The organism is Legionella quinlivanii (assembly GCF_003265995.1).
Classification (GTDB): Bacteria; Pseudomonadota; Gammaproteobacteria; order Legionellales; family Legionellaceae; genus Legionella_C; species Legionella_C quinlivanii_A.
In genome coordinates this window covers 1-57,671 of the sequence record NZ_MVJN01000004.1, presented here as the reverse complement: position 1 = coordinate 57,671, position 57,671 = coordinate 1, and the positions used below count along the sequence as shown (strand labels likewise).

Below are 57,671 nucleotides of genomic sequence, written 5' to 3'. Positions count from 1 at the left end.
GGTTAACTCCTTTGTGAAAAGCTGTAAGTAATCGGTTTGACTGATATTATTTTCCTGTGCGGGTTGAACTGGGCTGCTCATTGTATTACTCCATTAATGACTAACTTTTTTAATAAAAATCCTTTGGAACTAATAAGCTGACGAATCTGACGGCTGATTTCCTTAGCTTGTGAAAGGAACTCCCCGGGTAGTCCAATAGCCAGCTGCACTTCACCATCCTCAATGAACAGTTGAAACTGGTCCAAAGAACGTTTGGGAATGGAGGGGGCTGATAAAGAAGGAGCAAGGTTTTCTTTCCTTGTACTGCTGTCAAAACGAAAGGAATTAAAAGAAAACCCCGGACATTCCTGCTCAAAATAGTTTTCTATCAGCTCGCGTAAATCATTTTCCAGATAAATTATTCTACTAAAAGGAGGCTTTTCAGTTTGCGTTGCTGCCAGCATTTGTCTGGAAGGAACCTTGGGTTCTGACAAAACTAATTCGCCGGGAGTATTCAAGTTCGCTTCATGGTCAGAGTCTGGATATTGATATGCTTCTTTTGAAAAATTGCTCTTAAAGTGAAGATCATTTTTCTGAAGTTGATCCAAATGTTCAACGTAATAGGAGTCTACCTGGGGCGAATGTTGATTAAGCCACAATGAAAAGGGTTTAGCGGCAGAGGAGTGCCTGGAAAATGCGTCAAAAGCTGCAGGTTGGTTTGTTATTTTCATATCGTCTTCCTTGTTCAGCGTATTATTATCAATTTTTTATTGGACTGTCTATTAAATTTTTATTTAGCAATCACTTGGACGACAATTTCGCCGAGTCTTTTTGCAATGCCCAATCGTCCATTTCTTTCTCAAGTACTAATTGAAGGGTCTTTTTTTCATTTTGCTCACGTCGGTCCTGGTATTTCCTTAGCAGTTTAAGCTCTGTACTGAGGCGCAGATGGCTTTCCTGATAGCTGAAGAGAAGTTTTTCATAATCCATTTTTTGATTCTGCAAATCGTCATGCTTTTGCTGTTCGGAGATAATAAAATGAAGCCGGGATATTTCCTGCTCTGGAAGAATACAGGCAGGAATTTTCAATGCGTCCAAGAGCCTTGATTTGATTAGAAGAGCTGCTTTATCCAGCGTCCGTATTTTTTCCTTGAGAGCCAGCTGCTCAGTGTTGAGCTCTTCAAGCTGACTTTTTAATCGAGTCATTAGGCTGGTTAATGCCTGATTCATACTAAAATCTCCTGAATGCGCGTCAGTAGGGCTGATAAAGGGAGTGACTCCTGTTTTTGTTGAGCGAATAATTTCTTCAAAGGATCAATGCGGGCAATTGCATATTCCAGCTCCTGATTGGAACCTGCTTTGTAACCGCCCAGCTCGAGTAAATCCTTATATTGCTCATGCAGTGCAAATAACCGAATTACTTTTTTAACCAGATCATTTTGTGACGAAGGAAGTAAATGATCTTTCAGACGCGAAACGCTTTGGAGAATATCAATGGCAGGAAAGTGACCGCGTTGCGCCAGCTCACGAGTCAGGATAATATGTCCATCAAGCAGTGAGCGCATGGTATCTGCAATGGGCTCGTTGAAATCATCGCCTTCCACCAATACGGTGTAAAGCCCGGTAATACTGCCTTTCCCAATAAAATTACCCGCTCGTTCGACCAGACCTGGAAGAAGGGCAAATACACTGGGCGTGTATCCGCGGCTGGTAGGCGGTTCTCCCAGACTTAAGCCGATTTCGCGTTGCGCCATTGCCAAACGGGTTATGGAGTCGACAAATAGCATCACCTGTTTCCCTTTGCGACAAAAATATTCAGCAATTGCTGTAGCGGTAAAGACGGCTTGACGGCGCATGATGGCTGATTCATCACTGCAAGCGACGACTAATACGGATTTTTGGCGGCTGTGTTCATCAAAATGCTCTGTGATAAAATCATTCACTTCTCGGCCACGTTCACCTACCAGGGCGATAACGTTAATATCGCTTTGCAATTGCCTGCACATCATTCCCATCAATACGGATTTTCCAACGCCGCTACCGGCGAAAATGCCCATGCGCTGCCCCTTGCCGAGAGGAATCAGGCAATCCAGAGCATGGATTCCGGTGATCATATTTTCTGTCACCGCTTCGCGATCCATGGGATTAATCGCATGACCTGAAATCTCCAATGACTCAGAAAAAGCGCTGATGCTCGATTCTAGCGGTTGTGCTAATGCATTTACGACTTTGCCGAGAAGATGTTCACCCACCTCAATCCTGCTGGCATGACCTGATGCACGTACTTTAAAGCCCATACTGATGCCAGTATGGGAAAATGGCAGTAAATAGACTTTTCCCTGATTAAAACCAATGACTTCTGCCTGGGTGATGATCTGCTGATCGCTGTCAAGAATATCGCAGATTTCTCCCACAAAGACTTGAGGAGGACCTTTAGCAACCAGTTGTAAGCCAATCGATTGTTCAATTTCACCGATACGTTCCATTGGTTGTAATAATTCAGACCAGTTTTTCATTGCGGCACCCTCTGTCGTAGTTGAACAAGCATTCGTTTGAGTTTGTCAATTTGCTGTTCAATGCTGGCATCAATCAACCCATGATCATTACGGATACGACATCCTCCTAGCATTAATGTCTCATCAGGAATAAACTTCAAATGCCGGCACTCACTGAAATCAATTTTCAATTTGCTATGCTGCACAAGCGCAAGATCCTGGGGATGAAGAAAAATCTCTATATTTTCTTTATGATTTAAATGATTAATTGCCTGCTCAATCTGAAAAGAAATCGCTTCTTTGCTCGAAATCTGATTAGAAAAAAATTGCCTGCAAATTAATAAGACGATGTCTGCAATCTGGTCACGAAGTGTTTCCTGATAAGTTTGCAATGCCACAGGTATCTGGGTCAAAAGCTGTTTTAACAAGGTGGCTTGCATCTCTGATTCCTGCATCTTGCATTGGTTCTCCTCAGTATATTTTGCTTCTGCTTCCTGAAAGCCCGCTGCAAACGCCTGTTGCCTTATTTCATCCAAAAAATCATCGCTTTTTGCAAGTTGTTCCATTGCGGAATCAGGATTGTTTTTCTCATAATCAGGGGAAGAACTGCAATTTGTTTTCAAAATCACTTTTTCCCCGCTCACCCTGATATTTTTTAATAGTTCTGCCATAGTTATTCCGTTAGTCTGTAATCATGCCGATATCAGATTTTTGATGTAGATTTTCCCACTCCGCATACACCAGACTTTTGCTGGTGTTGCTAATATTGGCAAGGGAAGTTTCAATCGAGTTAATGCGATCTAAAAGGTTAAATTCATTTAAAAATTGCTCTTTCCAAATGAACTGACCTTCCTCAAGGATAATGGCGATATACAGAGGGTCTTTAGTGGCAAGACTGCGGCAAAAACCAGGTAAGTCATCTTCAATCATAGTATTGGAAACGGCCGCTTTTTGATTCTCGCTCATATTATCCAGCTGCTTTTTTTTGGCTTCTGGTAACTTGCTCAGAATCCATCGCTGATCTCTGAGGGCCAATTTGCCAATAGCCGATACGATATCCTGTAAATTATTCATGGTGACTAATCCATTGATTAAGAGACTCCAGGAGATATTGACGTCTTTTCAAATTATTTCTTCTCTGAACTCCATAACTTATTGCGCCAATCATAAGCAGCGCTGCTAACCCATATTTTATAGAAAGAGTTTCTACTGCCGGGGTGGAAGGAGTCTCGTTTAAAAAAATGTCTGATTGGACGGGTGGTGGCAGGAGTGCTTCCACTGAAATGGAATCCCCTCGTTTGGAATCAAAGCCTATGGTGGATTTTACCATGCGTTCAATTTGTAAGAGGGTCGAGGATTCGGTTTGTTTGGGAACTGTGACAGAGACAGTTAGCCGCTCAATCCTGCCATTGGCACGCAGGAACTGTTCTTTTTCATGACCAAACTCATAACTTCGTTCCCGGGTGAGATCCTGAACTGGATTTGTTTTCTTTGTGAGTTCTGCAGAGGCTGTATGTTGAATCTCTTTTTCATGAGTGATTAAGCCCTGAGACTGCGGCCTAATCAATTCCCGCCGCAATTCATCATAATTAAGCGTCACATCTATTTTTACATAGACATTATCCTGGGGAAATATGTGCCTTAGCATATCAGTTATTTTACTATTTAAATAATCCTCTATTCTTCGCTTGGCCGCAAAATGCCCCTCACCATTAATTTCTTTGGGTATACTCAGATTGTTACCATTTTGATCGATGATCACCACATTTTCTGCAGCAAGATTTGCTATGCTGGCGGTCAGCAGTTTCTGAATGCTTTTTACCTGATGTTTTCCTATTGGTTTTTTTAATTGAAGGGTAACAGACGCTTTGGTAGGGTGCGTTTCTTTCTGCAGGAAATGCTGTTCAGGGATTACCAGATGAACTCTTGCCTGCCTGACTTCCTCAAGACTGCTAATGGTTCGCTCAAGTTCGCCTTGCAGAGCTCGTTGGTAGTTAATTTTCTGTGAAAATTCGGTCAAACCAAAATCAGTTTTATCAAACAATTCAAAGCCCACATGGCCATTTAAATTGCTGCTAATTAATCGAATTCTGGTTTTATCCACCAGGTGTTTATCAATTAAAATATCACGTCCGGCATTCTGTAACTGATAATGAATATTGTCCTGATCCAGTTGACGAATTATTTCATTGGCATCCTGTGAATCAAGATTATTAAATAGTGTTCCATAATCAGGTTTCAGCAAAAAAATGGAGATAAATAAACTGCTTAAAATGAGAAAGCCACCGGCAAGCAGGATCATGATTTGCTTTGACTTTTCTTGTCTGCCAAACCAGAGATAGATGGAGTTGAAATAAAAATTCATATTAAATTTGCTCCCTGATAATTTCCTGATAAGCAGTCATTAAGCGATTACGCACCTGCTCCAGTAATTGAAAAGACATTTTGGCTTCTTCCAGATTCCACATTACCTGGTGCAGGCTGGCCGTTTGACCGCTGACCAGTTGTTGCAGCGAATGATCAGCTTCAATCAATTTATCATTCACCTGCTGAAGGGGAGCGGCCAGCCAATGACTGAACTGGTCTGCTTTCTGAATGTTTGAATTATTAAGGTTAAAGTCGATTTTGAAATGATTGACGGGTTCTATGGTCATCGTTCATCTCCTATTGTCAGGGTTTGCATGAACAGGCTGTGTGCTGTGTTAAAAATTTTGATATTGGCTTCATAGGCACGCGAAGCATTTAATAAAGTGGTCATCTCATCGACTGTATTTATCCCGGGATAATGGATATAGCCTTTTTCATCAGCTGCCGGATGCTCTGGTTGATACACTTTATTAGGCGGTAGAGTTTTCGGGCTTAGAGCCGCTGCACTCCATTGCGTTTCATCTGTGATGTAATCATTGAAATTTCGACTGCCTGTGATGACCTGCATTGGCTGAAAACCGCTGCCATCACTTTTCAGCAAGGTATGCTGATTAGCGATGTTATAGGCGACCGTATCAATACGTAATTTTTCGACTTGCATTCCCTGGGCAGCAATTGAATAAGTGAGATTGTAATTCATGCCTGATTATTTCCATGAAGGGCCATTTTCATAATGGCCAGTTTATGATTAAGTCCTTTGATGAGTGCGCGAAATTGGGTGGCATTTTTAATACCAAGCGCAATTTGTTCATCCAGTGCTGGTGCGGTGTCGCTAGTATGGATAGCCGGTTGTAATTCCAGAAAATTAACCGAGCCTCGATTGCTATTCTGGTCATAATTGGCAAGTTGCTGCTCAAAAATCACTTCAACAGTCTGGTAATTGGGGGTATTGACATTGGCTATGTTGGCAGCAATCGCTGTTTGCCGCATGAGCGCTGCATCGAGCCCCAGTTTTACGAGCCTGATTGTGTTATCTTCAAACATGGTTCGGTACTCCTATTGAACAATTAATTCTGCGTGTAAAGCACCAGCGCGTTTTAAGCTCTCCAAAATGGCAATCATGTCCCGCGTGGTGATTTTGGTCTTATTCAGAGCGCTGATTAGGTCAGCAATGGTGGCTCCCTGTTCAAGAACAATGGATTGTCCTGCACTTTCTTTAACCTCAATATTAGTGGAGGGAGTTATTGCGGTTCTGACAGAGGCGGATGCATTGAAAAGCATTGTCGGCTGTGAAACTTTATAGTCGCTGGCAATGGCAATCTGGAGATTACCCTGGGAAATAGTTACTGCATCAAGTTTCACATCGGAGCCGGCAACCACCACCCCGGTTCTTTCGTTAACGACCACGGTGGGCAGGTTATCCGGAATAATTATGATATTTTCCAGCTGGCTGATAAAACGAACATAATGCTGTTTTGCGATTACCGGAGGATGAATTTCAATATCCTGGGCACTGCGGGCAATTGCGGTGTTTTCACCGAAGCGTTTATTGACAGCAGTTTCTACATTATCTGCCGTTGTAAAATCAGGATGATTCAGAATCAGATGCAATTCGCCGCTTTTATCGGTCAATTCATTGTAGAGTGTCTTCTCAACAATGGCTCCTCCTGAAATCATTCCGGAAGTAGGATGGTTTTTTTGCACCACATTGCCAAATAAATCATATTTAAACCCCCCGAGAGAAATCGGACCCTGGGCCAGGGCGTAAATTTGGTTATCGGGTCCTTTGAGAGGGGTTATTAGTAAGGTGCCTCCTAACAAGCTTTTCGCATCCCCGAGAGATGATACATTAATGTCAAGCTTGTCGCCCTGATGGACATTGGCAGGCAGATTGGCGGTTATAATAACTGCGGCACTGTTGCGGCTGGTGATGTCCCGGGCGTTAATATTAAGGCCAAAATTCTGCAGCAGGTTGGAAATTGCCTGGGTTGTATCTTTATTGCGATGCGAGTCACCTGATCCTGCCAGGCCGATAACCAAACCATAACCAGTAATCGGATTTTCCTGCAGTCCGGATAAATGCGCCAGAGATTTAAGTCTAACACTGGCAAAACTGCTGAATACCAGCAGTTGCAGGCAAGCGCAGAGCAATAGTTTTCTAAAACTAAACATCATACTAGCCCCATGAATGACATAATTTTATAAATAGTGTTGTAACGTTGTGAGTTTGATACAGAGCCATCGCCAGTGTAGGTAATCTGGGCATTGGCAATGCGAGTCGACAATACGGTATTTTGCGGACTTATATCCTCTGGTCTGACGATACCGCTTAACAAAATTCGTTGTTGTTCCCCATTAATCTGGATGAGCTGATATCCCTCCACTTCATAGCTTCCATTAGGGCAGATTGCTTTAATTCTAACGGTTAATGAGGCTTTAATTTTGCCATTTCTACCGGTTTGTGCCTTGCTATTTCCCTTGCCGGTTAATCCCAGACGCAAATCATAGCGTTTTTGATTATAGCTGGCCTCCAGCGCTGTTTTGATTTCTTTACTGGACCCTAAATCGGCACTGGTTTGCGCATTAGAGGTTTCCAGTACAATGACAGTGAGTAAATCGCCTGGTACAGACGCGCGCCGATCCGCAATGAGTGGGCGATAATAGAGATCATTGTATAAATTGGCTGCTATTGCAGAGGGGTTATACATGAGAATTACCAGACTTGTAAGTAATAAAATTGGCTTTATCATGAGTAAATCTCTAGTCGCGAAGTTCATTAATCATTTTTTCCAATTCATCTGCTATCTGCACTGTTTTGGCATTCAATTGGTAAACGCGCTGGGCCATAGTAAGCTGCATTAACGAGGTGACCATATCGACATTGGATGCTTCAATCTGTTTCTGCAGCACTTGCCCCATACCGCTATTACCGGGATTATCAATAATGGGATCACCACTGTCGGCAGTGGCATGAAAGAGTCCGGCACCGTAAGGGTCCAGGCGGCCAGGGTCCATAAATCGCGCTAAACTGATAGTGCCGACTAGCTGAGGCTCGGCATCCTCTGATGACATAATTTCAACATCGCCGTTTTTTTGAATCACAATGGACTGAGAATCTTCAGGTATCTGGATGCTGTCGGCCAGCCGTAAGCCATCCGCTGTGCAGAGGTAGCGCTCACTGTCGATTGAAAAGCTGGAACTTCGCGTGTAAGCCAGGCTGCCGTCAGTTTGCAGTACCTGAAAAAATCCCTCTCCATCAATGGCTAAATCATTCCAGTTCGTGCCCGCTTTTAGCGGTCCCTGGCTGAAATCTTTAGTTGACTTGGTAATGGCTGTTCCTAAACCTATTTTGATCCCGGACTGCCGCATCGAGTGATTGCTGTCTACGTTCTGGTATAAGACATCGGCGAAGCTTAGTTTGCTGGCCTTGTAATTGGGCGTATTCAGATTGGCAATATCATTGGCGATCTTGTCAATAAAATATTCTTCAGATTTTAAGCCACTGGCAGCTATTGAAAGCGCGTCAGACATTTCCTTCCCCTAATTGACTAATTGCTGTTGAAAGCAGATTGTTGCTTGTTTTCATAATTCGCTGGATCGCTTCAAAATGGCGTGAAATCTTCAGCATTTCAGTCATTTCATCGACTGATTTGACATTGGATTGTTCCAGGGAAAACTGCAGAACCCGGGTTTCAGAAGAGGCTTCTTCCGGCAGATCTTCACTGAAATAAAGCCCTTCCCCCTGATAGTGAAGTGATGCAGACTGGGGAAAATCAACAATGCGAATCTGATCGCTGAGTTGTTTATCTATAAATAGTTCTCCTTTGGTATTGATTGAAAACTCTTTATCGCTGACACGAACAGGTCCATTTTTTCCCATTAATTTTCCGCCCCGTTCGCTAATCAACTCTCCATCCTGGCTAATGTGAAACTCGCCATTTCGTGTGTAAAAAACGCCTTCATTGTTCTGGATCTCAAAAAAGCCTTTCCCCGCAAGTGCCAGTTCCGATCCCTGATTGGAATGAGAGATTGAGCCTTGCTGAAAGTTACTGAGTGATGCCATTTGCTGAACTACAGTTTCAAAATCAGGCGCGTCCAGTGCCGGGAAATCCTGACTTTCCATGATTTGACGTTTATAGCCGGTTGTATGCAGATTACTGACATTCTGGCTGAGCACCTGCAGACGAAATTGATCCTGCAAAAGGGCTATCTGTGTGGTTTTTATAGCGGATAACATGCCATGCTCCTTATTGAATGACACCAAATGGTTCAATCTGGATATGAATTGGTATTTCGCTTAACGATAAAATCGTCAAGTGGGGAATAATGCGCTGGGTAAACAGTTTCAATTGCCTTCTTAGCATCGGAGAGCAAAGTAATACTGGTTTCTTTCGCTCACCGAGCATCTTTTCCACGTGTAAGGAAAGAGATTTAATCAGTTTTTCGGTCTGTGAAGGGTCAAGGTGGAGATGATTGTTTGCCAGATTTTGCGCAAGCGCCTGCTCCATAACCGGGGCCAAGGTGAGAACTGGAAGAAGGCCCTGATTATTTATTAATCTCTGGCATATCTGAGAAGAGAGACGAACGCGTACAAGTTCAGTAAGCTGATTGATATCCTGGATGCTTTTAGCGTGTTCCAGCAAGACCTCCAGAATCAATGACATATGGCGAACAGAAACTTTTTCTGACAGTAAATTCTGCAAAATTTTTTGAACCTGACCTAATTGCAGCATGGCGGGTATCAATTCATCACGCAATTTGCAGACATCAGACTGATCCAGTAAGGTTTCCACTTCATTACGACTTAATAGTTCAGCCAAAGAGGATTGAATCACTTCCTGTAGATGAGTCGCCAATATGGACAAGGGTTCGCATACGGTAAATCCCTGATGCTCCGCCTGTTCTTTTTCGGCCCTGTCAATCCATTGAGCTGCTAAACCATAGCTGGGATCGCTCACTTCTATACCTGATATTTTATTTTCAATCGCCTTTTGAGACGAAGCGGCTATTGCCAGAAACTTATCCAGATACAAGGGATGTTTGTCATAATGAATTCCCTGAACGGTAATTCGATAGAAGGGATAATTTAGTTTGGCCTCCGATCGGAGTTTTACTTCAGGGATAACCAGGCCCAGATCGAAGGCCAGACGCTCACGTATTTGCTGAACAAGCGACAGAAACTCATCCTGTTGGGATAATAAATTTTCATAGAGACTGGGATTAAGTTGTATCTCAATCGGATAGATATGAATTTTCTGATAAAGTGTTTCTTCGTGGATCAGACTAACTTCAGGATCCTGCTGCTGGCGCTTCATGGCAAACCAGGCACAGACTATAAAAAATGCCAGCACCAGGAATACCGGTATTCCCGGAATTCCTTTAATGAACAGCAGTAAAGCCAGGCTGCAACTGACAATCACCAGGCTTTTAGGATAGGTACTGATTTGACGAACTATTTCACTCCCCAAATGGGTATCGGTCGCGGCCCGCGTTACAATAATGCCGGTCGCTGTAGAAATGATGAGGGCAGGAATTTGGGTCACCAGACCATCGCCTACAGTAAGCAGAGAGTAGTTTTGAATCGCCTCGCCAAATGTCATGCTCTTCTGGAGTACACCAATGGCCAGACCGCCAATAATATCTACAAGCATGATTAGAATTCCGGCAATGGCATCACCTTTAACAAATTTACTGGCCCCATCCATGGCACCGTAAAAATTAGCTTCTTTCTCTATCTGGGAACGTCTTTCGCGCGCTGTCTCCTGACTGATTAATCCCATATTCAGATCAGCATCAATACTCATCTGTTTACCTGGCATACTGTCAAGTGTGAAGCGGGCTGCGACCTCAGCGACCCGCTGCGCACCATTAGTGACTACAATAAACTGCACAATGATTAAAATCAGAAAAACGACCATGCCCATGACGTAATTGCCATGAATGACATATTCACCCACGGCGCTTATAACCCGGCCGGCATCGCCTTCAGACAGTATCAGTCGGGTTGCGGAAATATTTAAGGCCAGGCGGAATAAAGTGGATACCAGAAGCAGGGCAGGGAAAGTCGAAAAGCTTAAGGGCTTATCCGTATAAAAGCAGAGGAGCAGGATAACCAGTGCCCAGCTGAAATTGATAATCAGAAGCAAATCAAGCAATGCAGAGGGGATTGGAATAAACAGGATGAGCAAAATGCCTGTGACAAAAAGAATGGTACCGAGTTCGCTTCCCATACTGGAAAGATTTGTTTTCTTGTTTTCCATACACTAATCCATTGAATTCCATTGATTACGAGGTGCTGCAATTGGCTTTAATTACTTATGTCATCTCTTACCCAACCCCAGTTGTTTATAAATTGCGGCGGCAGCTGGAAAATGCTCTCGACGAATCCATTGATTCAAATCCACTGAAGCGTATAAACGTCGAGCAAATGCCTTATTCTCAATAAGGGGAACCTGATGTTTCAAAGCAAGTTTTTTGATAATCCTTGCCTGTTCATTACGGCCTTTACATATGAGTTTCGGAGCCGGCATGGTCAGACGATCATATTTTAATGCAATTGCATAATGTGTAGGATTTGTGATTACCATATCCGCTGTTTTGACTTGCTCAAAAGAGGCACTGCGTTTTCTTAACTCAGATTGTAATTGCCTGATTCGGCTTTTAATTTTGGGATCACCTTCACGCTGCCGAAACTCCTCCTTTACTTCCTGTTTACTCATACGCTGCTCTTTGGCAAACTTTCTGCGAGTATAGAGTTTATCAATGAGACTTATTGCGAGAAGAACAAGCACTAAAGGACAAAGCATTCTAAGCATCAATTGCAGAATGGCCAAAGGCAGTTGAACGGGCAGAATGCTCGATAGTTTTAGAAAGGAAGCCTGCATTTGCCTCAGGCTATAAAAGCTGATCAGACCTGTTAAAGCAATTTTTAGCAAATTTTTTAGTAAATCAAATACTATTTTGGTCGAGAATAATCGTTTAAAACCTGCGGCCAGACCAATTCGTTCAAATCGGGGGGATAGGGGAGCCGCCGACCAGACAAAACCGGTTTGTACCAGGCTGCATAATATTGTTGTGGCCACTAATATCAAAGCAAAGGGCAGCCATAGGTACAGTAGTTTGGTACTTAACAACTTAAAAATATAAGTGACAGTTTTTAAAGAAAAATGCAAATGGCCAGTCAAATGCAACTGCTCCTGGCTAACAGCCAGCATTTGCTGCCAGGCTTTTGTTCCATATAACCATATAAGCAGCAAAATAACCATGAGTTGCGCGGTATTGATTAACTCGCTGCTCTTGCTGACCTGGCCTTTTTCCTTCGCCTTTTTTAGCTTGTAGGCTGTTGCAGTTTCTGTTTTTTCACTCATAACAGATACTCCTGCCAGGCTTGAAAGCCCAATTCAAAGGTTTTTTCGAACAGGGGATTCATATTGTCTATTAGTAAATAGAAGATAAAAAAACCCAGCAGGACTTTTAAGGGCAAAATCAGGAAGTAAGGGCTGATTTGCGGCATGTTTCGACTTAATACACCACTGCAAAATTCGGTAAGCCATAAACAGAAGACCAGTGGCGCCGCAATTAACATGCCTAGTGACCATACCAGCGCAAACTGCCTGATAAACTGAAGCATGCTCGATTCTCCAATCAATTCACCAGGCGGGAAAGCAATAAATGAGAGGAGCAACAATTTGATGATGCGATGATGGCCCTGGCTGGCAAAAAAGAATAAGCCAGCAAGCATTCCCAGTAAATGAGCTGAAATAGAATCAAAGCCTTCACCCGGTTTAAAAACAGAGATACCGTTTAAGCCATTTTGGAAATCAATTAACTGACCGGCAACCTGAAAACAGCCGAAACAGGTGATAAGAGCCAGATAAATCAGTTGAGCATTGATGAACTCGGCTGCAAATGCGGCTAACAGGGAGCCAGATGTCTGAGTAGTGGAATTCAGGTTTGAAATTATAAAAAGGCTGAGCAGGAGAATCAGTATTAGCCTGATTTGTACAGGAAGCCGTCTGATCACCTCAAGTGGTGAAAAAAGTATAATCATGCCAAGGCGCGTAGCAATTAAAAAGAAAGTGGGAAGAGGGAGCTGGTCAGTCATTTCAAGCGCTCCGGGATGTTACTAATCATATTTTCAGCAAAACTGACCACTGAGCCTAACATCCAGTGACCACAGAACATCAGCATGAGTGCAACAGCCAGAATTTTAGTAACGGTGCTTAAAGCTGAATCCTGGATTTGGGTTACTGCCTGAAGAATTGAAATGAGCAAGCCGCAAATTACTGCAACAAACACTACAGGGGAGCATATGCAGAGAGCCTGCCAAAGTAATTGTTTTGAAAGATAGACCGCGAGATCCTCGGACATTTTCCTTATCCATTCCATTATAGGTTAACGACTTCCTGCCTTGAGTGTGATTTCCATTACTCATTCGCAGTGAACGCGAATTAAAGCAAAAAGTATTTACGGAAGCAAGAGAAATTATTCTTTTCTATAAAGATTTGTAACTCCCTCGTCTGCAGGGAGATCCCTCGCTGTGCTCGGGATGACGTGGCATAGCCTGACGTGAGGAGTTACAAAGATTTTAAATAGTGCTTTTAGAGTACTATTTTCCTACAAGTTTTCTTCCATGACAGTTCTTGTATTTTTTTAGACTGCCACAAAAACAGGCAGTATTTTGGGACATGCGCTGCGTTTTTGTTGGGCGCGTGTGGTGGGGGGGATGACCGTCAATGTAATACCATTGGCCCTCATCGAGCAAAAATTCACTTCGCTCATGAATTGACTTAATCAGACCTGACTGATGATATCTTGCTATGAATTCCACAAATCCCTGATTGGCCTTTTCACAAGGGAAGAGGGCTTCTAATACCTCCAAACCAAGCCAGTCTGCTTGCTCTGCCCATTCTTTGGCATCAGACCCGTTAAAATGCGCTAAAGGCTTGCCTCTCATGGTCCTGACAATATAGGGTATATTAGCCTTTGTATAGGCAGTATAACGTGAACGCATCAGGGCTTCCGAGGTGGCAGGCTTGCCGCCTTGATCAATTAAAATACCGCAGCAGGCGTTATAGTCAAGTTGCGAACCGCAAGGACAGAAGTTCATATACTCGATAATTGGTTAATTTTCACGAGTGTAGCGGTTTAGGACAAAAATCACAAATTTCCTGGATAATGATTTTTTGTCTATTTTTCAGTACTATTCCATTATTAGAAACCAAATGGTCATCGTCATGATAAAGCTGTATCAATTTCCCGAAATATGGGGTTTGCCCAATGCCAGCCCATTTTGTCTTAAAATAGAGACTTATCTGCGGATGACCGAGCTGCCTTATGAAAATCGCTTTGTCAGGGATCCGCGAAAAGCGCCTAAAGGGAAGCTGCCTTTTGTTAAATGTGAAAATACGATAATCGCTGACAGTGAGTTTATTATTGCAGGCTTAAAGCAGCAATTTGGAGATCTCCTGGATAAACATTTAAGCATAGAACAGAAAGCCCTGGCTGTCCTTCTTGATAATGTATTTTCAGAGCGCCTTTATTGGCTGATGGTTTATTTCCGCTGGCAGGATGAGCAGGGTTGGAAGCATGTTAAACCCAGTTTTTTTGCAGGACTTCCCTGGATTTTAAATCTTTTTTTGCCCAATCTGATCCGTAAGAAAACCATTAAAACCCTCTATATGCAAGGTACAGGCCGACATAATCGCGAAGACGCCTTGCAATTGGCTCAAACCACTATTCGAGCAATAGCGGACACGCTGGGGGATAAATCCTATTTTATGGGAAATGAAGTTTCGACTATTGATGCAAGTGCCTTTGCATTTTTGGCAAATATAGTTTGGATGCCTTATGATGATCCTTTGAAAATCATCGTCCAAAAACATCAAAATATTTTGCATTTTTGCGATAGAATGTGGCAGAGTTTCTACCCGGAATTAAAGCAGCCCTTTCGGATTGTTTAAAAACGCGAGCAGCAGGTGATTTATCCCTAACTATATGATAGTTAGAGTTGTTTTTTATTTGACGTCTTCGTCAAAATTATAGTTTCGTTTAAAAAATAGCATAAAAATTTGCCGATAGGGTTTGCAATTTTCACTTTATTTGTTAAGCTTCTTTCGTCTTATTAACACTTGGGGATTGAAATGCCTATTATAAATGGAACACGCTTCCAGAAAAAAGAAAAAATTAAAGCAGACATCAACAGTGAAACCTATGAGAAAATTATGGAATATTGCGCGTGGGCGGATATTGATGATGTTGGTTTTTTTATAGAAGAAGCAGCCAGCTTTGTTTTCGCGAAAGATCGTGAATGGAAACAACACAAAAAAGCGGCAAAAAAGCGCGCTGAATCAGTTTCTGAATAATTTTTTAATGTTCAAGGTGCTTTTAATAAAACACCTTGAACATGCATTTAAGCCTTTCTTCATACTGCTCTGCTCTTGCCTTTCTGATTTTTTAAAATATTTTTTGATTGATTATGACACTGCGTAAGGAAACAAAATGTCGGTACACAAGGTACATTTATTTATCCATGCCTTATTGGGATTGTTATCGCTGCTTTTCATTTCATCCGTCCAGGCTGCAACGCCTCTATGGACATTTATACCACAAACACCAGTTGAGCTGACACTGACTAACAGCGCTAGCGCTGAAGTGATTTATACGGTGCAAAATCAGTCTGTTCGCCCGAAAACCCTGGTGATGATGCCAATTGCCGGTATAACGCAAAACGGCGTTTGCCAGTTACCGGGAAAGGGGACATGTACTTTAAGATTGAGCATTCAGGGTAATGCATTACAGGGTGATGTTTTAGGCGGGCCAATATTATGTCAGCAAGGTGATCCTAATCAATGCTATCAACCAGCTCCCGGGTATTCACTGAGAATCCATTTCGTAAACCAGCCGCCAGTACAGCAATTTACCGTAACACCATCGGCAGGGCCTAATGGCAGCATCACACCTGCCACACCTCAGGTGGTTAATTCTGGTAGTAATCTGGTATTCATGGCGACCCCTGCTGCAGGATTTGCAGTTAAACAATGGTTGCTCGATGGGATGGTTGCTCAGAATGGAGGTACCAGTTTCCAGTTAAATAACATTGACGCCAATCATCGCCTTGAAGTGGTTTTCGGCCAGTTTTTTGCCTATGTCACGAATGACTTTAACTCAGCCGCAAATAATGTCACTCGCTGTAGATTGGATATTGGCGGTAATTTTGTCGACTGTACTATAGTGGGTTCGGGATTTACAAATCCTTTGGGCCTGGTATTCAATCCCGAAGGGACGCGAGTATATGTGGCGAATTTTGGTGTTGCCAATACAATTAGGAAGTGTGATATAGGTACAAATGGTATTTTGCTAAATTGCATTAATTCAGCTGCAACATTCAATAACCCGGTTGGTGTTGCAATTAATCCACAGGGCACAAAAATCTATATAACTAATACGGGCAATGTTTCTCGATGCGATTTGGACACTAATGGTAATTTGATTGATTGTACAATTACGGCCCTAATCAATTTTCCCAGAGGCATTATTTTTAATCCTGCCGGCACAAAAGTGTATGTATCGAATGATACAAACGTGACACGCTGTGATGTGGGGTTTAACGGCGATTTAGTGAATTGTACCCTGGTTGGATTCGGACTTGTTTTACCTACAGGGATTACATTTAATGCTAGCGGAACCCGGCTATACACTGTGAGCGGTCCGAATTTTCTTACAGGCGAGATAGATCGGTTTGATGTGGATGCCAATGGTGACCTTAGCAATCCAGCTGTAGCAGGTACTTCCGGTACTACTTCTCGATTTATTGCTCTAAGCGCCGATCAGACAATAGCTTATGTAACGAATGCATCAAATGATAATGTTACAAAATGTGAGATTGACATCAATGGAAACTTTACTAATTGTTCGGTAACTGGTTTTAATATGGATGGCGCGACGGGTTTACAGTTGGTTGTTCAATAGTCAATAGCGTATACGATAAAATGTGAAAGTCACTGATTTGCATTTAATTTTAAAAATTGCTTGACAGTCAAGGGCGAGATTATTAAACTGCCAATCTCTTTCGGGGCTATAGCTCAGCTGGGAGAGCGCTTGCATGGCATGCAAGAGGTCGGCGGTTCGATCCCGCCTAGCTCCACCATCTCTCTCTCGAGAGATGGTTAGAAGAACAGGGTCCCCATCGTCTAGAGGCCCAGGACATCGCCCTTTCACGGCGGTAACGGGGGTTCGAATCCCCCTGGGGACGCCATCCTCCTTAACTGGAGATGGCTCCAGGATGTACAATGTAGTAGATTAAAGTTCCAGGTCCCCATCGTCTAGAGGCCTAGGACATCGCCCTTTCACGGCGGTAACGGGGGTTCGAATCCCCCTGGGGACGCCACCTAAATGGTGGATTTAACTAGTTCGTAACAAATCAGATAGTTCTCTTAATGCAATGAAAAACATTGTGTAATCAAGACTGGTGCTTCCATGAAGCATTCCCAGCAACATATCCCAACGCTTTTGAATATCTGTGTTTGCTTCCAGCCAGCTATCAATCAGTTTACTCGCATTATTTTCCTTGATATTACTTTGTAAGATAGCAATCGCCAGACTGCGTTGCAGGGAATCCAGCTCGTCGCGCAAAGAAAGCCTGGCCATTGTGTTCCAGTGCCCCTCTCGCCCATCACTGGCAATTTGATCCCTGAACCAGACCAGATTAAATCGTCCCCCAATCTGGAAATAGACTTCGGCTGTTTTGGTCAGGTTGAGTTTATTCTGAGTAGAGACTTCAATAACGTTTAATGCGGTATACAGTGGTCTGGCAATCGCAATTTTTTGTGCCATATCGGCGGCAAGCCCGGCTTCAACAAATTGATTCACGATTTTTTGCATATAGTCTTTGGTGACGCCGACTATCAGTGTAGGGATTAATGATTCGAGTTTTTTAATAGCATTACCATAGTGCTCAATAATTTGGTGTAGGTCTCCATTGAGCCGATTATTTCTTAAAAACCAGTGGGTTGAAAGATTGAGCAACTGCCTGATTTGGTGCATTAAATCGTACTGAGTTTGCACAGGAATTTTGAAATTGGTTGAATCAATCAAATATTGCAGATTGTGAGTGTCATAAATACTTGCAGAAACAGAATAGGCTCGGGCAATGTTAGGAATAGAAGCTCCTGTTTCAACGGACATGCGGTATATAAAGGTCATACCGGCAACATTGACAATTTGATTACTGAGCTGAGTGGCCACAATCTCCCGTCGCAGACGATGTTCGCACATTGACTCCGGGTATAATTTAGCCAGACGGGCAGGGAAGGCTGATTCCAGGCAATGAATAAAATAGGGATCATCGGATATTTCTGATTTAAGCAATTCCTGGGTCAAATGGATTTTAGAATAGGCCAATAGAACCGCCAGCTCTGGTCTTGTCAAACATTGTCCTGCAGCTTTACGTTCAACCATTTTTTTATCATCAGGTAAATACTCATTGGAGCGGTTCAATAATCCCGAACTTTCCAGCTCTTTAATATAAGCCTGGTAAAGACTTCCGTATCGCTGAGCACTCAAGGACGAGATACTCATAATTAAAGCCTGATTATAATTATCATTTAGTACCAGTTCTGCTACTTCATCAGTCATTTTAACTAATAGCTGATTCCGTTTTTTCTCAGTCAGATGGCCTTTTTGTATTTCCTTGTCCAGTAAAATTTTTATATTTACTTCATGGTCAGAGCAATTCACCCCGGCAGCATTGTCAATAAAATCAGTATTGATTAATCCCCCCTGAAGCGCATATTCAATGCGCCCTAATTGGGTACAACCCAGATTACCGCCTTCACCGACCACTCGGCAGCGTAATTCATTGCCATTGACACGGCAAAATTCATTGGTTTTATCACCAACGTCTGCATGCGATTCGCTGCTTGCCTTGACATAGGTTCCGATTCCGCCGTTAAACAATAAATCAACTGGAGCACGTAAAATGGCTTGAATCAGTTCATTCGGCGTCATGGCATTTTTTTGTGTACCCAGGGCTTCTTTTACCTCAGGGCTTAGTACTATCGATTTGACAGACCGTCTGAACACTCCGCCGCCGGTAGAGATGAGTTGGGGATTATAATCTTCCCAGCTGGATAAAGGTAAGTTGAAAAGCCGTACCCGCTCCTCATAGGAAATAATGGCATCCGGATTGGGATCCAGAAAAATATGACGATGATCAAAAGCGGCGATCAGCCGAATATGGGGGGTATAAATCATACCATTCCCGAATACATCACCGCTCATATCACCAACTCCGACAACAGTGAAGTCCTGGTTCTCAATGTTGATGTCTAACTCTCTAAAATGACGCTTAACTGATTCCCAGGCCCCCCGTGCAGTAATCCCGATTTTTTTATGGTCATAACCAGAGGAACCGCCTGAAGCAAAAGCATCTCCCAGCCAGAAACCATATTCGGCTGAAATTCCATTGGCTATATCGGAAAAACTGGCAGTACCTTTGTCAGCAGCGACTACCAGATAAGGATCATTATCGTCATAACAGATGGTATTTGCTGGGGATACACATTGATCATTCACCAGATTATCAGTTAAATCCAATAGCCCGCGAATGAAAGACTGGTAGCAGAATATGACTTCCTTCAACAGAATCTCACGGCTGACTCCTGGCGGCAGCATTTTTAAAACAAAACCGCCTTTGGCACCAGAGGGGATAATTACTGAATTCTTTACCACCTGAGCTTTCATCAATCCCAGGATCTCGGTTCTGAAATCTTCCCGTCGATCGGACCAGCGCAATCCACCGCGTGCTACTTTGGCACTGCGTAAATGGATGCCTTCAAAACGGGGAGAATACACAAAAATTTCATAAAGAGGTTTGGGTAATGGCAAGTCCGGAATTTCTGTGGAATGTAATTTGATAGAGAGATACTCTTTTGCTTTCCCGTCTGAAGTGGTCTGGAAATAATTAGTCCTTAAGCTTGCTTTTATTAAATGCCAATAAAGACGCATGATTCGGTCTTCATCGAGGCTTGTAATTGCTTCGAGCTCAGCTTTAATCTTGTTTTTTAATTCTTTCAGCTGTTTTTTTGTCGATGAGTTTTGTTTAAGAGCAAATTTTAATTTAAAAAGATTCACCAGATCTCTGGCCAGCAATGCATTATTTTCTACAGTCTTTTCAATATAAGCAGGGCTAAATCGAATACCCATTTGCTGCATATATTTGGCATAGCTGCGAATAATGGTAATTTCCCGCCAGTTAAGCCCGGCAGTCAGCACCAATTTGTTAAATCCGTCATTCTCGCATTCGCCATTGCATATTTTGATGAAGGCTTCCTCAAAATTGCTTTCCACTTCATGAATGTCCAGACACTGAGGATTGGTGTAATTGATGACAAAATCATTAATCCACACCGAGTGTTTGCCATCCAGCATAAGCTGATAAGGGTTTTCTCGCTGGGTATGCAAACCCATGTTTTCCAGCATAGGAAGGATGTCAGATAATGGAATAAAGGCTTGATACTGGTATAGCTTCAGATGCAAAGGGAATACATCGCCTTCCTGTTCATAGAGGTTGATCTGCAAGCGATGTTCATCCGATAACTTTTCTATATAATCAATGTCCTGCAAGGCGGCGGAAATTTGATTTTGTGCTGAATAAGTCAGGGGAAAGGCGTTATAATATTTTTTAGAAATCAACTCACCTTTTTTATGTCCAAATTGTTTGAGAACCTGTTGATTTAATTCATCTTTCCAATGATTTAACACGTTATGGTCCTTATTGAAAGCGAGATAGCACGAAACGGAATCGTTCGATAAATCCCATTATGTTTTTATAGTAGTATAGTCTGAATTGGAAAAATGTATAAAAAACCAACTCTTAGTCCACGAGTCGCAGATATCTAAGGTTTCCGGAGACCTCGGAACCTCCGGAAAATCAGTCCTTATCTATCAACAAGCCGTTACAGGCCGGCCTAAGAGTTGGACGGGAAAAATTATTGGCTTAAGCCACGGGTATTAGCGTTTTGCTGCTCATTGATATAGCTTTCAATCAAACTAATTTTGTCACCAAGGTATTCTTTTACCCGCCCATCTTTCAGGGCTTTCAATTCGCCGGCTGAGACTTCAACACCCTCTACACCGCTAAGTATCTGGATTGCTTTGTCTACAGCACTGATTTTGTTGCGAGCACTGCCTACTTCATGCTTGAAGATTCTCGCCCAGTTGGAACCGTACTCTGAGCCTGATTTTTTCCATTCATCAGCTCGAGCCTGTTTATAACTTTGAAGATTATTGATGATGTCCGAAAATTCTCCTCTGATCACAGCTTCTGTACGGCTTGTATTGTTTGATTGATGCTTATTGAAACTGGAGAGAGTGCTTACATGATGATTTGCGACAACAAAGCAATTAGGCTTAATCGGAAGGTGTGGATGGTCTATGATTTCCTGAAGATTATCAGGATGATCATCAAAAAAATCCACTTCGATTTCTTCGTCAGTCTTCAAAATTGTGGGTAATGCACCAGTTAAAGTGACGAATTGTTCGACTTTTCCTTTTGGATAAAAATCTGCAGCATTCACCTCAGGAGGCTGAGCCAGTAACTGCCTTAGAACAGCCTCTTCCTGAGTGACCACTTCTCTGAAAGGAGCTAAATTCAAGTCTTCACCCTGTTCTATTAATGCTTTTTTAAGGTTTTGCTCGAAAGGCTTCAGTTCAGTTTCATAATAGGATAGCGGACTGTTAAAAAAACGATCCACGGAGGTAGACACCTTGACCTGTTTACCTAATAAAGCACTTAATTTGTCAACAGCATCAGGCGTTACTAAAATATCATTCTCAGTGACGGGATCCCCACCACGCCATATATTAGCCTGTATTGTCTGGATATACTTACTTCTCTGAGTAAACAGGATGACTTCATCATAGGCTTTTAATTTTTCTGCCAGGGCAAGATTCAGCTTGCCGTCCTGAATTAGACAACCGTCAATATCCACTAAAGCCACTTTTTTAGTCATTTATTATCTCAAGTGTTGGTATTAATTATTATTCTAATCGTTAATTATTAAGGATTTATGACAGGTTTCTTAAGGGAGAATTAAGCAACAGCTTGATCTTAATTGACTTTCGGGATAGTGCATCTAAAGCCGTTCAAAGATTGTACGCGTATTAAATCCGAATAAGCGCTCATGCATGCGGTAGGCATATTCATCAGTCATATTGGCAATATAATCACAGACTACACGCATCGCTTCATCGTCTGAAGAGGCCTCGTTATAAAGCTGTCGATTTTTGGTGTCCAGTAAACTGGTCGGGTTTGAGCTGATGGCCTCAAACAGACGAAGAACTACTGTTTGCCCGCCGTATTCAAAGGTTCTGGCTTCCTGAGAATCAATGACGTGCTGATAAACACAATTTTTCAGATAGTCAAGTAAACGGCCTGCTTCAGGTAAGAGATTAATATTATATTTTAGTAAAGGGTTTTCAAAATTGGCGTCAGTGGTTTCAATCTGAGTGGCTGTAATCAGATAATTCACCATTTCACCAATGGCCTGTTTGCGCTCGAAAAGCTGACTTGAAAATAAATGATTGAGCAGAGCGCCGCGCTGCTGGCCAAGCGGGGTGCTGTCGATAAGGCTATGAAAGCCGGCATTATCAATCTTGTCACGAGTAATCAGGCGTAAGTGAATTGCATCTTCCAGATCATGTACTCCATAGCCGATATCATCAGCGACATCCATAATGGAACAATCGAAGCTATGAAAGGCGGACTTTCCATGCTCGTTTTGTGTTGGAGGTTTACGAAGCGATTGAAAAAGTGATCGATCGCCTTCACTAAACGGCGCAAGTAACCAGTCAACTTCTGCCTGTTCACAGTTAAAATAAGCCTTGGGAGGAAGCCAGTCATTGATGCGGATTGTTTTGTGCAGAGTGTTGACTGCTTCCTGTTTGCCCAGGCAGATCACTCGGCTTCTGGGGACAGGATACTTCAGAACCCCTAGCAATGTGCGCCGTGTTAAATCGAGTCCATAGGCGCCATAACTATTTTCCAGTTTGGTTAAAAGCCGCAGCGTCTGGCCATTGCCTTCAAAACCACCATGTTCACGCATCATATAATTTAATGCCACTTCACCTCCATGACCGAAAGGAGGGTGGCCGATATCATGTAATAAACAGATGCTGCTGATTAAATCTTCACTGGGAAGTAAACCAGAGAGAATACTTTCCTGATGATTCACAATAAGATTTCGTGCGATGCTTCTGCCAATGGATGCCACTTCAAGTGAATGAGTCAGACGAGTGCGATGGAAATCACCTTCATCCGTTCCCAGAATCTGTGTTTTACGCTGCAAACGTCGAAAAGCGGGGCAATGAATGACACGCGTTTGGTCGCGCTCATAGGGGCTGCGATGATCCTGAACGCCGCGTTGGTGATTTAGGCCGGAGCGTCTGTGAGTCCACATGGGTAATAACCTCGATACTGATATGGGTATTATTTCATCATGGTATCAGAAATAACTAAAGTTTTTTTTAAAACTGCAGCTAACAAGGGTATGAAACTCCAATAAGAATAAAAAAGGAGCCTGCATGAATACCTTAAAAATAGCTTCAATAGCGATAGCCGTAGTTCACTTGTCTTCTTGTACGATGAATAATCCAAGCACTAGCTATTCCACCTATGAAACGTATAACTATGAAAATATGCAATACTACGGTCATGGGGTTGGGGCGGTTGATTATGGAAATTATGGCAATAATCAGGGTTATTATCCACCAAGCCAGGCTACCGTTCCTGATTCGTATTATACAGGAGGCAATAACCGCCCTGTGTCTCATAAAGATCAGGATAGAAACTGGGTTAATAATCAAAATCCCCAGGGTTACACTATAGAAATTGCTGATGGTGAAAAAGCCTCTCAGGTGGCTGGTAAATTGTATAAAACGCCTAAAACGGACCGAACCGCTCAAATAAAATATTATCGGGATGGTAAAACTTACTATAAAGGGGTCTATGGAACCTATAATACCCAGGAAGAAGCCGAGAAAGCTTTAAACGCACTGCCTGAGAATGTGAAACAAGGGGCGGGGGTCAGGAACTGGGGAAGTGTTCAGGGTACCGCAGAATAGAGAAAATCCCCTCTCTCGAGTTGGGAGAGGGTTGATTCGTAAAGAAAATTTCCGTAGCAATTTATTTTGCCGAAAGAGTGATTGTCAGCTTCACCACGCCTGCTGTTTCTGTTTTATCTATCGAAAGTTGCTTTAAGATGACCGCATAATCGGTATTCAATTGCCATAACCATTGTAAAAATTGTGTGTAAGGCACTTTATCATAACTAATCTGTATATCCCCGGGACCTGTTTGCTGCAGTTGATAAGCGAATGTTTTGAAAGGGGTATTACTTAATTGCGTTGAGATGATCGACAATAATCGCCCGTTATTAATCATTTCCGGTTCTTTACTGTTACGAGGACGCTGATTAATTTGCTTCATCCACACAAGTGTTTTCTGTTTATCCTCTAATTGATTGGTTTTACTGACTACAGCGGTATTAAGCGGGGAGTAAATCAGTAAATAAAAGAGGTAAGCAACGGTGAACACGAGACCAATACTTAGAGTCAGACGATCCCGTTCACTTAAATTTTGCCAGAAATTCATCATAAGCTAAGCTCCAGGGTACTCGCGACTTGCTGCTCTCTGGTTGATGCCTGCGTTTGCTTTACTTTGACATTCAGTTTTTGTAACTGATTCTCCACTTTTTCAACGCTTGCGAAATCCTTACCAATCACAGTCACCTGCAAAACATGATTCTGATAACGAAGTTGTTCAACAGTCACATCGCTTGTATCCAGTGTTTTTGAGAGTTGATTTAGCAATACCCAGAAGGGGTTCTCGCTGTCATTCCCTTTCGTTTTTAACAATTGCTCAATACGAAATCTCGGGCTGATAACCTGTTGCGCCTGAGGGAAAAACTGCTTGTAAATGACGGCAATTTGCTTGTCCGTTTCATCTATTTGCTGATTGAGCCGGTAATTTTGCCATATTGTGCTCGAAAGATTGCTAACCAACCACAAAGCGGCCATCGCAACAGCTGCGACTATCCATCGTTTCTTTCCCGCAGTTTCGCTGCTTGCCAGAAATTGACCCTGTGCCATATTCATAGGATGACCAACCAGAAGACGTTTTGCCAGCCAGAGATATAAATTCTCTTCATGAATTACTTGGGCCACTAAATGCGCTGGAAGCGCCATGCTTTCCTTAAAAACAAAGAGCCGATGTTCCGGGCTTGCTTTTTTCAAGAATAAATCAGTAAGCGGCGGGTTTAATACTCCGCAGAATGTCTCATCATGAATAAGCAAACTATCTTCTGCGACACAAATCTCTTTATTCTCGAGAGCGAACCAATCGACAGTAAGAATATCCAGGTGAATGTCATTGTCTTTGAGAAGTAGAAGCAGTTGCTGCAAAAACTCTTTTTTGCAGGCTGCTACAAGATAATGACCCTGTTGGTAATATTGGCGATTAAACGCGAAATGAAGTTCGTCCACATTTTCTGCGAACTTGTCTTCAAGTGCGTAGGGGATAGCAATACGGGCTTTTTTTTCTCCCAGCCAGGGCAATTCAAGGCGGTGAAAGGCAAAGTGTTCGCCAGAAACCACAATGCAGGTACGATGATTGATTTGAATCTGTCTGAGTTCTTCAGCCTTTCGTTTTGCTAAAGGCTGAACAACCTGTTGGTTCTGATCCAGGCTTACTGATAAGAAGCTGTCGTCAGTCAGAGACTTGATAAAAACAAAACAGGTTGCCAAATGTAAATCCTTCTACTGAATTAACTTTATGCGTACGCATATTGTTTGGAAACATTTGCCTCAGCCCACTGATTTTTCAATTGCTGGGCTAACAAATAAACGGCCAGCGCATACTGTGGGCTGCTATTATAACGGGTTATCACATAAAAATTTGGATAAGCTAACCAGTATTCAGGACCTTCCTGGGTAATGAGCTCAATCAGCCCTGCTTTTTTAGGCACATGGAAGGAAGCGGTTACCGGCTTAATTCCTGCTGCCCGTAATTGACTGGTTTTATATGCAGCTGTTTTATAGGAGGTATTAATGCGTTTGTAGGCTGAACCGGTAATTTGGGCCGGCTGAGCGATTCCCTGATTAAAGGTCCATCCATGTTTGTGAAAATAATTGGCAACGCTGGCAATTACAGCATCATCATCATTCATCAGATCCTTTTTAGGGTTGCCAGTGAAGTCTGCGGCATAATAACGGTAGCTGCTGGGCATAAACTGTGGTTTACCCATCGCACCGGCATAAGAGCCCATGTATTGAGTAGGGGAGACGTGGTGTTCACGGCAAAGCAGCAGATATTCGCCAAGCTCTTTGGTAAAAAACTCAGAGCGTTTTGGATAATTAAAGGCTAAGGTTGAAAGCGCATCGAGAACGCGGTAATTGCCCTGATTTTTACCGTATAAAGTCTCAATACCGATGATTGCAACGATAATATTGGCCGGCACATGATATTTTGCCTCAGCCTTACTCAAGGCTTTCTGGTTTTTTCTCCAGAAATCAATACCGCCTTCAACACGCTGTGGCGTCAAAAACAATTGTTTATACACATCCCAGGTTTTCTTTTCATAAGGTTTTTCCATTGATTCGATAATTTGAGGCTGCAGTTTGACATCACTCATTACCGCGAGTAATTCAATTTTGTCAAAATTATGTTTTTTTACCATCGTATCAATAAACGCTTTGACGTCTTTTCTCTGGGTGAAACTGGCGTCGGCGAGACCGAAAGAAGAATAAAGAATGGTGAAGAAAGCAAAGCCAATTGCAATGAGTCGTCGCATCGGATGTCCTGTCGGTTGAACAAAATGACCCATTGTAGTCAAGTAAACGACTATTGTGAAGAGGACTGGTGCGGTTATCTCAGGTGGTTGCCAGACTGCGACATAATAGTTTTTACAGGTCATTACATTAAAAGCTTTCTGCTCAGTGATTATTAAGCTAGAATAAGCGCTTTTAGCAACAGGTTTTTAGAGTTGAGCGACCTATCCCGAATTCGTAATTTCTCAATTATTGCCCACATCGATCATGGTAAATCAACCCTGGCTGATCGATTTATTCAAATTTGCGGCGGACTTAGCGACCGTGAAATGGCAGAGCAGGTGCTTGACTCGATGGATATCGAGCGTGAGCGCGGCATTACTATCAAAGCTCAGAGCGTGTCCCTGAATTACAAGGCGCGTGACGGCAAAACCTATCTTCTTAATTTTATTGACACGCCGGGCCATGTCGACTTCAGTTATGAGGTATCGCGATCCCTGGCTGCCTGTGAGGGCGCAATCCTGGTGGTCGATGCCGCACAGGGTGTTGAGGCTCAGACGGTTGCCGTCTGTTATACCGCTATTGATCAGGAACTCGAAGTTTTGCCGGTTTTGAATAAAATCGACTTGCCTCAGGCTGAGCCGGAACGTGTCATTGCTGAAATTGAAGATATTATTGGTCTGGAAGCTCATCATGCCATCCATGCCAGTGCCAAAAGCGGCCTGGGCGTTGAAGAAGTTCTGGAAGCGCTTGTCAATCATATACCGCCTCCCACTGGCGAGATCGATGCGCCTCTGCAAGCCTTGATCATTGACTCCTGGTTTGACAGTTATCTTGGCGTGGTGTCTTTGGTGCGAATCGTCAATGGAAGCTTACGCAAGGGCGATAAGCTGAAAATCATGTCAACCGGGCGCAGCTATGAAGTTGATCAGGTAGGTATTTTCACACCTAAACGCACCAAGGTGGATGTGCTGCAGGCTGGTGAAGTAGGTTATGTAGTCGCTGGAATTAAAGAAATCCAGGGCGCCCCTGTAGGGGATACTTTAACTTTGGAAAAGAATGCGGCGATAGAACCTTTGCCTGGTTTCCAGCGCGTGAAGCCGCAGGTTTATGCAGGGCTTTTCCCGATCAGTGCCGATGATTTTGAGGCCTTTCGCGAAGCACTCGCCAAACTGAGTCTTAATGATGCATCTCTCTTTTATGAACCTGAGTCATCTGAAGCGCTTGGCTTTGGATTTCGTTGTGGGTTTCTGGGCATGCTTCATATGGAGATTATTCAGGAGCGTCTGGAGCGTGAATATAATCTCGATTTAATTTCCACAGCCCCGACCGTGGTTTATAAGGTAGAAACGACCAAGGGTGAAACGGTGATGATTGATAACCCATCACAGTTGCCAGCTTCTCCCCAGGTCAAGCAGATGTATGAACCCATCGTCAGAGCAAACATTCTGGTTCCTCAGGATTATCTGGGGCAGGTGATAACACTTTGTGTCGAGCGCCGCGGTGTTCAGGTTACCATGATGTATAGCGGCCGTCAGGTTTCTGTAACTTATGACATACCGATGAGTGAAGTAGTTTCCGACTTTTTTGACCGCTTGAAGTCAGTTAGCCGTGGTTATGCTTCGCTGGATTATAATTTTCTGAGATTCGAGCCGGCGGACCTGGTTAAAATGGATGTTATGATCAATGGCGAGCGGGTGGATGCCCTGGCAGTTATTGTGCATCGCAGTGCTGCTTACAGCCGTGGAAAAGCCCTGGCTGAAAAAATGCGGGAGTTGATTCCAAGACAAATGTTTGATGTGGCAATTCAGGCTGCTCTGGGTAATCATATTATTGCCCGCCAGACAGTCAAGGCATTGAGAAAGAATGTGACTGCTAAATGTTATGGTGGGGACGTGTCTCGTAAGCGCAAACTGCTGGAAAAGCAAAAGGCAGGTAAAAAGCGTATGAAACAGGTCGGTCATGTGGAAATTCCCCAGGAAGCATTCATGGCAGTATTTCAAACGGACAGGAAAAAATAATTCCTTAAATGTAGCTATCTCGCAGGAACTGAACTATGAATTTTGCATTGTTGCTGGTTGTACTTTCTCTCATCAGTGGCTTGATTTATTTGCTGGATGTTTTGTTTTGGCAAAAAAAGCGCTCAGCGGGAGAAAAGCCCAATAAGATAATTGAGTATTCCCGCTCTTTTTTTCCTGTTTTTTTTATTGTTCTGTTACTGCGCTCATTTTTAGTCGAGCCATTTCGCATTCCCTCCGGTTCTTTGGAGCCCACGTTACTGGTGGGCGACTTTCTTGCCGTGAACAAGTTTGCTTATGGGCTTCGTATACCCGTGTGGGAAAAGAAAGTCATCCCTGTTTCAAATCCGAAAACCGGTGAAATTGCTGTTTTTCGCTGGCCACCCAATCCTGGCTTTGACTACATCAAGCGCGTGATTGGTGTTCCGGGCGATACAATCAGCTACCATAACAAAGTGTTAACTATTAACGGCAAGGTAATGAAACAATCCTTTGTTGAATACACTACCGATGAGAGTTCAGGAAAAGCTGTAGCGAAATACCAGGAAAACCTGAATGGTGTAAGCCACGATATATTTGTTCGCCCTGATGTGGCGGCTACTGATTTTGAAGTAACCGTTCCCGCAGGACAATATTTTATGATGGGCGACAATCGGGATGACAGCGCCGATAGTCGTTTCTGGGGATTTGTGTCTGATGAGTATTTGCGTGGCAAAGCCTTTTTGGTGTGGATGAGCTGGAATGGCAAAACAGACAGTTTGCGATGGTCAAAAATAGGACGATTTGTCAATTAGAATTATAATATGCATTAGGTTAAGGAATTATTGTAGGTTGGGCCCTTGGCCCAACCTACAGGTAATTGCAGATTAATGGCAGTGCTCCACGAACTGGAACCCTTAATCCCATTAGTAATTTTCATAGACTAAGGATAGACATGTACAATCAGAAAGGAATGACGCTTATTGGTTTACTATTAACCGTTGTAATTATTGTATTCCTGGGGATATTAGTTATGCGTGTGGTGCCAGTCTACATACAAAATTACGAAATAAAACGGTCACTGGCTTCATTAAATAATTTGGACCCCTCGCAATTTAGTTCAGATTCTATGGCCAATGTCAGTGTATTGAAAACAAGGCTTGTTAATCAGCTGGATTTGGAAAGCATTGGATTTATCAAACCAGAACAAATAAGCATTACCCCCAGTAATGGGAATTATCTGGTTAAACTTAAATATACGGTTATCAAACCATTAATTGCCAATGTCAGTTTAATGTTTGATTTTGAAGAATCAGAAGAGGTAAAAGTTGGTTCGCATTGATTTAGAACGATTGTGCAGGCGGCTTGGCTATCAATTTGCCAAACCCGCCTTACTTAAACAAGCTTTAACTCATTGCAGCGTGAGCAATGAGACTAATAATGAGCGTTTTGAGTTCCTTGGCGACTCTATTCTCAGTTTTGTAATCGCTGATGCGCTTTTTGAAAAGTTCCCGCAGCAAAGTGAAGGCCAGCTTAGCCGGCTGCGCGCCTATCTGGTAAAGGGTGACATGCTGGCAGAAATTGCAGTAGAGCTTGAGCTGGGTGATTTTTTAATTCTCGGTCAGGGTGAACTCAAAAGCGGCGGATTCCGAAGAGCGTCTATTCTTGCCGATGCATTAGAAGCGATCATCGCCGCAGTGTATCTGGACAGTGGCATCAAGGCCAGCAAGCAGTTAATTCTTAAGTTATTCGCCAGCCGTCTTGATTCAAGTGAATTACAGGATAATCTTAAGGATGCAAAAACTCAGTTGCAGGAGTTTCTGCAAGCAAGCAGGCAATCTTTGCCAGAATATAATTTGCTGCATATAAAGGGCGAAGAGCATGAGCAGCTTTTCTATGTATCCTGTGTAGTTAAAGGTTATAAAATACATACTGAAGGTTTTGGCCCAAGCCGGCGGAAAGCAGAGCAGGAAGCGGCCAGGCAGTTTCTAGCGCTTATAAAAGCGGAAAAGGCTTGATTAGAGCCTTGGCCTGATATCTTCATGAATTGCTTATTAGGAACCAAATAGTGAGTACATCACCCATCTTTCGTCTTTGCGAACAAAGTGAAGCAATCCAGATCGAAACTTGAACAAAGAAAGGAGATGGATTGCTTCGCTAACGCTCGCAAAGACGGTTTTTGTTCACCCATCTCCATTAATGCAACCACTGCGCAGAACTGACAGGTTTGAAATGTATAAGCAATTCGTTTAACTAAACAGAGGGCCCCTGGGAAAAGCTCACATCATTTTCCTTATGTATTTCTTTCGCTATTTTTGCTGCAAGTTCAGGATTGCCAACAATATTCTCAAGATTCATAGGCTCGGGAAGAATCTTTTCTATCATACCAAGCCAGTAAGTAAGAGTCTTTCGGTCTTGCATCACTTCTCGCCAGGGAAATAATTTAATCACCGCTCTGAAGGCCTCATCCAAAGTCAAACTTTTGGGATCATCAATACGAGAGCTTTGCTCTGAAGTCATTAATTGACCAAGTGTTTTTGGCGATGTAGAGCTGTTCGACTGCTGTATCAGAGACGGTGTGCTATGAGTCGTATTTGCCTCCAGCTTGGAGCCGCTTGGCTGTTTGATGAGACGGGGCGCAGTGGTTGTCGAGTTTTTGCGACGTCTCGTAAAGAAGCTGGAGCTATTGCTCTCCACCTCATTGCCATTGGCAAAATCCGGATTTGTATTTGTTAACGTTTCGCTGGCAGAAATAATGTCTTCCATGCACATGGTATACATTTGATAATAGGCTCGCAGAGGACTTAGGCAGTTTTCCTTATATATTTTTGAATAATAAGTGGCCAGCAAGGGATCAAAGAAATAAAAGAACTTTTCAAAACTTTCATGAGGGTAAAACTTGATAAAATGAATGAGAGTTTTTAAGCCTTCATAAATGGAAGGAAGATCTTCTGCGGTAAAACGGAAAGGGATCATCTGGTCAGTGATTAATTCCCCGCTTTCTGTATAGAGTTGCTGATTAATAAAATTTGTGCAGACCCTATTGGCCTCCCTGGCTGTAACCATGGCTTCCAGAAACAGATTTTCTGCTGTGTCTTTAAAGACTAATTTACTGATAATTGCTGACTGTATCGGTGGAATCATAAACAGAATGGATTTAATTCCTGCACGGTGTTTGATAGTCGAGTTAACATTGCCCTGTAAAGTAGTGGTGGATTTCTCAGCGACCACTCCTCGTTCGAGCATCTGTGCACCAATGTCAATAAATACAATAGACCAGTTAATTAATTGACCTTTATTATCCCGGTGCAGACACACCTGATAGTTATCCGCTTTGCCATCCTCGGCACCAAGAATAAGGCTGCCGGCTGCCAGTGCCAAAGCGCTTTGTAAATCGAGTGAATTCCAAAGACCGAATAACTGTTGCTCTATTTGTGATATTTTATACTCTAATTCCTGCGGATTGCTTTTTAATACAGATAATGCTTTGTCGTCTATATCCAGAAATAACTCAGGCAATCTGGCGAGAAGAGATACCCATCGAACAATCTCATCAAGACTGCGGCCAGCGGTTAGTGTCGGCCATTTAAGGATAAAAGAATAAGCTTTGATTACAGTCGCTTCTCCTTCGTCTTTTACCAGCCGTTCTGATAAATTTTTAATTGTATCGGGAAGATCTGATAATAAACTTTGCAATGACTCCAGCTTGTCGCGCCCCGGAAGCTTTTTAAATTGTAAAATTCTCTCATCAGGGGCCATATTACGCTGGTTATCAATTAATCGTGCAAATAGCTCAGTGATTTTTGTTTCGCGTATATAGGCACCTGTAATCCAGTGATACATCGCCTTCTTTAAAATATCTATACCGTGACGAGCTCTTAATACATCGGTGATTTCCTTGATTAAGAGCCAGTGCGTTAAGGAAATACCCTCTACCGCAGAGCTCGCCTGGATATAGCGTGGAGGAAGTATTTCAGACTGGCCGTTTGCATTTTTCTGAATAAACACATTTTCAAGCCGCAGGAGTGTTGAAGGAGTTAGAAATGAGGGTGCCTCCTGGGGGAAGAGGGAATGGAAAATCTTTTGAATCAAGGCTTCTCTGCCAAATCCCAAAGGAGGAACCGGGCGATCTGTTTTGAAATAAACCTCACCCAGACGTACTACAAAGTGTGTCGCGTTAGTGAATATCCAAGGCTGTCCTCGGCCATTGGCATCAATTCCCAGGAGGCGATAGGCTGTTTCCTGGGGGATACTTCGGGCTGGTATTTCCAATCCATTGATTGTGGCTGAAAATTCGTTTGACTGCGGAGAATTATAAAACTTTGCCAGTCGCTGCAGCAGGCTGAAAAGAAGCGGTATACATTCTTCCTGCGACCGTCTTGCCCCTGGCTTTGAGCGGGGTGATATGGGTGCTAAATTCGAGCAATAGGCGCCCAGAGATAAAATAAGACGGTCCAGAATAGTACACATCATCACACAAGGGTGATGAATAGTTGCTTTACCTTTATCCGCAGCTGGTTCCTTAAATTGCAGTTGTTTTTTGATCTCATCCTCCTGAATCAATGCCAGGTGGCTGGGCGAAACCAGAAGCGGGAGAAGATGGGTCCTGATTATTTCAATTAATCTGGAGAGATCTTCTTTTGCCGGCTGAGTTACCAGAATGGGTATCTTGGTTTTGGAAGGAAAAGGGTGTAGCAGAGATTTAATATCGGATGCAAACGAGCGCTCGGATTGACTTTTCTTAGCAAGAAAGTTGCTGCTGGAAGGCTTAACCTGCAGAAACTTGGTATTTGAAGCATTATTATTAAAAAGAAGAGCATAGAGCTCTTTTATTTTTTTGAGATATTGTTTCAGATCGCTGACTACAGGGGCGAGCGGCGCAATATTGTGCAGGGTATGAAATAAGGCTAGTCTGGTCTTTTCAAATTCGGCGAACTCAAATCGCTTATTATCGCCATGAATAGCCAGAATGGCACCCCTCAACTGTTCTTCGGAGCGGGGTGCTGCCAGTGATTGAAGTTTACCTGATAAAAGTACCTTGTCTTTCATATTCTCTCCACTTCAGTCCTGCATTATTGCAAAAGGGGATATCAGAAGCCTTAAAACTGCTCCAGGAGTTCAGATACCTCAAGCCATTCTTCTTCGGCTTTTTTTAATTCTTTGGAAGCTTTTTCCTGCTTCTTCAGAAGCTGCTGCAGTTTTTCTTGCTGAGTGGCGTCATAAAGTGATGAGTCACCTAACTCCAGTTCAAGTGCTTTCATCTGTTCATGATAATCATCAATATACTGTTCCAGTTTTTTCAGACGATTTTGCAGGGATTTTCGTTCCCGATACTGATTATTTCCCGAGTTATCGGCAGCATTTGATTTTAACGGTTCGGGATTAAGCAGCCAATTATGGTAATCCTCTAGGTCTCCCTGGAAAACACGAAGCTTTTGCTGATATACGAGATAAAAATCATTCACGGTCGTTTTTAATAAATGACGGTCGTGCGAAATCAGTATTAAGGCCCCTTCATAACTTTGCAGGGCAATTTCAATGGCTGTTCGCATGCCAAGATCCAAATGGTTTGTTGGCTCATCCAGGAGCAATAAGTTGGGCTTTTGCCAGACCAGTTTGGCCAAAGCCAGTCTCGCTTTTTCACCACCAGAAAAATGGGTAATTGGATTCGTTGCCATATCACCAATGAAATTGAATCCCCCTAAGTAGTCGCGAATAGCCTGCTCGCGAATTTCCGGAGAGAGCTGCTGAATAGTTTCCAAAGGGGAGAGACGAATATCAAGATCTTCAAGCTGATGCTGGGCATAATAGCCGATTTTCAGATGCGCTGAGCGGTTAATCTGACCGCTTAGTGGGGCAATAGTGCCAGTTAATGTTTTAATCAGCGTCGATTTGCCCTGCCCGTTAGGACCAATCAGTGCAATGCGATCACCAGGATTTAGTATCAGATTGAATTTTTTCAGAATAGGCTGATTGATGTCATAACCCGCCGTCACCTGTTCGCAATGAATTAAAGGATTTCCGGCGCGAGGGCTTGGCAGAAAATTAAAAGAAAAAGGCGAGTCGGCATGGGCTTGTGCGATAACCTCCATTTTTGAAATCGCATTAAGCCTGCTTTGCGCCTGTTTTGCTTTGGTGGCTTTGGCTTTGAATCGGTTCACAAAAGCCATCATGTGATTTATTTTCTGTTGCTGCTTTTCGTACATTTGCTGCAAAAGGCTGAGTTGCAGAGCCCGTGTTTTCTCGAAGCTGCTGTAATTCCCAGTATATAGTGTCATTTTACGCTGTTCGATATGAAGAATATGCGTACTCAGTGCATCGAGAAATTCACGATCATGGGAGATTAATAAAATACTGCCTGGTGTCTGCTTCAACCAGCGCTCAAGCCAGAAAATGGCCTCCATATCCAGATGGTTCGTGGGCTCATCAAGAAGTAACAAATCAGCAGGTTTCATCAAACAGCGCGCCAGACTGAGGCGCATGCGCCAGCCACCGGAAAAACTGTTTACTGGTTTTGACTGCTCCTCAGCACTAAAACCCAGACCATTCATAATGCTGGCCGCCAGTGCCGGTTTACTGTATCCGCCTGTTTGAGTCAGCGTTTCATGACAGCTTAAAACCTCTTCATGATTGTCCTCTTGTTCTGCCCGCTTCAACTTTTCCAACAGATTCATGTAATCAACATCACCGCTTAGAACAAACTGCAGTGCAGGTTCATCAGTATCTGGCAGCTGTTGGGAAAGATGACTGATACGCAGATTATTACTGATTATACAATCGCCGTGATCAGCTTGAAGTTGTCCAAGAATTAAGGCGAAGAGAGTGGATTTTCCACAGCCATTATGGCCAATAAAGCCAACCTTTTGTTTTTCAAACAAGCTGATTGAGCTATCCTCAATGAGGACTTTATTGCCACGCGATAGTGAAATCTGACGCAAACTTAGCATAGTTTTACAAAACACCGAAAATTTGTAGGATATTAACACACTCGCATGGAAAAAAAATGCCGGATTATCGATTAATAATCAAGGCGGGGGAAAAATGCAATTTAACAGGTGCCTGGTCTCCAATTAGCCTTTATAATACTGTCTGTTTATTGATATAATGCAGGCAATATAGTTCTCAGGTTGTATAATGAAAAAGCAGGATTTTTATTTTGAATTACCCCAGGAGTTAATCGCTCAATATCCCCTACCCAATCGAAGTGATTCCCGCTTGCTTTATTACAATCGAAAGCAGGCCGCTTATCAGCATCAGCAGTTTAAAAATCTGTCTGAACTATTAGCGCCTGATGATTTATTAGTCCTGAATAATACCAAGGTAATTCCTGCTCGTTTTTTTGGAACAAAATCGACTGGTGGCAAGGTGGAGTTTTTAATAGAGCGCCGCATGGCTGATAATCAATTCCTGGCTCATATTAAAGCGAGTAAAACCCCAAAAAACGGATCGCTTATTCAGCTTGAAAAAGCCTGGCAGGTAGAGGTCCTGGATAAGCTTGATGATCTTTATCTTTGTCGTTCGCTGGGTGATTTAGACTGTCTTTTGCAAGAGGTAGGCCATATTCCGCTGCCGCTTTACATTACCCGTGAAGATGAACAGGCCGACGAAGAACGTTATCAGACCGTTTATGCGAAACATGAGGGCTCTGTTGCAGCGCCAACGGCGGGTTTGCATTTTGATGAGTTTGTAATCAGCCAGTTGCAGGAGAAAGGGATTCGTCTGATGGATGTCACCCTGCATGTCGGGGCTGGAACTTTCAGACCCGTCCGTTGTGACGATATTCGCGATCACAAAATGCACCGTGAACAATTTGAAGTGAGTGAGGCAGTCTGCGAAGCGGTCAGCGAAACCCGCCAGCGAGGCGGGCGCGTGATTGCCGTAGGAACCACGGCCATGCGAACTCTGGAAAGTGCTGCCCGCGATGGATATTTAAAAGCTTGTAAGGGCGAAACAGACATCTTTATTTATCCGGGATATCAATTTAAAGTGTGCGACGGGTTAATCACTAATTTTCACCTGCCGGAGTCCACCTTACTCATGCTGGTTTCAGCGTTTCTTGGCCGAGAACAGACAATGGCTCTATATGAAGAAGCGATTGCAAGGCGCTATCGGTTTTACAGTTATGGCGATGCGACTTTGTTATTATAGGAATGCATGAGGAATTAAAATGTCAGGACAATTTACACCTGTCGTAACCACAACTGCCGGCAATTGTCTGAGCATGTCAAACTGGAAGTCCGCAGGGGCAGGGCAACTCTCTTTTTATCTGGACGAGCTCCTGATGAAACCCGGATTGGCTTTTTTTAAAGACAATAGTCTTAATTTGAGATCCTATTGCGGTTGGTTGGGCGAATTAGTTTTGAATCTTGGTAGTCTACGAATACAAAACAGGCGCTGCCAGATTCGTTCCCGCTACGATGGTCAATTAATATCAATTGAATTGCCCGAATTGGCAGCGTTGATTTTAAGATTAAATCCCGATTTTCTGGTCTTGCCTATAATTGAGGATTCGCTGGACATTCTATGGCGTGATTTACCTGCCAGTATTAAAGTAATATCCAACTCGTCTCCCTGTTCGATGATTGGTCTTCGTTCTTATTCACCTGGAGAATGTTTTAACAGTTTTTATAGTATGGCGCAGGACAGCCAGCAGCCATTATATCTCATCGGCCAGTTTAGCTGGCAGCAATTTCAGCAGTTGGCTGGCTTGCCTCTTCATGTTGTGGAAAGCGATCAACCTGCTGCTGATGCCCTATCGGGGAAAGTCTATGCGGGGCAGGATGTGCTCAATCTGCAGGATGAAATATGGCGCATGGATCATCAGCCAATTGATGAGCACTGCAGTTGTTCGGCCTGCCAGCAAGGCCTCACCCGGGCATATTTCCATCATTTGCTGCAGCATACTCCCTTGCTCTGCCAGCGATTTTTGATCGAACATAACATCCATTATTGTCTCCATCATTTACCTTAGCAGCAATTCGCTATATGATGTCACGCTAATTTGCTGGCACTTTCTGCCGGAGTTTGTAAATGAAGTCAATTGGAGGAGAGGCTTATGAGTTTTTTTATCAGTGATGCGATGGCTGCACAGACGCAGACCGGGCAGCAGGATGGCACATTTTCTCTGGTGATGATTCTTGCTATTTTTGTCCTTTTTTATTTTATGCTGATACGTCCACAGAATAAACGGGCCAAAGAACAACGTGAATTAATCAATAACCTGAAAAAAGGTGATGAAATCATTAGTGCAGGCGGCCTGGTAGGAAAAATCGTCAATCTTGATGAGCAATATATCAAGGTGAGTCTGGCAGATGGCGTTGAAATCATGATGCAACGAGCTGCAGTGAATGCAATTTTGCCAAAAGGCACAATTAAATCTCTATAAGTTTGGTAACTGGTAACGGAAATGCAGAATAAATATCCACTGTGGAAAAATATTGCGTTAGTTGTGTTGGCGGTGCTAGGGCTAATCTATGCCATTCCTAATTTATATAGTGAAGATCCCGCGGTTCAGATCACTTCTCAATCGCCCGTCGATGAACAACAACTGGCTGAGCAGGTTGAAACTATATTAAAGGACGCCAACCTACCCTATAGTTCAATGAATATAGGTACAGATAGCATAGAGCTACGTTTTAAAACAACCGATACTCAATTACTGGCTCGCGATGCAATTAAAAGCAGTCTTGGTTCGGATTATACTGTTGCTTTAAACCTGGCAGCGGCCACTCCCGAATGGCTTCGCAAAATTGGTGCAGAGCCAATGAAGCAAGGGCTGGATTTAAGAGGCGGGGTTCATTTTTTACTGGAAGTGGATGTTGATAGCGTCATAGCACGCCGTTATGAAGGCCTGATGAAAAATATCGGCCAGAATTTGCGTGAAGCCGGCATTCGCTATAACGGAATACGCTATCAGCCAGATACTGGAGTTACCATACGTTTTCGTTCTGCTGATGTGGTGGAGAGTGCAGCGGCTGAAATTAAGGACAAGTTACCAGGAATTGTCGTTAGCAAATTAAAAGAAGGTTTTGGTTTAACCGTCGCTTTATCTCCAACAGAATTGAACAGCATCCGTCAGAATACCATTGAACAGACAATGGGTATTTTGCGAAATCGCGTCAATGAATTGGGAGTAGGCGAAGCGGTAGTTCAGCAGCAGGGCGCTACTCGCGTGGCCGTAGATCTTCCCGGAATTCAGGATGCTGCCAGAGCCAAACAAATTCTTGGCGGTACTGCGACTTTGCAATTCTATTTGGTCGATCAGGAGCATGATGCGCAGGTCGCCAAGCAAACTGGTGCTATACCGGTTAATAGTAAACTCTATATGATGGATGGGCAGCCCATTCTTCTGAAACGCCAGGTGGTTTTAAGCGGTGATTCAATTACTTCTGCGGTTTCAAGCTTTGATCAGCAAACGGCTAGTCCTTCTGTGCAGATCCAGTTGGGAGGTGGCGGCGAAAGTCTGTTCACCAAGATTACCCGTGAAAATATTGGCAAACGCATGGCGATTGTTTATGTCGAAACCAAAACATCGACTCAGACAGTTGATGGTGTCGTCAAACGGATTAACCGCCGTGAAGAGAGGGTAATCAGTGCGCCGGTTATTCAGAATGCCTTGGGTAACAATTTCCAGATCACTGGTTTAACAGACAGTAAAGAGGCCAGTAATTTAGCCCTTTTACTAAGAGCAGGCGCTTTACCCGCGGTAATTTATCCCGTTGAAGAACGTACTGTAGGACCTTCATTGGGCAAAGAAAACATTAAACGCGGCCTGGTTTCCCTGGAAGTGGGAATGGGATTGATTCTCATACTGATGCTGGTGTACTACCATTTCTTCGGATTGGTAGCCAATATCGCATTGTTTCTGAATCTCATCCTTTTAAGCGCCTTGTTATCATTGATAGGCACCACTTTGACCCTGCCGGGTATTGCCGCTTTCGTACTGACAGTGGGTATGGCTGTCGATGCCAACGTATTAATCTACGAGCGAATCCGGGAAGAACTGCGAAACGGTATGTCGCCACAGGCTGCTGTGTATGCCGGTTATGACCGGGCGTTTTCAACAATTATGGATGCCAACCTTACAACTCTGATTGTTGGGATCATCCTGTTTGCGATTGGCACCGGGCCTATTCGAGGCTTTGCGGTAATTTTATCGCTCGGGCTTTTGACTTCCATGCTGACCAGTATTACTTATACGCGTGCTATCGTGAATTGGTATTATGGTGGTCGCAATGTGAAAAAATTATCTATTGGTATTTAAGGCGAGGCAGAGATGGAATTTTTTAATCCAAATTCAAATGTCGATTTCATGGGAGCCAGGAAATGGACAGCGATCTTCTCGGCTCTCATTTTCATAATATCTATAGGTGCCCTGATTGTTAATGGTTTGAAATGGGGGCTTGATTTCACCGGTGGAACGCAAATTGAGGTCTCTTATGCGCAAGCGGCGGATTTAAATCAAATCCGCGATAATCTTTATAAAGAAGGATTTAAAGAAGCGCAGGTGGTCAGCTATGGCACATCCAAAGATGTATTGATTAGCATTGCTCCAAGAGCCGATATGGAACAATCCGTGCTGGTTGATAAGGTCATGTCGCAATTACCTGGAGCCACCAAACAGCGTGTGGATTTTGTCGGGCCGCAGGTTGGAGAGGAGCTGGCTACCAAAGGTGCACTGGCGATTTTGGTCTCCCTGTTAGCGACCATGATTTATATTGCAATGCGATTTGAATACCGTCTGGCAGTGAGCTCAGCGGTTGCCCTGATTCACGACCCGGTGTTAATTCTCGGTGTGTTCGCTCTGTTTGGCATTGAGTTTGACCTCAAGGCCCTGGCTGGCTTATTGGCTGTAATTGGCTACTCACTCAATGATACGATTGTCGTATTTGACAGGGTTCGCGAGAACTTTATTAAAATACGTCGCGCCAGCCCCCTGGAAATTATGAATATCTCTATCAATCAGACATTATCCAGAACAATCATGACCTCTTTGTTGACTTTATTCGTTGTGGTTGCTCTTTTTGTTTACGGTGGAGAAACGATTCATGGTTTCGCTCTGGCATTGATTATCGGTATTTTAGTGGGTACTTATTCTTCCATTTATGTAGCAGGCGCCCTGGCCGTTATGATGGGCCTTGATAGAAAAGACTTTCTGCCCTCTCAGCGCAAAGAACTCGATGATCGCCCCTAGCTATGGGTGATCTCAACAGCTGAAGGAGTATGTTATTCTTAATAACCTAGGATGGGACTTCAGATGAAAAAAGCTGATTTGGAACAATTTACCAAAAACTATTATAAAAACGTCGGTTATGGAAGATATTTGTTCAGGAGTGAAAAAAAGATGGCTGTCCTTAATGAGTTTGTTGACTCACTTAAGGACAATGTGGATTTGACTTCTGAACAAATACACAGGCTGGCTGAATTACTGCTTACCAAACTCAAACCTCATGAAGCTAAGCTGATTGAATTGGAAGCTAAGCTGGCTGAAGTTGATCAAAAGAAAGCGTCCGGAAAGAAATTACCCGATCCAAAAGCGGATTATAGTAAAAGTCTTGTTGCTTTTTGGGAAATGGCCAACCTGGTTTTTGGGCACTTCACAGTCCTTACCAAACTGGAAAATCAAAGAACATTAACAGAAGATGTTACACTACTGTGCGCAAAGCACCCGAATAACGCTCCTGAACTGGCTGATAAACTCATTGATCTTAATAATAAAGCCTGTCCTACCGCTTTTGTATTATTACCAGGTAAAATTGCCAAGGCGATCCCTGATCCGGAGAAATTATCGAAATTTTACGATCAAGCCTTTAAGAAGGCGGTTCCCGATGTCCTCTTTGCAAAATATATGGAAATACAAATCCTCTTGAGTGAAGCGAAGCTTGAGCTTGATCCAGCTGTTCTATTTGGCATTGACCGATCGGAAATAGTCGACGTTCAAGCCTTAATTAAAAAGATGATTGAGCTTTCTAATAGCGAAAAATGGGATATCCAGCCATACCTGACTTTAGCTTGTAAGAGTGGAAAACACAGTGCCGAGCTAAATAAAGCTTTGGCAGGTCTTTTTGCTTTGCGCTGCGAGGAAAGCACACAAAAAGCTCTTTTGGATCTCATGTTTGCTTATCCAGAGCATAGCGGAACTGTGTTGAAGATTGCAGAAGAGCTCCAGTGCAATAACTCATTAACAGAAGCATATGGTTCAGAACTCAGGAAATTTTATAATTTCGCTTCTAAGAATGCAGTTCCCGATGTTCTGTTTGCAAAATATCTGGATCTGCAAGTCATTTTAAGCGAAGCGAAGCTTGAGCTGGAGCCCGCTGTCCTGTTTGGAATTGAGAGTTCGGCAATAGTGAATGTTGAAGCCTTAACTCGAAAGATGGTTGAGTTTTCCAGTACTGAAAAATGGGATATCCAACCCTATCTGACATTAGCCTGCAAGAGTGGAAAACACAGTGCCGAGCTCCCTAAGGCTTTGGAAGGTCTTTTTGCACTGCGCTGTGAAGAAAGCTCGCATAAGGCTCTTTTGGATGTCATGTTCGCTTATCCTGAGCACAGTATGGCTGTGTTGAGGATTGCTGAAGAGCTCATGCGCAATAACTTATTAACAGAGAAATATTGTTCAGAGCTTGGAACTTTTAAAAAAGAACTTCCTTATTTTGCGAGGCTTTTAGGAAAATTAACTGGAAATAAAGATACACCCTCAGCAGAGAAAAAAGAGGGTTTATTAAATTCCGAAAATCTAGAACGACTCATCACAGAGTCCTGTCACGTAAAATCAATTCTGCAGGGCTGTCTGTATTTAGAAGCTGCCCAAAAGCTTGACCAGCATAATTTTGCATTGATTATGAAAAAGCCATGCGCCGCTCATGGACTTGCCGAGACCTTATGCGGAAAAGAATCCAGTGCGGGAGCAAGAGATAAAGGGCTGTTAAAGCTTATTGCGGCAGAAAGAAGAGAAGATCGGCGACAAAATCAGCTGAAGTCTGAAGAGGTAAAATCTTCTAAACCAGAAAGCGAAGCGAAATCCTCAACTGAGCAAATGCCTGCTAGAAGAACGCTAAGCTTCTTTAAGCTGATGGAAGAAGCATTGCTGGCTGCACCAATCTTAAATCAAGAGGAGAGCGCATCAGTCTCTAATATGAGCCCACAGTAGCATGCTTGCGAACGATTAGTTCAAGACGCTAGGAAACTCTTATTTGAGAGCTATCATTTCCGCGCGGGGTTGTTGCATAAATGAAGATGAGTGTATAAAAAACCGTCTTTGCGAGCGTTAGCGAAGCAATCCAGCTTCTAAGTTTGTTCAAGGTTTGATCTGGATTGCTTCACTGCGTTCACAAAGACGACAAGTTAGTTGATTCGTTTCTAGTTACGGAAAACGCCAGTGTGGGAATGACGCTATTGTACATGAGCGGATGGCTAATTTATTGGATACAATCAGTTCGGTTGCTGTCTGAATAATTTACGGGAATTTTATGAAAAGAATAGGGATGTTGATTTTACTCTTACCACTGGTTTTATTGCTTAATTCGCACTTGAAAGACGAGCCTTTTCCACCGGATGAAGAAGATATTCCTTGTTTTTCAAGCGCTGGAATAGAGGCTTAAGAGTAGAAGCATTGCGTGAGATTGCGCAATGCTCACTCAACGTTGTCATTGAACCAGCGTAGAGGAGCTGCGTGTTAAAGCAAGTTATTCGGCCAGAAGACCATCTATTTTGGCGGCACAGATAAAATCATTGGCAGTTAAGCCATTTAAAGCATGGGTCATAAAGGTTATATGGCAATAATTATAACCAACCTCAAGATCCGGATGGTGGTTTTCTACATTCGCTATCCAGGCAACGGCATTAACAAAGGCCATTGTTTCATAGAAATTATCGAAAGAGAAAGAACGTTTAATCGCCTGATGCTCATTAACAACCTGCCATCGTTCATGCAATTGGGAAAGTAAATTCAGGATTTGTTCCGCATTGAGGGTTTGCCCAATTCCTTCACAGGACTCACAGTGTTTTTGACGCAAATCATTAGTCATAAAGTCTCCTTATTGGCTGATAAACATGTCGGTAATGTAGCAAGCAGGCGTGCATTCTGTTCTTTTGTGCCAATACTTATTCTTAGATGATTGGGTAATGCATAAGGAACAAGCGGCCTTACGATGATACCATGCTGAAGCAGGGATTGGTAAACTGGTAATGCATTTTGCTTACAATCAATGGTTAAAAAATTACAGGCAGAGGGAAGACAGGACAAACCCAAATCACTAAATCCCGCGGCCAGTTGCTCCATGCCCTGCGCATTCACACTTAAGGTTTCTGCAACGAAGTTCTGATCAGCAAGCGCCTCAATGCCTGCCTGCATTGCGACCTGATTAACTGCAAAGGGTAGTTGAACTCGCAATAGCAACTGAATAATATCAGGATGGGCTATCGCATAACCAAGACGAAGCCCTGCCAGCCCATAGGCTTTCGAAAACGTACGGGTAATAATTAAATTGGGATATTGATTTAAAAATTGAAGTGCACCGGGCTGCCTGGCTGGATAGGCAAACTCATAATAGGCCTCATCAAGAACCACTATGGTAGAGCTTGGAATTGAAGCCATTAAGCGTCCGATTTCCTGCAAATCAAGCAGTAAACCGGTAGGATTATTCGGATTCGCAATAAAGATCAAGGCAGTATTGAGCGATGTGCGTTTGATTAATTCATCAATATTGACTTCCCATTCATTGAGCGCCGGAGATATAGAGGTCGGAATCCCCAGAGTTTGAGCCTGAATCTGATAAGAAATAAATGCGTGCTGATGCGTTAAAATCTCTTTTCCGCTGTGCAGGGCAAATGCAGTCATCACGGTATTAAAAAGCAAATCGGAACCATTGGACAAGGTCAGCATGGCTTCTTCAACGCCGAGATGATTCGCCAGTTGTTTTCTTAATGGATGGATACCTGGACTAGGGTAAGTCGCGATAGTCGTACTGCTTAGCTTTTCAAGTACATCCATGACATGCGGGCTGCAACCCAATGGGTTTTCATTACTGGCTAGTTTGATGATATTATCAATCCCTAGTTCGCGAGCAAGCTCCTCAATAGACTTACCCGGCACATAGGGATTAAGCGTTTTGATTCCTGGATGAGGAAGTGAGAAAAAATCACAGGCCAAAAGACTCTCCTTTTTCATGCCAAGAAAATATATTTACCCAAGTAAGCCTGAATTGCAACTCGTATACGCAGCCTGCCCAGATAGTACTGTCAGCAAAATATACTCTCCTGATAAAATAAAAACATATTGGAATTATATGTCCTACTTATTTAATAAGTTTAATACAGAGCCAAGAGGATCTGAGAAATATTAAGTCTTCTTATAAAAAATATTGAACAAGAGGGCTGAAAGAGATAATCTCTCCCTGCAAGTTTGACCCCGGGAATGTAAATGGAAATATACAAGGGATTTTCTTTGATAGAAGTGCTTATTGCCCTTTTTTTGGTTGGAGCAGGAGCGCTGGGTCTTATCTCAGTACTTTGGCAGAGTTCACATCGGCTCAATGAGTCGCTTGACCAATTTTCTCAATTCATTATCCGTGTCAACCAGCAGGAAGAAGGTGGCCTTTTATGCGCTTTCAGCAGGGGATAAGTCTCGTTGAGTTGCTCATCAGCTTATTTTTATCAAGTCTGTTATTGATGGTTCTCAACCAGCAATACATAAACACCCGGCAACAATACTATCACAGTCAAAATCTGCTTGAGAAAGAAAATGATCTGCTGATGCTCGTTCAGTTGCTGAGGGATAGTTCGCGGCGTGCAGGTTTTAGTCCCTGCGCAAATATCGCAAGTTTAATTAATCCTGGTTTGGAAACGATACACATTGATAACCGTAAAATGGAATTGCGTTTATCGAGGATGAATGAATCCTTTTCACGCCTGTTGGATGAGAATGGCAAAATCATTCTGCTTGAAAAAAATGAAACGATAAAAGCGGGACAGACAATTGTCATTGCTGATTGCTTTCATGCGGAAACTCGCCTGGTAAAAATGACCAGGTTTAATCATGTTGGCCAGTGGCTGGAACTGGATCGCGCACTCATTTATCAATATCTTGATCCTGTCTATGCAGGGCTCTGGATTCAGGAGCAATTTTCTGTAGAAAAACATACCCAGAATTCTTTTGCACTCTTTTACACTTTTAATAAAAAAGAAGAACTGAGCGGCATCATTGATGGAATCAAGACTGAACTGATTAGAAAAGGAGCCTATTGCTTTCTGAAAACAATGCTATTTTTAAAAAAAAGCAAAACAGTTGAATTATTGACGCGAGTCCGTGCCGTATGAAAAGCTCGCAGGGAATGATTCTAATCGTTTTTTCATTAATCTTAAGTTTTATTGCTTTACTGGTTATGGCTCAAAGCGAATCCTTATTTTTATTTTACAAAAATTTAGGACAGATGATTCATATTCAAAGCGAAATCCAGCTCCTGGAAGAGGAGGCCATCCGATTGCTAAAACAGAAAAATAGGACGTGTACAGTATTTGATCATGGAGCTAATGAAATTCTTCATCAGCTGCAATCCAGATCGGCATGCTGTATCATGCATGAGGAAAAAAAATACTGTTATTTGCTTGAAGATTTAGGGGAGTTTCCCTGTCTTCGGATCAAGAATAAATACCTGAGTCATCAGTGGCGAATTACACTAAGCGATAATGCATTACGGCCCTTAATCATACAGATTCGCTACGCTGAAGCAGTGCGCCCTCAACAATGCCTGGAAAATCAATCCAGGGTGATAGAGGAAGGAGTCCAAAGTTTAAGAATACTGTAAACGATGACTATCAGGATGCTGAGGGGCCATTTATCCCGCTGCTGATATCCACCAGCTGATCGCTATCCAGTACCTCAATCGCCTGTCTTGGTTTGGATTTATATTCATAGATTCCAAAGCTCAGGATTTTAAGTATTAATCGGGTAAATTTTTCAAAAGTACTGTGCAGTGAGGATAAAGAGGGTTTGTCCAAGACTGTATCTTGTACCGTTTTCTTTAAATCATCGCTATATTTAACCAGCAACAAGCCGGCATTATGCGTGTTGCCCGTTTCCAGAATGAACTTAATGCTATCATCCAATTCAGTTTGTGAGGCATTAAATTTAAGAAGGGCATGATTGATGTCTTTTAGTTGCTGTTGCTTTAGCGGATCGGAACTCTCTGGGTCAATTGAATTTTTAAATTGTTCCAGGCTATTAATTGCCTCCATTAGATTTTCATGCAGTTTCCTTAAGCGGGCAAGAGGGGGCAATTCGATATAGTTCATAACCGATTTTACTGCTGATGTAACGATCGGTTTATAATTTTTAGGACATTTGGATAAGTCATCAAGTTCCTTCTGATATTTAGGTAGTTCCCGTACAATGAGGTCCAGATGTGCCTGGTATTCACTACTAAAATAATCAAGATCTTCGAGGTCCTCGGTCACATTCCTGTATTTCATGGTGAGCGATTCGACTTCCACATAGACATCAGTGGTCAGATCAAGCAGGCTTACAAGGTTATTACCAAAAGTGCTTGCCTGGGTGGCAGAACGAAATAATTTAGGGGCATATTCCTTTGTCAATTCAAGCACACAGGCTCGCCACATTTGCGCCTGCTCCCGATTTTGAAAATGGAGTTTGGCTGGATAAATTGATTTGAGTTGGGTAAGCACTTCCTCAACGCTCTCCCGATTTACAGCCACGGAGGGTTTTCTCTTTTGAATTGTCTCAACAATTTTATCTTGAAGCTCATTAGCCAGATTAATAACCTGACATATGGCTTGTGCTGTAATAGGCAAGCTTAGGGCAGCGTTAATCGCTGTGATTAAATCTTCAAATTCATCGAGAACCAATTTATCGCTCAAGGGACCTGGCATACCGGGGGTTGTAGTTTCTTTTTCAGATTCAGGAGCCGGGCTGATAAGTTCCAAATCAAAAACAGGAGCCGTTAAAAGTTCATCCTGCTCTCCACTATTAGAGGAAATTTTTTCTTCTGCCGGAATCGAAGATAAATCAATCACGGTCAACTCAGGGAGAGGGGCTGGCACACTGAGGTCTTGTGAGCGAGCTGGTTGAGATGAAGGATTGCTATTAAAAAAAGAAGCCCGTGGCAAGGGAGGGGAGGACGGCATTACTCTGATTAACTCCTCCTCTTCTGCTTTTTGGACTGATTGAGTCCCAGGTACGTTTATCTGAACAGGCTCCATGAGTGAATTGACAATTTCATTCAATTGGGAGATGCCCTGTAAAATATAGGGCTTACCCTGTTCCCGAAGTCTTAGGCAGTTTTTTACTGAAGCGATTATTTCCGGGGAGTATTCACCAATAAAATCAGGCACCTGAGTGATTAACTCTAATAATAATGAGTCAGGTTCCGGATTGATAATCTGAATAGCTATTTCTTTAGGAACCGCATTGATTAGCGTTGCATATTTTGATAGTTGCAGAGCGAGTACATCGAGGAATTCAATTTCATTTTTCCTGTCAAGCCCTGTTGACACTGACTCGTACATCCTCCGGACGTGTTGTTTGAGTAAATCCAAACCCATTCGGGTCACACTGGGGTTATCTTTCAAAAGCCGAACCACAGATCCTAGTCTTGAATCAGCTTCTTTTTCATAGTCCACACGGTCAAGCTTATTATCGGTTCTTTCCCAGTGCCCGCCATTGCCTGCTCCTCCAATATCCCCTTCATGATAAACGTCAATTAATCCAACCGGATCCTGCAATGCGATATGCGGAAGGGTTTTGGGGGATTCCTTGGCTCTGTGATAAGTAAACATAATTCCCAAAGGGGCTGCGACAAAGGTTGAAATTTCATGGGGGCCAGCGGAATGAAAACGATTTTGTAATTCGGGAACAGGTTCAGACATCTTCCGTATATAAGCTTCCAATCCGGCTTTATCTTCAAAAAAGGCAGGTAATTCGTGATCAACTTTCATTGAATCAGCCATAAATTGACGTAATACGGGTCCTAAGATGATTTGCTGGTCGAAAGGATTATATTGCCGTAAAAGTTCCGCGAGCTCTGGCCAGGATATTTCTTTTCCTTCAAGATAGGTAGCTGCAAACGTCTGTTTCAGACGCTCATAGTTGACATCATCCTGAGGGCGGCTGTAACTGCCGTCGCTGCCCCGTTTCAAGCACTCCTGAACAATTTCAGGGGTTAGAAAATGCATTGGACAGTTATTCAGTAAGGCAGAAATTTTTGGATAGGCCATTTTCTTTTCTAAATTTAAACATATGTTATAAAAATAACACAGATATGAGGTTTCTATCAACTAGTGTCTGATTAATAGGCAGTAATAAATCGTGACAAATCTGTAAAGAATTTCGTTATGAAGATAACATCATTTGGGAGAAAAAATTGAGAGAGGGATTCCCGCATAGCGGGAATCTGGTTTAATTACTGTGAGGTTTTATTTCCACTGTTAGTTGTGGTTTGATTGGTGGAAGGCACGCTTTGTTGCCCAGAACCTATTTGTCTGGGTGAGGCGATCATCTGCATGATACCCAGATCACCTGTAATTTTACGTCCAATGACTAGGTAAACAGAGAGAGGCTGAGTCAGCTTTTCTTTGTCATTCTGGTAGACTACCTGCAATGGGAAGGTGATTTTCCATTGGTTATCTTTACTCTCTACTACTTGTTCCTGGCCATCGATCATACTGCTGACCATTAATTTTTGGGCTTTGATGGCTTCCAGGTTGCCTGATTTGGTCAATGCATCATTGAAACTTTGCCAACCCTGATCGGTATAGCAATTTTTCAGAGATGCAAGTTGCTGATCAACGGTATTAAAATCCAGATCAAACGATTGTTGTAATGCTTTTGCTGCCCATTTAATCACAAGCGATTGCTCAATTTGGGTAGTTTCTGCAGGTATGCGGTAATTGCAATCAATGACCTGAGGCTGAGCAGTTGCAGGAATTGTTGTGGTCTGGGTTGTTTGTCCAGCGGGAACGACTGTGGGTTTCACAGATGTATTGACCGGATTCGCTGTGTTCGCTGCAGGAGTTGTCTGGGTTGTTGTCTGGCTGGGTGTTTGAGTAGTGGTCGTGGTGGTTTGAGTTTTGATTGTGGCAGGTGTTGTCGCCTGTTTTGTCTGGGTTGTACTGCCGGACTGACCACTTTGAGTCTGTGTGGCGGCCCCAGACTGGCCAGCTTGCCCATTCTGATTTTGGGTTGCTGCGGCGGGCTGACTGGTTTGACTGCCTTGATTTTGAGTAGTTGTATCCGGTTGAGTTGTTTGTGCGGCTACAGGCTGAGTTAAAATAGCAGCAGGTTTGTTATCGGCATGCGCAGTCGCACACATTATAGATAACACACTACCACACAACACTAATTTATTCATTGGTTGACTCCTTGCAATAAAATTCACAACTTAAAGACCATTAATTGTTCGCTCTGATTTCAATTAATCCATCTTTTCAATATCAACAGACGTTTAATCAACAGGTTAGATTACTATCTTACAATTCATGAATTTACGCAACCAGCGCAGATGATCCTGAATAAAATTAATGCTTTCAAACTGAGCTTTCAAGATAGTATTAACAAAACCAGAGACCTGTTATCATTTCCTCTATTTAAAATTGACAGAGCTGCTGCGGTTTAATTTGTCAATCCCTGAATAGTAGCGGCCTGGCAGTAAGGATAACTATGTTTTTAATTACCGGAGGCGGCACTGGTATTGGACGTGCCCTGGCTATTGCACTGACTGAACGACAAAAAGAAGTCCTGATTGTGGGGCGGCGAATCGATGTGCTTGAATCAACAGCCAGCCTCTCAGAGCGAATTTCATTTTTTCAATGTGATGTCTCCAAGGCCCGGGAGCGTCAGCGTCTGGTGGATCATTTAGAGACCAAGGGCAATCTGGAAGGTCTGGTGCACAATGCTGGAGTGATTACACCGATTCAGCCAGTTCAAACTGTCAGTGAAGTTGACTGGAACCGCTTTATTAAGACTAATTTAAATGCACCACTTTTTTTATCTCAATTACTCCATCATAAACTGAGCCAGGGGCGAGTACTGCATATCGGTTCAGGCGCCGCCTATTTTCCAGTTGCCGGATGGGCAGGCTATTGCGTATCTAAAGCAGCATTGGCTATGCTGACGCGCTGCTGGCAATTAGAAGAGAAAGGGGTTGCTTTCGCCAGTGTAATGCCGGGTATTATTGACACGCCTATGCAGGAAATTATTCGTGAAGCCAGTCACATGGAAAATGAAAAGCAAAGTTTTTTTAAATCTCTGAAGGCGGAACAGCGACTGCTTGAGCCCTCTACAGTGGCTCTGTTTTTGACATGGCTGCTAATCGATGTTCCTAAAGAGGAATATATTGCGCAGGAGTGGGATATTTATGACACAAGTCATCACTCTGCCTGGTTAAAATCTCCTCATATCGTACCTCACTGGGAGTAATATGAGTCTCACCATTTTAAAAAATGCTTTGACCCTTGATTCGGATGGATCGGAAAGGGGCGGACAGTCAATTGTTATTTCGCAGGATAAAATTGCCTGGTGTGGAAAAGATGAACTGCTTCCTGTGGAATTTCAGCGCATTGATGCCTTGATTGAGGATTGTCAGGGGCAGCTGATTACTCCCGGTCTCATTGATTGCCATACGCATCTTGTATATGCCGGCGATCGCTCCAGAGAATTTCAGCGAAAACTCGAAGGTGCCAGTTATGCGGATATTGCCAGAGAAGGCGGAGGCATTGTCTCCACGGTGATGCAGACTAGAAGGGCCTCGCTGGACGAACTGATTGAACAGTCCTTGCCTCGCCTGCTTGCCTTGCGCTCAGAAGGCGTTACCAGCGTTGAAATCAAATCGGGCTATGGCCTTGATCTGGACAATGAAATTAAAATGCTGAAAGCGGCAAGGCAGCTGCAGACTTTCAGCGGAATGCGGATTAAAACCAGCTTTCTGGGTGCGCATGCAGTGCCTGTCGAATATAAACACAATGCACAGGCTTATGTGGATTATTTATGTGCAGAGGTGCTTCCTGCTGTGGCCGACCAGGGGTTGGCTGATGCGGTCGATGTATTTTGTGAATCCATTGGTTTTAATCTTGCTCAAACAGAGCAAATATTCAATGCTGCGAACCACTATAAGATTCCGCTCAGATGCCATGCGGAACAGCTTTCCAATCTGGGTGCAAGCAGACTGGCCGCGAACATGAAGGCTTTATCCTGCGATCATCTTGAATATCTGGAGGAGGAGGGGGCAAGAGCTTTAGGAGAAAACGGTACTGTCGCAGTTCTGTTGCCGGGTGCTTATTATTTCCTTGCAGAGAAAAGAAAGCCGCCGGTAAAGCTTTTACGTCAGCATGGGGTGGATATTGCTATTGCAACGGATTGTAATCCAGGCTCATCACCAACAGCGTCGTTATTGCTCATGATGAGTATGGCTTGCCGTTTCTTTTCCTTAAGCATTCCGGAAGTACTCAAAGCCGTTACAGTAAATGCAGCAAAAGCCTTGGGTATTCATCAGGAAACTGGCATACTTGCCCCTGGTTTTGCCGCGGACCTTGTTCGCTGGTCAGTAAAAGAGAGTGCTTCCCTGTGTTATTATTTTGCTTACCCTCTTCCTCACAGCACAATGATTGGCGGAAAATGGTTAAAGCAGTAGAGGAGTCGTTATGAAAAAAATAGTACAAATACTGATGTTATTAACTCTAATGACTGGCGGCGTTTTTAACGCACTGGCATCGGTAAAAACAGTCACCATCAAGCAGGAAGATGAAAAGCTGGTTTTGGATATTAACTACCCTCAGGGCTATGCCAGCAACACAATAAACAAACCTGTTCAGGATTTTATTAGTAAGCAAAAGGAAGCCATTTTAGAGATAAACAAACAGGATAATTTATCTGCCGATATCCCTGGCAAAAATGGATTATACATTAATTATCAAACCAAGTTTTCCAATGCCAGTATTCTGAGTCTTTTATTTAATGTCTCAAGCAATATGAGAGGAGCAGCTCATCCTTCCCAAAGCATTAAGACATTCAACTTTTTTAATGGGCAAGAGATTAGTCTGGATTCACTGTTTAAACCGGAGAGTGACGCACTCAATCAAATCGCTAAATTCTGTCATGATCATTTCGTCAAGCAAGGAAAGGCAGATGAAAACTGGATTAATGAAGGAACGAAACCCACAGCTGAAAATTATAAAAGCTGGTATTTCACCAGGTCTGGAGTAATGATTGTGTTTGATACCTATCAGGTTGCAGCCTATGTCTATGGACCGCAAAAAGTCCTGATTCCCTATTCAATGCTTAAGTCCTGGATTAAACCGGAAATTGCCAAGGCTGCCTGGGGTAATGCATGACCAAGTCTGTTGTGAAAGAAATAAAAGAGCCCTATATAGCTGAGTTAACACTCCGCAGTATTTTGCTGGCGGTATTACTGACTGTATTACTGGCTATGTCCAATGCCTATCTGGCATTGAAGCTGGGGATATTGACCTCCGCGTCCATTCCTGCCGCTATTATTTCAATGGGTATTTTACGATTTTTTAAAAATGCAACCATTCTAGAAAATAATGCGGTACAAACGGCTGCTTCGGCAGGTGAGGCGGTTGCAGGAGGTATCGTTTACACCATTCCCGCATTAGTTATTATCCATTACTGGCATCATTTTGATTACATTAACAACTTCATGATTGCAGCCTGCGGTGGTATTTTGGGAGTACTTTTTTCAATCCCCTTACGCCGGGTACTGGTTAATGAACCGGTTTTGAAATTCCCGGAGGGCCGGGCAATTGCCGAGGTGTTAAAATCTTCAAGAAGCTCTGGTATCCGCGATATCTTTTTGGGTGGGGCTATTGGCGGCTTAATTGAATTATTGCAGGTTGGCTTTAAACTGATTGCCAGCAGTTGGAGTGTCTGGTTTGTTGCCAGGCGTTCTCTTTTTGGTTTTGGTGCCGGATTTTCTGCCACTATGATTGGTGCCGGTTATCTGGTCGGCTTTGAAATGGCTATCAGTATTTTTATCGGCTCGGTGGTATCCTGGTTAATTGCTTTGCCAATTGTGAGTCGATTTTATCCCGAGTTTCTACACCAATATCCGGTTGAGCAGGCAGCGGCTTTTCTCTGGGATAGCGAAATGCGCTACTTAGGAATTGGTGCTATGCTTTTCGCCGGTGTATGGACTTTCCTGAAGCTTATCAGGCCATTGGCCAAAAGTATTGCTGTCTCCTTTGATGCCTTTGTCACCAAGAACCGTAAGGATAGCTTCCTTCCCCGAACGGATCGCGATATTCCTTTGCCGTTTTTATTAATCGGGATCATGCTGATGTCGGGCATCCTGTTTTTCTTTTTTCAGTATATTTTTCCTACTGAAGCAGTCGGGTTTTCAGAAGATTCGGCTCCCGGTCTGGCATTCGCAGCGGTTTTATACGTTCTTATCGTTGGATTTTTATTTTCGGTAATGACTGGTTATTTTTCAGGTATGGTAGGTGTAACTGCCAGTCCCGGTAGCTCTGTTGTGATTGCCGGAATGTTATTTGCTGCCTGGGTATTATTGACATTTATCAATAAGATGCTCCCCTTGCCTTTTACCGAGGATCAGATTAAAGCGGCTGAAGCGATAACTATCATTATTGGCTCCATTGTGACGGGTATTGCTGCAATTGCCAATGATAACACTCAGGATTTGAAAGTGGGTCAGCTGGTTGGCGCAACCCCATGGCGTCAGCAGGTGATGCTGCTTTTAGGGGTTATCGTTTCCGCATTAGTCATCCCTCCTGTAATGCAGCTGCTATTTGATGTATACGGCATTGCCGGTGTAATGCCCCATGAAGGAATGGACCCGGCACAATCCTTACCCGCACCGACTGCCGCATTAATGGCTGCCATTACCGAAGCAGTTTTCAGAAATACGTTGCCCTGGGCGATGATGCTAATAGGTTCTGCCATCATTGTGGCGATTATCATTATTGACAAATTGTTTAGAATTCATCGCATAATTCGCTTGTCAATTCTGGGTATAGCTATCGGGATGTACCTTCCTATTGCTTCTTCATTTCCTCTGTTTTTAGGCGGCCTGATTTACATGCTGGTTCAATGGTCCTTAAAACGCAGAAAGATAAATGAAGAAGAAAAGAAAGAACGTAAACAAATCGGAATTCTTCTGGCCTGCGGACTTGTAGCAGGTTCGGCCATTGTCGATGTATTACTGGCGGTGCCATTCTCTTTATTACACTCCCCGGATGCCTTAAAACTGGTGGGGGAGGGGTGGCATAATTATGGAGTCGCCTTGGGAGTTCTCTCGACAATCCTGCTGGCTTTATGGATTGAACGCCGGGTTTGCCGCTCTGAAAAAAGTGATTGAATATGGATAAGTCCTTGCTTCTGGGGTTAAGCAAATTTCAACTCGATACTCCTTGTTTGCTCATCGATAAGCAAAAGCTTGAGCTTAATCTTTTGACGATGCGCGACCATTGTATAAAACAGGGCATTCATTTAAGGCCACATTGTAAAACCCATAAATCGTCTTCGCTGGCACAGCTGCAAATCGACTATGGCGCTATTGGTGTTTGCGTGGCCAAAGTGAGTGAAGCCCTGGTGCTGGCATCTAAAGGCCTTTCTAATATTCTGATTACATCGCCGGTAGTTACCAGGCATAAAATTCAGCGCTTAATGGAATGCCATCAGCTTTGCTCTGATTTGTACATTGTGGTGGATAATAAAGAGAATATCGAGCAGCTCAATGAGGCTGCTCAAACCTGCGGTAAAGTGTTATCAGTTCTGATTGATATCAATTCCGGCATTGGTCGAACGGGAGTGAATGCCAGTGATGCTTTGTCACTAGGTCAGTTTGTCCAGGGGATGCCTTGGCTGCGCTTAGCTGGAATCCAATGTTACGCGGGAAATTTACAACATATAGCAGTTTATGAGGAACGTAAAAACAAGTCGCTGGCGGTCATGGAAATGGCTAGTGAACTGGTTCGTCAATTTAGAAAAGCGGGATTGCCTTGTGAGATTTTGACCGGTACGGGAACTGGCACTTTCGACATTGATTGCCAGGCTTCTGAGGTCACAGAGATTCAACCGGGGTCTTATACAGTCATGGATGTGCAGTATAGTGAAATCGGCTCAGCGACTGGGAAGCACTTTTTACCGGCGATGACTCTGCTCACCACAGTTATCAGCAGTAATCAAAACTCGCATGTGACTGTTGATGCAGGTACTAAAGCCTTGTATGTCGATCGCTGTAAACCTCTCATCATTAATCGCTCAAATTTGGAATACGACTGGGCAGGTTTCGGTGATGAACATGGTCGTGTTTCTTCTTCAGGCAATGCGCCGCTGCCGAAAAATGGCGAGGTTCTGGAATTAATTGTTCCACATTGCGACCCCACTATCAATCTGCATGATTATTTTTATATTATTGAGAATGATGTTGTAATAGATGTCTGGGAAATTGATATGCGGGGGAAAGTTCAGTAGAAGTACCCTTATTGTGTGAGGGCGGCTTGTACTACTTGTAGGGGGAGGATCTCTCAATCACCCGTGAGCAATCGGCGTTGTTACAAAAACCGTCTTTGCGAGCATTAGCGAAGCAATCCAATTCCTTACTTTGTTCAGGTTTCGATTTGGATTGCTTCACTTTGTTCGCAAAGACGATAGGTTAGTTATAGTCATGAGGAGCGCTTTTTCATCGCCTCAGTTGCTTTAATCAATTCCCTGGTTACATTAATTTCCATAGCCGAGTGGCCTGAGCTGTCAGCAAAAATCAATTGAGAGTTCGGCCAGGCCTGATGCAATTCAAATGCGGTGCGTGCCCGGGTGACCGTGTCATAGCGTCCATGAACGATAATCAGGGGTAAATGATTGATTTTGTCGATGTTATCCAGGAGCTGATTCTCTTCCAGGAAAAAATGATGTTCGTTATAATAAATGAAGGTTCTGGCAATCCCTAGCACAAGTTGATCATCGCTTAGAAACGCATCTAATTGCTTTTTACCCAGCTTGATAAACGAACAAATCAAATCATATTTCATCAGTGCTTTCGCCGCTGGTAAAGCGACACTGGCATCAGAATCCATCACCAGCTGGTAATAGGCATTTCCTAAATTATGCTGTTGGTCCCTGGGGATGAAATCATTAAACTCCTGCCAGGCATCAGGAAAAGTATCGCGCATTCCATACAACAATTGCTCACTTTCACGCTGACGCGCGAGAAAAATCCCCCGCAAGACAAAACCGGTTACCTTATCAGGATGCGCTTCGCCATAAGCCAGCGCCAGTGCACTGCCCCAGGAGCCGCCAAATACCAGCCATTGATTAATATTCAGGTGAGTTCGTAAGCGCTCAAGATCTGCGATTAAGTCCTGGGTGGTATTTTCACGCATTTCTCCAAAAGGTCTTGAGCGTTTGGCGCCTCGCTGATCCAGCAAAATAATGCGCCAGTAAGCGGGATCGAAATAACGCATGTCATTTTCACCGCATCCGGCACCAGGCCCCCCGTGTAATACTATAACGGGCTTCCCATTGGGATTGCCATACTCGGCATACCATAGTTTATGCAGGCTGCCAGTAGCAAGATAATCTTCATGAAAGGGTTTGATAGCAGGATATAAATAGCTTTCCTGAGCAGTACTATTCGCCATATGCTTTGAATTCCATTGATAAGCGGCCGTCAGAAGAATGGCCGCTAAAATAACACCAAAAACTATACGAGACATTTATTATCCTCGAGGCGAATCTTTACCTGAAATCGTAGGTCGGGCGCTTCGCTCGACATTTCTTTTTCGTTGCATATTCAAGCATGCAGTAATTTTATCAATAGAGGTTCCATCCTTCTTTGGAATAATACCATCTCATCTGTTTGATTTTGATGAAAATCCAACGTCGGGCGAAGCGCCCATAGCCGTCAGGCTAAGGAAAATATTTTTGTTTAACAGATTGAATAAATTGAAAAAAGAGCTAGAGTACCCTTTAAATTTTTTCCGGGCAGGAATAAACAAAGGGACTCTATGCTGTTGGATACCA

At 43.2% G+C, this 57,671-nt stretch carries 55 protein-coding genes and 3 tRNA genes (1 of these 58 running past the window's edge); 26 read left to right on the top strand and 32 right to left on the bottom strand.

Annotated elements, in window-relative coordinates; genetic code table 11:
- The 19 genes from B1207_RS05890 to B1207_RS05800 all read right to left on the bottom strand — a co-directional run.
- Positions 1-81: the beginning of a flagellar hook assembly protein FlgD gene (locus tag B1207_RS05890; RefSeq protein WP_112219071.1), read on the bottom strand. It extends 294 nt beyond the left edge of the window; only the first 81 of its 375 coding nucleotides appear in the window; the start codon lies at positions 79-81; the stop codon falls past the left edge of the window.
- Positions 78-710 carry a hypothetical protein gene (locus tag B1207_RS05885; RefSeq protein ID WP_112219070.1) on the bottom strand — a complete coding sequence of 211 codons (633 nt, stop codon included), beginning with the start codon at positions 708-710 and terminating at the stop codon, positions 78-80. The genes B1207_RS05890 and B1207_RS05885 overlap by 4 nt, the downstream gene beginning before the upstream one ends.
- A 70-nt stretch (positions 711-780) precedes the next feature.
- A complete protein-coding gene (locus B1207_RS05880; RefSeq protein WP_112219069.1) occupies positions 781-1,209 on the bottom strand; it encodes a hypothetical protein in 429 nt (142 codons plus the stop codon).
- Positions 1,206-2,495: a FliI/YscN family ATPase gene (locus B1207_RS05875; RefSeq protein ID WP_112219068.1), complete on the bottom strand. Its 1,290-nt coding sequence runs from the start codon at positions 2,493-2,495 to the stop codon at positions 1,206-1,208. The genes B1207_RS05880 and B1207_RS05875 overlap by 4 nt, the downstream gene beginning before the upstream one ends.
- Positions 2,492-3,145 (bottom strand): FliH/SctL family protein, encoded by a 654-nt coding sequence (locus tag B1207_RS05870; RefSeq protein ID WP_112219067.1) that lies wholly within the window; start codon positions 3,143-3,145, stop codon positions 2,492-2,494. The genes B1207_RS05875 and B1207_RS05870 overlap by 4 nt, the downstream gene beginning before the upstream one ends.
- 10 nt (positions 3,146-3,155) lie before the next feature.
- The gene (locus B1207_RS05865; RefSeq protein WP_112219066.1) at positions 3,156-3,548 is read right to left on the bottom strand and encodes a hypothetical protein; all 393 of its coding nucleotides are present in this window, start codon (positions 3,546-3,548) and stop codon (positions 3,156-3,158) included.
- Positions 3,541-4,839: a flagellar basal-body MS-ring/collar protein FliF gene (gene fliF / locus B1207_RS05860; protein WP_112219065.1), complete on the bottom strand. Its 1,299-nt coding sequence runs from the start codon at positions 4,837-4,839 to the stop codon at positions 3,541-3,543. The genes B1207_RS05865 and fliF overlap by 8 nt, the downstream gene beginning before the upstream one ends.
- A gap of 1 nt (position 4,840) precedes the next feature.
- Positions 4,841-5,128 (bottom strand): flagellar hook-basal body complex protein FliE, encoded by a 288-nt coding sequence (fliE, locus tag B1207_RS05855; protein ID WP_112219064.1) that lies wholly within the window; start codon positions 5,126-5,128, stop codon positions 4,841-4,843.
- A complete protein-coding gene (flgC, locus tag B1207_RS05850) occupies positions 5,125-5,541 on the bottom strand; it encodes a flagellar basal body rod protein FlgC (RefSeq protein WP_112219063.1) in 417 nt (138 codons plus the stop codon). The genes fliE and flgC overlap by 4 nt, the downstream gene beginning before the upstream one ends.
- Positions 5,538-5,885, bottom strand: coding sequence for a flagellar basal body rod protein FlgB (locus B1207_RS05845; RefSeq protein WP_112219062.1), 348 nt, complete (start codon positions 5,883-5,885; stop codon positions 5,538-5,540). The genes flgC and B1207_RS05845 overlap by 4 nt, the downstream gene beginning before the upstream one ends.
- 12 nt (positions 5,886-5,897) lie before the next feature.
- Positions 5,898-7,016 (bottom strand): flagellar basal body P-ring protein FlgI, encoded by a 1,119-nt coding sequence (locus tag B1207_RS05840; RefSeq protein ID WP_253255791.1) that lies wholly within the window; start codon positions 7,014-7,016, stop codon positions 5,898-5,900.
- The gene (locus tag B1207_RS05835) at positions 7,013-7,591 is read right to left on the bottom strand and encodes a flagellar basal body L-ring protein FlgH (protein ID WP_172458145.1); all 579 of its coding nucleotides are present in this window, start codon (positions 7,589-7,591) and stop codon (positions 7,013-7,015) included. The genes B1207_RS05840 and B1207_RS05835 overlap by 4 nt, the downstream gene beginning before the upstream one ends.
- Positions 7,592-7,601: 10 nt before the next feature.
- On the bottom strand, positions 7,602-8,372 hold the full coding sequence (locus tag B1207_RS05830; protein WP_112219060.1) for a flagellar hook-basal body protein: 771 nt from the start codon (positions 8,370-8,372) through the stop codon (positions 7,602-7,604).
- Positions 8,365-9,078 carry a flagellar hook-basal body protein gene (locus B1207_RS05825; RefSeq protein ID WP_112219059.1) on the bottom strand — a complete coding sequence of 238 codons (714 nt, stop codon included), beginning with the start codon at positions 9,076-9,078 and terminating at the stop codon, positions 8,365-8,367. Before B1207_RS05825 ends, B1207_RS05830 begins: the two co-directional genes overlap by 8 nt.
- Before the next feature lie 10 nt (positions 9,079-9,088).
- The gene (locus tag B1207_RS05820) at positions 9,089-11,101 is read right to left on the bottom strand and encodes a flagellar biosynthesis protein FlhA (protein ID WP_112219058.1); all 2,013 of its coding nucleotides are present in this window, start codon (positions 11,099-11,101) and stop codon (positions 9,089-9,091) included.
- 60 nt (positions 11,102-11,161) lie between these two features.
- Positions 11,162-12,208 carry an EscU/YscU/HrcU family type III secretion system export apparatus switch protein gene (locus tag B1207_RS05815; protein WP_112219057.1) on the bottom strand — a complete coding sequence of 349 codons (1,047 nt, stop codon included), beginning with the start codon at positions 12,206-12,208 and terminating at the stop codon, positions 11,162-11,164.
- Positions 12,205-12,945 (bottom strand): flagellar biosynthetic protein FliR, encoded by a 741-nt coding sequence (locus B1207_RS05810; RefSeq protein ID WP_112219056.1) that lies wholly within the window; start codon positions 12,943-12,945, stop codon positions 12,205-12,207. Before B1207_RS05810 ends, B1207_RS05815 begins: the two co-directional genes overlap by 4 nt.
- Entirely contained in the window at positions 12,942-13,211 is a 270-nt protein-coding gene (locus tag B1207_RS05805) for a flagellar biosynthetic protein FliQ (RefSeq protein WP_112219055.1), read from the bottom strand. The genes B1207_RS05810 and B1207_RS05805 overlap by 4 nt, the downstream gene beginning before the upstream one ends.
- A gap of 238 nt (positions 13,212-13,449) precedes the next feature.
- A complete protein-coding gene (locus B1207_RS05800) occupies positions 13,450-13,950 on the bottom strand; it encodes a YchJ family protein (RefSeq protein WP_112219054.1) in 501 nt (166 codons plus the stop codon).
- 127 nt (positions 13,951-14,077) lie between these two features.
- Between B1207_RS05800 and B1207_RS05795 the strand changes: the two genes are divergently transcribed.
- From B1207_RS05795 to B1207_RS05770, 6 genes are all read left to right on the top strand, one after another.
- Positions 14,078-14,803, top strand: a complete 726-nt coding sequence (locus B1207_RS05795) for a glutathione S-transferase family protein (protein ID WP_172458143.1) — start codon at positions 14,078-14,080, stop codon at positions 14,801-14,803.
- Positions 14,804-14,983: 180 nt separating this feature from the next.
- The gene (locus B1207_RS05790; protein ID WP_112219052.1) at positions 14,984-15,205 is read left to right on the top strand and encodes a hypothetical protein; all 222 of its coding nucleotides are present in this window, start codon (positions 14,984-14,986) and stop codon (positions 15,203-15,205) included.
- A 136-nt stretch (positions 15,206-15,341) separates the two neighbouring features.
- Complete coding sequence (locus B1207_RS05785) at positions 15,342-16,811, top strand: YncE family protein (RefSeq protein ID WP_112219051.1); 1,470 nt, start codon at positions 15,342-15,344, stop codon at positions 16,809-16,811.
- A gap of 102 nt (positions 16,812-16,913) precedes the next feature.
- A tRNA-Ala gene (locus B1207_RS05780) sits at positions 16,914-16,989 on the top strand.
- A 32-nt stretch (positions 16,990-17,021) separates the two neighbouring features.
- A tRNA-Glu gene (locus B1207_RS05775) sits at positions 17,022-17,097 on the top strand.
- 56 nt (positions 17,098-17,153) lie between these two features.
- Positions 17,154-17,229: transfer RNA gene (locus tag B1207_RS05770), tRNA-Glu, on the top strand.
- A 14-nt stretch (positions 17,230-17,243) separates the two neighbouring features.
- Here the strand turns inward: B1207_RS05770 and B1207_RS05765 are convergent.
- The 3 genes from B1207_RS05765 to B1207_RS05755 form a co-directional block, all read right to left on the bottom strand.
- Positions 17,244-20,603, bottom strand: a complete 3,360-nt coding sequence (locus tag B1207_RS05765; RefSeq protein WP_112219050.1) for an NAD-glutamate dehydrogenase — start codon at positions 20,601-20,603, stop codon at positions 17,244-17,246.
- Positions 20,604-20,830: 227 nt separating this feature from the next.
- Positions 20,831-21,853, bottom strand: a complete 1,023-nt coding sequence (locus B1207_RS05760; protein WP_112219049.1) for a hypothetical protein — start codon at positions 21,851-21,853, stop codon at positions 20,831-20,833.
- Between the two features lie 123 nt (positions 21,854-21,976).
- Positions 21,977-23,299 carry an anti-phage deoxyguanosine triphosphatase gene (locus tag B1207_RS05755; protein ID WP_112219048.1) on the bottom strand — a complete coding sequence of 441 codons (1,323 nt, stop codon included), beginning with the start codon at positions 23,297-23,299 and terminating at the stop codon, positions 21,977-21,979.
- 124 nt (positions 23,300-23,423) lie between these two features.
- Here B1207_RS05755 and B1207_RS05750 point away from each other — a divergent pair, with 124 nt between their 5' ends.
- The gene (locus B1207_RS05750) at positions 23,424-23,963 is read left to right on the top strand and encodes an SPOR domain-containing protein (RefSeq protein ID WP_112219047.1); all 540 of its coding nucleotides are present in this window, start codon (positions 23,424-23,426) and stop codon (positions 23,961-23,963) included.
- Positions 23,964-24,024: 61 nt separating this feature from the next.
- On the opposite strand, the gene gspM is transcribed toward B1207_RS05750, so the two are convergent.
- From gspM to mltB, 3 genes are read right to left on the bottom strand one after another with little or no spacing between them, the layout of a single operon-like run.
- The gene (gene gspM, locus B1207_RS05745) at positions 24,025-24,495 is read right to left on the bottom strand and encodes a type II secretion system protein GspM (protein ID WP_112219046.1); all 471 of its coding nucleotides are present in this window, start codon (positions 24,493-24,495) and stop codon (positions 24,025-24,027) included.
- Positions 24,492-25,643, bottom strand: a complete 1,152-nt coding sequence (gspL, locus tag B1207_RS05740; protein WP_112219045.1) for a type II secretion system protein GspL — start codon at positions 25,641-25,643, stop codon at positions 24,492-24,494. The genes gspM and gspL overlap by 4 nt, the downstream gene beginning before the upstream one ends.
- Positions 25,644-25,669: 26 nt before the next feature.
- On the bottom strand, positions 25,670-26,689 hold the full coding sequence (mltB, locus tag B1207_RS05735; RefSeq protein WP_112219044.1) for a lytic murein transglycosylase B: 1,020 nt from the start codon (positions 26,687-26,689) through the stop codon (positions 25,670-25,672).
- 192 nt (positions 26,690-26,881) lie between these two features.
- Here mltB and lepA point away from each other — a divergent pair, with 192 nt between their 5' ends.
- The 4 genes from lepA (at position 26,882) to rnc (ending at position 30,681) form a co-directional block, all read left to right on the top strand.
- The gene (gene lepA, locus B1207_RS05730; RefSeq protein ID WP_058508877.1) at positions 26,882-28,687 is read left to right on the top strand and encodes a translation elongation factor 4; all 1,806 of its coding nucleotides are present in this window, start codon (positions 26,882-26,884) and stop codon (positions 28,685-28,687) included.
- 35 nt (positions 28,688-28,722) lie between these two features.
- Entirely contained in the window at positions 28,723-29,478 is a 756-nt protein-coding gene (gene lepB / locus B1207_RS05725; protein WP_112219043.1) for a signal peptidase I, read from the top strand.
- Positions 29,479-29,618: 140 nt separating this feature from the next.
- Complete coding sequence (locus B1207_RS05720; protein WP_112219042.1) at positions 29,619-30,005, top strand: DUF4845 domain-containing protein; 387 nt, start codon at positions 29,619-29,621, stop codon at positions 30,003-30,005.
- Entirely contained in the window at positions 29,992-30,681 is a 690-nt protein-coding gene (rnc, locus tag B1207_RS05715) for a ribonuclease III (RefSeq protein WP_112219041.1), read from the top strand. The genes B1207_RS05720 and rnc overlap by 14 nt, the downstream gene beginning before the upstream one ends.
- A gap of 235 nt (positions 30,682-30,916) precedes the next feature.
- Here rnc and B1207_RS05710 read toward each other — a convergent pair whose 3' ends face one another.
- Both B1207_RS05710 and B1207_RS05705 read right to left on the bottom strand, forming a co-directional pair.
- Entirely contained in the window at positions 30,917-33,712 is a 2,796-nt protein-coding gene (locus tag B1207_RS05710; protein ID WP_112219040.1) for a hypothetical protein, read from the bottom strand.
- Positions 33,713-33,762: 50 nt separating this feature from the next.
- On the bottom strand, positions 33,763-35,610 hold the full coding sequence (locus B1207_RS05705; RefSeq protein ID WP_112219039.1) for an ABC-F family ATP-binding cassette domain-containing protein: 1,848 nt from the start codon (positions 35,608-35,610) through the stop codon (positions 33,763-33,765).
- Between the two features lie 187 nt (positions 35,611-35,797).
- Here B1207_RS05705 and queA point away from each other — a divergent pair, with 187 nt between their 5' ends.
- The 7 genes from queA (at position 35,798) to B1207_RS16135 (ending at position 43,266) form a co-directional block, all read left to right on the top strand.
- On the top strand, positions 35,798-36,811 hold the full coding sequence (queA, locus tag B1207_RS05700) for a tRNA preQ1(34) S-adenosylmethionine ribosyltransferase-isomerase QueA (RefSeq protein WP_112219038.1): 1,014 nt from the start codon (positions 35,798-35,800) through the stop codon (positions 36,809-36,811).
- 19 nt (positions 36,812-36,830) lie between these two features.
- The gene (locus B1207_RS05695) at positions 36,831-37,634 is read left to right on the top strand and encodes a tRNA-guanine transglycosylase (RefSeq protein WP_112219037.1); all 804 of its coding nucleotides are present in this window, start codon (positions 36,831-36,833) and stop codon (positions 37,632-37,634) included.
- Positions 37,635-37,718: 84 nt separating this feature from the next.
- Positions 37,719-38,048 carry a preprotein translocase subunit YajC gene (gene yajC, locus B1207_RS05690; RefSeq protein ID WP_112219036.1) on the top strand — a complete coding sequence of 110 codons (330 nt, stop codon included), beginning with the start codon at positions 37,719-37,721 and terminating at the stop codon, positions 38,046-38,048.
- A 21-nt stretch (positions 38,049-38,069) separates the two neighbouring features.
- Positions 38,070-39,926, top strand: a complete 1,857-nt coding sequence (secD, locus tag B1207_RS05685; RefSeq protein ID WP_112219035.1) for a protein translocase subunit SecD — start codon at positions 38,070-38,072, stop codon at positions 39,924-39,926.
- Between the two features lie 12 nt (positions 39,927-39,938).
- On the top strand, positions 39,939-40,856 hold the full coding sequence (gene secF, locus B1207_RS05680) for a protein translocase subunit SecF (RefSeq protein WP_112219034.1): 918 nt from the start codon (positions 39,939-39,941) through the stop codon (positions 40,854-40,856).
- 63 nt (positions 40,857-40,919) lie between these two features.
- Positions 40,920-42,815, top strand: coding sequence for a hypothetical protein (locus B1207_RS05675; protein ID WP_146740021.1), 1,896 nt, complete (start codon positions 40,920-40,922; stop codon positions 42,813-42,815).
- Between the two features lie 319 nt (positions 42,816-43,134).
- Positions 43,135-43,266, top strand: coding sequence for a hypothetical protein (locus B1207_RS16135; RefSeq protein ID WP_301182685.1), 132 nt, complete (start codon positions 43,135-43,137; stop codon positions 43,264-43,266).
- 84 nt (positions 43,267-43,350) lie between these two features.
- On the opposite strand, the gene B1207_RS05670 is transcribed toward B1207_RS16135, so the two are convergent.
- Positions 43,351-43,692, bottom strand: coding sequence for a 4a-hydroxytetrahydrobiopterin dehydratase (locus B1207_RS05670; protein WP_058508863.1), 342 nt, complete (start codon positions 43,690-43,692; stop codon positions 43,351-43,353).
- Positions 43,689-44,816, bottom strand: a complete 1,128-nt coding sequence (gene hisC / locus B1207_RS05665; protein ID WP_112219269.1) for a histidinol-phosphate transaminase — start codon at positions 44,814-44,816, stop codon at positions 43,689-43,691. The genes B1207_RS05670 and hisC overlap by 4 nt, the downstream gene beginning before the upstream one ends.
- A 270-nt stretch (positions 44,817-45,086) precedes the next feature.
- On the opposite strand from hisC, the gene B1207_RS05660 reads away from it, so the two are divergent.
- Genes B1207_RS05660 through B1207_RS05650 form a run of 3 tightly spaced genes read left to right on the top strand, consistent with a single transcriptional unit; the run spans position 45,087 to position 46,470 of the window.
- On the top strand, positions 45,087-45,287 hold the full coding sequence (locus B1207_RS05660; RefSeq protein WP_112219032.1) for a type IV pilus modification PilV family protein: 201 nt from the start codon (positions 45,087-45,089) through the stop codon (positions 45,285-45,287).
- Positions 45,266-45,982: a prepilin-type N-terminal cleavage/methylation domain-containing protein gene (locus B1207_RS05655; RefSeq protein WP_112219031.1), complete on the top strand. Its 717-nt coding sequence runs from the start codon at positions 45,266-45,268 to the stop codon at positions 45,980-45,982. Before B1207_RS05660 ends, B1207_RS05655 begins: the two co-directional genes overlap by 22 nt.
- Positions 45,979-46,470, top strand: a complete 492-nt coding sequence (locus B1207_RS05650; RefSeq protein WP_112219030.1) for a hypothetical protein — start codon at positions 45,979-45,981, stop codon at positions 46,468-46,470. The genes B1207_RS05655 and B1207_RS05650 overlap by 4 nt, the downstream gene beginning before the upstream one ends.
- Positions 46,471-46,480: 10 nt before the next feature.
- Here B1207_RS05650 and B1207_RS05645 read toward each other — a convergent pair whose 3' ends face one another.
- Positions 46,481-48,895 carry a hypothetical protein gene (locus tag B1207_RS05645; RefSeq protein ID WP_112219029.1) on the bottom strand — a complete coding sequence of 805 codons (2,415 nt, stop codon included), beginning with the start codon at positions 48,893-48,895 and terminating at the stop codon, positions 46,481-46,483.
- A gap of 185 nt (positions 48,896-49,080) precedes the next feature.
- Positions 49,081-50,028 carry a DotI/IcmL family type IV secretion protein gene (locus tag B1207_RS05640; protein WP_253255790.1) on the bottom strand — a complete coding sequence of 316 codons (948 nt, stop codon included), beginning with the start codon at positions 50,026-50,028 and terminating at the stop codon, positions 49,081-49,083.
- Positions 50,029-50,336: 308 nt separating this feature from the next.
- Between B1207_RS05640 and B1207_RS05635 the strand changes: the two genes are divergently transcribed.
- The 5 genes from B1207_RS05635 to B1207_RS05615 are packed head-to-tail and all read left to right on the top strand — an operon-like array spanning position 50,337 to position 56,126.
- Complete coding sequence (locus B1207_RS05635; protein WP_112219028.1) at positions 50,337-51,095, top strand: SDR family NAD(P)-dependent oxidoreductase; 759 nt, start codon at positions 50,337-50,339, stop codon at positions 51,093-51,095.
- A 1-nt stretch (position 51,096) separates the two neighbouring features.
- A complete protein-coding gene (gene hutI / locus B1207_RS05630; RefSeq protein ID WP_112219027.1) occupies positions 51,097-52,305 on the top strand; it encodes an imidazolonepropionase in 1,209 nt (402 codons plus the stop codon).
- A gap of 10 nt (positions 52,306-52,315) precedes the next feature.
- Positions 52,316-53,005 (top strand): DUF3298 and DUF4163 domain-containing protein, encoded by a 690-nt coding sequence (locus B1207_RS05625; protein WP_112219026.1) that lies wholly within the window; start codon positions 52,316-52,318, stop codon positions 53,003-53,005.
- Complete coding sequence (locus tag B1207_RS05620) at positions 53,002-55,008, top strand: OPT family oligopeptide transporter (protein ID WP_112219025.1); 2,007 nt, start codon at positions 53,002-53,004, stop codon at positions 55,006-55,008. The genes B1207_RS05625 and B1207_RS05620 overlap by 4 nt, the downstream gene beginning before the upstream one ends.
- Before the next feature lie 2 nt (positions 55,009-55,010).
- Positions 55,011-56,126 carry a DSD1 family PLP-dependent enzyme gene (locus B1207_RS05615; protein WP_112219024.1) on the top strand — a complete coding sequence of 372 codons (1,116 nt, stop codon included), beginning with the start codon at positions 55,011-55,013 and terminating at the stop codon, positions 56,124-56,126.
- 191 nt (positions 56,127-56,317) lie between these two features.
- Here B1207_RS05615 and pip read toward each other — a convergent pair whose 3' ends face one another.
- Complete coding sequence (pip, locus tag B1207_RS05610; protein ID WP_112219023.1) at positions 56,318-57,364, bottom strand: prolyl aminopeptidase; 1,047 nt, start codon at positions 57,362-57,364, stop codon at positions 56,318-56,320.
- Positions 57,365-57,671 lie beyond the last annotated feature (307 nt).

What these genes read in the sequence shown, in the direction of transcription:
- B1207_RS05885 (WP_112219070.1), bottom strand. Translation starts at nt 710, where the DNA reads ATGAAAATAACAAACCAACCTGCAGCTTTTGACGCATTTTCCAGGCAC.
- B1207_RS05880 (WP_112219069.1), bottom strand. Translation starts at nt 1,209, where the DNA reads ATGAATCAGGCATTAACCAGCCTAATGACTCGATTAAAAAGTCAGCTT.
- B1207_RS05875 (WP_112219068.1), bottom strand. Translation starts at nt 2,495, where the DNA reads ATGAAAAACTGGTCTGAATTATTACAACCAATGGAACGTATCGGTGAA.
- B1207_RS05870 (WP_112219067.1), bottom strand. Translation starts at nt 3,145, where the DNA reads ATGGCAGAACTATTAAAAAATATCAGGGTGAGCGGGGAAAAAGTGATT.
- B1207_RS05865 (WP_112219066.1), bottom strand. Translation starts at nt 3,548, where the DNA reads ATGAATAATTTACAGGATATCGTATCGGCTATTGGCAAATTGGCCCTC.
- fliF (WP_112219065.1), bottom strand. Translation starts at nt 4,839, where the DNA reads ATGAATTTTTATTTCAACTCCATCTATCTCTGGTTTGGCAGACAAGAA.
- fliE (WP_112219064.1), bottom strand. Translation starts at nt 5,128, where the DNA reads ATGACCATAGAACCCGTCAATCATTTCAAAATCGACTTTAACCTTAAT.
- flgC (WP_112219063.1), bottom strand. Translation starts at nt 5,541, where the DNA reads ATGAATTACAATCTCACTTATTCAATTGCTGCCCAGGGAATGCAAGTC.
- B1207_RS05845 (WP_112219062.1), bottom strand. Translation starts at nt 5,885, where the DNA reads ATGTTTGAAGATAACACAATCAGGCTCGTAAAACTGGGGCTCGATGCA.
- B1207_RS05840 (WP_253255791.1), bottom strand. Translation starts at nt 7,016, where the DNA reads ATGATGTTTAGTTTTAGAAAACTATTGCTCTGCGCTTGCCTGCAACTG.
- B1207_RS05835 (WP_172458145.1), bottom strand. Translation starts at nt 7,591, where the DNA reads ATGATAAAGCCAATTTTATTACTTACAAGTCTGGTAATTCTCATGTAT.
- B1207_RS05830 (WP_112219060.1), bottom strand. Translation starts at nt 8,372, where the DNA reads ATGTCTGACGCGCTTTCAATAGCTGCCAGTGGCTTAAAATCTGAAGAA.
- B1207_RS05825 (WP_112219059.1), bottom strand. Translation starts at nt 9,078, where the DNA reads ATGTTATCCGCTATAAAAACCACACAGATAGCCCTTTTGCAGGATCAA.
- B1207_RS05820 (WP_112219058.1), bottom strand. Translation starts at nt 11,101, where the DNA reads ATGGAAAACAAGAAAACAAATCTTTCCAGTATGGGAAGCGAACTCGGT.
- B1207_RS05815 (WP_112219057.1), bottom strand. Translation starts at nt 12,208, where the DNA reads ATGAGTGAAAAAACAGAAACTGCAACAGCCTACAAGCTAAAAAAGGCG.
- B1207_RS05810 (WP_112219056.1), bottom strand. Translation starts at nt 12,945, where the DNA reads ATGACTGACCAGCTCCCTCTTCCCACTTTCTTTTTAATTGCTACGCGC.
- B1207_RS05805 (WP_112219055.1), bottom strand. Translation starts at nt 13,211, where the DNA reads ATGTCCGAGGATCTCGCGGTCTATCTTTCAAAACAATTACTTTGGCAG.
- B1207_RS05800 (WP_112219054.1), bottom strand. Translation starts at nt 13,950, where the DNA reads ATGAACTTCTGTCCTTGCGGTTCGCAACTTGACTATAACGCCTGCTGC.
- B1207_RS05795 (WP_172458143.1), top strand. Translation starts at nt 14,078, where the DNA reads ATGATAAAGCTGTATCAATTTCCCGAAATATGGGGTTTGCCCAATGCC.
- B1207_RS05790 (WP_112219052.1), top strand. Translation starts at nt 14,984, where the DNA reads ATGCCTATTATAAATGGAACACGCTTCCAGAAAAAAGAAAAAATTAAA.
- B1207_RS05785 (WP_112219051.1), top strand. Translation starts at nt 15,342, where the DNA reads ATGTCGGTACACAAGGTACATTTATTTATCCATGCCTTATTGGGATTG.
- B1207_RS05760 (WP_112219049.1), bottom strand. Translation starts at nt 21,853, where the DNA reads ATGACTAAAAAAGTGGCTTTAGTGGATATTGACGGTTGTCTAATTCAG.
- B1207_RS05755 (WP_112219048.1), bottom strand. Translation starts at nt 23,299, where the DNA reads ATGTGGACTCACAGACGCTCCGGCCTAAATCACCAACGCGGCGTTCAG.
- B1207_RS05750 (WP_112219047.1), top strand. Translation starts at nt 23,424, where the DNA reads ATGAATACCTTAAAAATAGCTTCAATAGCGATAGCCGTAGTTCACTTG.
- gspM (WP_112219046.1), bottom strand. Translation starts at nt 24,495, where the DNA reads ATGATGAATTTCTGGCAAAATTTAAGTGAACGGGATCGTCTGACTCTA.
- mltB (WP_112219044.1), bottom strand. Translation starts at nt 26,689, where the DNA reads ATGCGACGACTCATTGCAATTGGCTTTGCTTTCTTCACCATTCTTTAT.
- lepB (WP_112219043.1), top strand. Translation starts at nt 28,723, where the DNA reads ATGAATTTTGCATTGTTGCTGGTTGTACTTTCTCTCATCAGTGGCTTG.
- B1207_RS05720 (WP_112219042.1), top strand. Translation starts at nt 29,619, where the DNA reads ATGTACAATCAGAAAGGAATGACGCTTATTGGTTTACTATTAACCGTT.
- B1207_RS05710 (WP_112219040.1), bottom strand. Translation starts at nt 33,712, where the DNA reads ATGAAAGACAAGGTACTTTTATCAGGTAAACTTCAATCACTGGCAGCA.
- B1207_RS05705 (WP_112219039.1), bottom strand. Translation starts at nt 35,610, where the DNA reads ATGCTAAGTTTGCGTCAGATTTCACTATCGCGTGGCAATAAAGTCCTC.
- queA (WP_112219038.1), top strand. Translation starts at nt 35,798, where the DNA reads ATGAAAAAGCAGGATTTTTATTTTGAATTACCCCAGGAGTTAATCGCT.
- B1207_RS05695 (WP_112219037.1), top strand. Translation starts at nt 36,831, where the DNA reads ATGTCAGGACAATTTACACCTGTCGTAACCACAACTGCCGGCAATTGT.
- yajC (WP_112219036.1), top strand. Translation starts at nt 37,719, where the DNA reads ATGAGTTTTTTTATCAGTGATGCGATGGCTGCACAGACGCAGACCGGG.
- secD (WP_112219035.1), top strand. Translation starts at nt 38,070, where the DNA reads ATGCAGAATAAATATCCACTGTGGAAAAATATTGCGTTAGTTGTGTTG.
- secF (WP_112219034.1), top strand. Translation starts at nt 39,939, where the DNA reads ATGGAATTTTTTAATCCAAATTCAAATGTCGATTTCATGGGAGCCAGG.
- B1207_RS05675 (WP_146740021.1), top strand. Translation starts at nt 40,920, where the DNA reads ATGAAAAAAGCTGATTTGGAACAATTTACCAAAAACTATTATAAAAAC.
- B1207_RS16135 (WP_301182685.1), top strand. Translation starts at nt 43,135, where the DNA reads ATGAAAAGAATAGGGATGTTGATTTTACTCTTACCACTGGTTTTATTG.
- B1207_RS05670 (WP_058508863.1), bottom strand. Translation starts at nt 43,692, where the DNA reads ATGACTAATGATTTGCGTCAAAAACACTGTGAGTCCTGTGAAGGAATT.
- B1207_RS05660 (WP_112219032.1), top strand. Translation starts at nt 45,087, where the DNA reads ATGGAAATATACAAGGGATTTTCTTTGATAGAAGTGCTTATTGCCCTT.
- B1207_RS05655 (WP_112219031.1), top strand. Translation starts at nt 45,266, where the DNA reads ATGCGCTTTCAGCAGGGGATAAGTCTCGTTGAGTTGCTCATCAGCTTA.
- B1207_RS05650 (WP_112219030.1), top strand. Translation starts at nt 45,979, where the DNA reads ATGAAAAGCTCGCAGGGAATGATTCTAATCGTTTTTTCATTAATCTTA.
- B1207_RS05645 (WP_112219029.1), bottom strand. Translation starts at nt 48,895, where the DNA reads ATGGCCTATCCAAAAATTTCTGCCTTACTGAATAACTGTCCAATGCAT.
- B1207_RS05640 (WP_253255790.1), bottom strand. Translation starts at nt 50,028, where the DNA reads ATGAATAAATTAGTGTTGTGTGGTAGTGTGTTATCTATAATGTGTGCG.
- B1207_RS05635 (WP_112219028.1), top strand. Translation starts at nt 50,337, where the DNA reads ATGTTTTTAATTACCGGAGGCGGCACTGGTATTGGACGTGCCCTGGCT.
- hutI (WP_112219027.1), top strand. Translation starts at nt 51,097, where the DNA reads ATGAGTCTCACCATTTTAAAAAATGCTTTGACCCTTGATTCGGATGGA.
- B1207_RS05625 (WP_112219026.1), top strand. Translation starts at nt 52,316, where the DNA reads ATGAAAAAAATAGTACAAATACTGATGTTATTAACTCTAATGACTGGC.
- B1207_RS05620 (WP_112219025.1), top strand. Translation starts at nt 53,002, where the DNA reads ATGACCAAGTCTGTTGTGAAAGAAATAAAAGAGCCCTATATAGCTGAG.
- B1207_RS05615 (WP_112219024.1), top strand. Translation starts at nt 55,011, where the DNA reads ATGGATAAGTCCTTGCTTCTGGGGTTAAGCAAATTTCAACTCGATACT.
- pip (WP_112219023.1), bottom strand. Translation starts at nt 57,364, where the DNA reads ATGTCTCGTATAGTTTTTGGTGTTATTTTAGCGGCCATTCTTCTGACG.